This is a genomic window from Bacillus sp. AFS018417, from assembly GCF_002560985.1.
Lineage (GTDB): Bacteria > Bacillota > Bacilli > Bacillales > Bacillaceae_G > Bacillus_A > Bacillus_A rhizoplanae.
Genome location: NZ_NTTM01000013.1, coordinates 170,846 through 211,224, shown reverse-complemented (window position 1 = coordinate 211,224; position 40,379 = coordinate 170,846). Strand labels below are relative to the sequence as shown.

Genomic DNA, 40,379 nt, shown 5'->3' with positions numbered 1-40,379 from the left:
CAAATGCCAAACGTGATGCCAATGATGGAAAGTAGCCATATGCCAAATGTGATGCCGATGATGGAAAATAATCAAATGCCACCATTTGCACCAATGCCGTATCCATATCAACCATCATACCCACAACAGATGCCATATCAACCATCATACCCACAACAGATGCCATATCAATCACCATATCCACAGCAAATGATGCCAGGACCACATTATCACATGCCATATCAACAAAATCCATACTACGGCATGCCAGCAATGCAAGGTATGCCGCCAATGCAGGGCATGCCACCATATGATATGCAATACACTTCTATGCCAAATCCAAATGTCGCACCTATAACAATGGATAATAATGCACCGCCAATTGCGCCAATACAAGAGGATTGTGGTTGTGATGATGAACCTAAATTATATAGCCCGCAGCCAGGTATGCCATACTTCCCACGTGAAACTTATCAGCAAAACCCATATATTCCGTATACACCGCAGCCGGGTACAATGTATTATCCATCAAATCCTCCTTCCGTATTTGGTACACCATATCCGGAAGAAGAGGAAAATTAAAAAGAGTGTCAGGGAGCCGTTCTTTTATAAAGAACGGCTTTTTTGTGAAAATCTGTGTGGAAATTCGGAAAAGATTAGATAATATAATAAAATAAGTACAAATGAATCCTGCTGAGAAAGAAAGTAGCAGAAATGGAACAAAAAATTGAAAAACTTGTTGAGTGGTTACAAGCGAAAGTAAAAGCCTTATCATTGAGCGTCTTCATGCCCGCTCGGAGCATAAACGTCGTTTAGCAGCAGCACCTCCAAACTTTTAAGTAAAATACTGACAGTGTAAAAACCCCCTTTGCGACTCATGATAAGAAGGAGCTTTTCGAAAGAAAAGTTCATCCTAACAGAGGGGGTTTTCATATTGAACAAACAAATTAAACTTATTGCCGCTTCTTTGTTAGTTACCAGTGCTTTAGCTGCATGTGGTACGACTACAAATAAAAGTGCGATGGACCGTAATGCAACTTATAATTACCAGCGTACATCGTACGATAATACCTATCCGAACAATAATGTAACGCGTACAGATCGTACCACAGATTATGTCACATACCGTAACAACGCAAAAACAGACCAGTATGGAAATGTAAAGTATTCCAACATTAACCAAAATATTCATGATCGTCGTGATAACGTCGGGTACAATTATTACCGTGATGTAAATTATCACGGTCAAATAGCGAATCCATATCCAACTCGTAATGTGACGATGAACAACGCGCCTGCTAACGCTGATTCCAAAACAGCTGAAGCTGTTACCAATCGTGTAAAGGGTATGCCTAACGTGGAACGTGTTTCTACTGTTGTGCGTGGTAATGATGTTGTCATTGCAGTAAAATCTCGCAGTGGGACAGATGAAAAAGCATTAACAGATGACATTCGTAAAGCTGTTGCGCCGCTTGTTAACAATCGAAATGTCTATGTAACGGCAAAAGAAGATATGTTTACTCGTGTTGACACGTTGAGCACAAGTCTTCGAAATGGGACAGTTACAAACAATGTAAATCGTGACGTAACGCAGCTGTTCCAAGACCTTCGTGCAAATGTAAATAATGTGGTGCGATAATGAAAAGGGGAAAGGGTTAGTCCTTTCCCCTTTTTTTATATGAAATGTATCGCATTGGGAGCTTAAATATAAGAGTGCGTGATTTTGACCTTTTTCTGTATGTTATAGTAAAAGCGGAAAAGAATATTCCTGTTGGTCGATATAAAGTAACTGGAAATAGCAATTTCGTTGTGCGTAGCGCTGGTGGTGGAAATATTGGTGTAGATAGCTATGTATTCCAAGCCAACGATGGCGATGTAATTCATTTCCTTCTTGCTTTCTTATATGATTAATGTTATATTAACAAAGCGATGAGCTAATTTACGTAAGACGAGAGATATGCTTAAGTGCTAAACACGCGGATGTGGCCGCCTGGTCTCTCGCCGTAAAACGCATCAAGACGCCTGCATGACAGGCGTCTTTCTTATTATATAGAAACCTAGCGGAGTAGGATGAAGATCCTATTCCGCTTTTTTGTTGTTTATCCCGCATGAACGGGCAGTTATCCTCCCACCTCAAGATTCAAAAAGAAACGAGGAAGATAGGTGGGGAGATAACTGCTGGCATGCGCCCGATTGATTCAACTAACCATCAGTGGGGGATGAAGAACCCCCCACTGATGGTTAGTTTCAATTTATTCTAGTCAGTTCCGTTTTCGTATTGTCTAGCTTCGCCTCCTAACTCCTTCCGCCTAAGAACCTTAGCCTAAGTGGGTTAACAGTCGGCACCGCTTTTCTAGGGGATAAAACTTCTATTTTCGGTCAAACTGTAAATAGAAGTTTTTTATTTTCCCTAAAAGAGGTGACAGCATATGAAATTCATGATCATTGCAATGCAAATCGTGCTAGCTGTGTTTTGTTTTTATCATGAATCGAGTGTAGCATTGGCAGAAAGTTCGGGTAATGCAGTGCAACAAGAACCTCAAATTACAATCATGTTGCAGCGTACATATTTAGACGGGGAAGTGAGTCAGGAAATCTTCACGGAAAAGGTCGTGAATTTAGAAAAGCTTTTGGAGCAATATAAAGAGTGGCAACTTGTCGATCGAGACGATGGGCAAATTGTATTACAAAAGCGCATTGATGATATTTCACCGTTATTAAAAACAAGCGGTTATTTTGGGGTTTCGAAAGAGGGGATTCTCCAAATTTTTAACGGTGTGCCAGAAACCGATAATGTCATTCATTCCTTCTTTCAAATTGATATGAAAAAGATGGAGAGTTATCAGCGTGAACGGTTGAAGCGCGGGATTCGGGTGAAATCAAAAGAGCGATTTGTGGAAGTAATGAAGGATATGGAGCAGTATTCTAGGAGTAATGGAAACAGCCGTAGCTTAAAATAGCTACGGCTGTTTCTTATTTTTGTTTTTCTAAAATCATTTTGCAATATTAATTTTTTGAAGGTGCTCTGTCAATATGAAAATGACAAAATAGAATAGAGAACATTTGTTGGGGGAATCTCGCATTTATATCATTACTTATGTTAAAATGGAATACATGATTTGAGAGGGAGAGATACAGTTTTGTTTGAATATATTACAGGTTATGTGGAATATGTAGGACCGGAATATATCGTTCTTGACCATAAAGGAATTGGTTATCAAATTTTTACTCCAAATCCGTATGTATTCCAAAGAAGTGAACAAGAACTTCGCGTATATACATATCATTATGTAAGAGAAGATATCATGGCCCTTTACGGATTTAAAACGCGTGAAGAGCGTTTGTTATTTACAAAGCTTTTAGGTGTATCGGGGATTGGACCAAAAGGTGCCCTTGCGATTCTAGCTTCTGGTCAAACAGGGCAGGTTGTGCAAGCGATTGAACATGAGGATGAAAAATTCTTAGTGAAGTTCCCGGGTGTTGGAAAGAAAACAGCGCGTCAAATGATTTTAGATTTAAAAGGGAAATTGGCAGATGTTGTGCCGGATGCCTTTGTTGACTTATTTTCAGATGCAGAGCGTTTCGATGAGAAGAAAGGAACATCTGCGGAGCTTGATGAAGCACTGGAAGCACTTAGAGCACTTGGATACGCAGAGCGAGAAGTGTCTCGCGTTGTGCCAGAACTATTAAAAGAGTCACTTACGACGGATCAATATATTAAAAAGGCACTTAGTCTTTTACTAAATGGTAAGAGGTGAGTAGAATGGACGAACGTCTTGTCTCGGGGGAATCCGCATATGAAGATGTGGACTTAGAATATTCGTTAAGACCACAAACGCTCCGTCAATATATTGGGCAAGATAAAGCAAAACATAATCTAGAAGTATTTATTGAAGCGGCAAAAATGCGTGAAGAAACGTTAGATCACGTCTTATTGTATGGACCGCCAGGACTTGGGAAAACGACATTAGCAAATATTATTGCGAATGAAATGGGCGTTAATATTCGTACAACGTCAGGACCGGCAATTGAACGACCAGGTGATTTAGCAGCGGTATTAACGGCGCTTCAGCCAGGTGATGTTTTATTCATTGATGAAATTCATCGTTTACATCGCTCAATTGAAGAAGTATTATATCCAGCGATGGAAGATTTCTGTCTTGATATTGTAATTGGAAAAGGTCCGACAGCGCGCTCTGTTCGGCTCGATTTACCTCCGTTTACACTAGTTGGTGCAACGACGCGTGCAGGTGCGTTATCTGCACCGCTTCGAGATCGTTTCGGTGTATTGTCTCGTTTAGAATATTACACAGTTAATCAGTTATCAGCCATTGTAGAACGTACAGCAGAAGTGTTTGAAGTTGAAATTGATTCGTTGGCTGCCTTAGAAATTGCAAGGCGTGCACGAGGTACACCGCGAATTGCGAACCGTTTACTGCGCCGTGTACGTGATTTTGCGCAGGTGCGCGGTGATGGAACCGTTACGATGGATATTACACAAATGGCACTTGAACTACTGCAAGTAGATAAACTTGGGCTAGATCATATTGATCATAAATTATTGCTTGGTATTATTGAAAAATTTCGTGGAGGTCCAGTTGGATTAGAAACAGTCTCAGCAACGATTGGGGAAGAATCTCATACAATTGAAGATGTGTATGAGCCGTACTTACTGCAAATTGGCTTCCTGCAAAGAACACCAAGGGGCCGCATTGTTACACCGCTTGCCTATGAACATTTCGGAATGGAGATGCCGCAAGTATGATGGATATGTCAAAGCTGCTTATTACGGCTGGTATCCTTTTGGTTGTTGTTGGATTGGCTTGGAAGTTCATAGGAAGACTTCCAGGCGATATTTTTGTGAAAAAGGGGAACGTTACCTTTTATTTTCCTATCATTACGTGTATTGTGATAAGTATTGTATTATCTTTTATTATGTATGTCATAAATCGATTCAAATAGAAATAGGTGAACATAGTTATGGATATTAATCTGTTTGATTTTCATTTGCCAGAAGAACTCATTGCACAAATACCGCTTGAAGAACGTGAAACATCAAGATTAATGGTGTTAGATCGTGAAACGGGTGAGATTCAGCATAAACATTTTACTGATATTCTTTCTTATTTGCATGAGGGTGATTGCTTAGTTTTAAATGAAACGAAAGTGATGCCTGCTCGTTTGCATGGTGTAAAAGAAGATACAGGTGCACATATTGAAGTGCTTTTATTAAAGCAAGAAGATGGAGATACTTGGGAGACGCTTGTTAAACCTGCGAAACGTGTGAAAGAAGGAACGGTAATTTCTTTTGGTGAGGGAAAACTAAAAGCAACATGTGTTGGAACTGGCGAACAAGGTGGTCGTCAGTTGGAATTTTCGTATGACGGTATTTTCTATGAAATTTTAGATGAACTTGGTGAAATGCCGCTTCCTCCGTATATTAAAGAAACGCTTGAAGATCGTGACCGTTATCAGACGGTATTTGCACGCGAAGTTGGTTCAGCAGCAGCGCCAACAGCGGGGCTTCATTTTACAGAAGAGCTATTAGAACAACTGAAGCAAAAAGGCGTTCATTTAGCGTTTATTACACTGCATGTTGGACTTGGGACATTTAGACCAGTTTCTGCAGATACAATCGAAGAACACCATATGCACGCAGAGTATTATCATATGTCGGCGGAAACAGCAGATTTGCTAAATCGTGTAAAACAAGAAGGCGGCCGTATTATCACTGTTGGTACAACATCAACGCGTACGCTTGAAACAATTGCAACAGACAATAATGGTAAGATTTGCGCAGCTTCTGGCTGGACCGATATTTTCATGTATCCAGGATATGAATTTAAAGCAATCGATGGTTTGATTACAAACTTCCACTTGCCAAAATCAACATTAATTATGCTTGTGAGTGCATTTGCAGGAAGAGAAAATGTTCTTCATGCGTACAATGAAGCGGTAAAAGAAAAGTATCGTTTCTTTAGTTTCGGTGATGCGATGTTTGTTGCATCTCACTCTAAAGTAGAGAAGAAATAAAAAGGAGTAACTATATGACAGCAATACGTTATGAATTAATTAAAACATGTAAACAAACAGGAGCACGTTTAGGCCGCGTTCATACACCGCACGGTTCATTTGAAACGCCAATTTTTATGCCAGTAGGAACACTTGCGACAGTAAAAACAATGTCGCCAGAAGAATTAAAAGCAATGGATGCGGGGATTATTTTGAGTAATACATACCATTTATGGCTTCGTCCTGGTCATGAAATTGTACGCGAGGCAGGCGGTTTACATAAATTTATGAACTGGGATCGTTCAATTTTAACAGATTCTGGTGGCTTCCAAGTATTTAGTTTAAGTGACTTCCGCCGCATTGAAGAAGAAGGTGTTCATTTCCGCAATCACTTAAATGGAGATAAATTATTCTTATCGCCAGAAAAGGCAATGGAAATTCAAAATGCACTTGGTTCTGATATTATGATGGCATTTGATGAGTGTCCGCCGTTTCCAGCGACATTTGAGTATATGAAAAAATCAGTAGAGCGTACGAGCCGCTGGGCAGAGCGTTGTTTAAAAGCGCATCAGCGTCCGCAGGATCAAGGTCTATTTGGTATTGTACAGGGCGGAGAGTTTGAAGAACTTCGTCGCCAAAGTGCACGCGACCTTGTTTCAATGGATTTCCCGGGTTATGCAGTTGGTGGATTATCTGTTGGAGAACCAAAAGATATTATGAATCGTGTGCTTGAATTTACAACACCACTTCTTCCGGATAATAAGCCTCGTTATTTAATGGGTGTTGGATCTCCAGACTCGTTAATTGACGGTGCAATTCGTGGTATCGATATGTTCGACTGTGTACTTCCAACTCGTATTGCGCGAAATGGTACATGTATGACAAGTGAAGGTCGTTTAGTTGTAAAAAATGCAAAATTTGCAAAAGACTTTGGCCCGCTTGATCCAAATTGTGATTGTTACACATGTAAAAACTATTCACGTGCATACATTCGTCACTTAATGAAATGTGATGAAACATTCGGAATTCGTTTAACGTCTTATCACAACCTGCATTTTCTGTTAAAATTAATGGAGCAGGTGAGACAAGCTATTCGTGAAGACCGTCTTGGAGACTTCCGTGATGAGTTCTTTGAACAGTATGGCTTTAATAAACCAAATGCTAAAAATTTCTAATACATAATAATTAAGGAGGAATAAAAGATGAATCCAGGTATGATGAATATTATCATGATCGTTGCGATGTTTGCGATTTTCTACTTCTTATTAATTCGCCCGCAACAAAAGCGTCAAAAGGCAGTAGCACAAATGCAAAGCGAACTGTCAAAAGGTGATGCAATCGTAACAATTGGCGGCATGCACGGTACAATTGAATCTGTAACTGATACAACAATCGTGATTAAATCTGGTGGCTCACACCTTACATTTGATCGCAGTGCGATTCGTGAAATTGTAAAAAGCTAATGAAAAAAGCTGTCCCAAAAGTATTACTTTTAGGACAGCTTTTTTTAATATGTTGTACGCTTACCAATGTTGACTCCGAGTATGCCCCCAATTGTACTTGCTGCAATAATCACAAGTTGATATAGAAGCTGTACCTTTGATAACGCCGATGAAAAGCCTAAATAATTTACAAGAAATACGAGAATGGCAAATACGACTCCAGTGGATCCACCGACAAACCATCCTTTTCCTTGTGCTTTTACCCCAGCAACAAATCCAGCGATTATTGTCGACACAATTGCGAGGACAAAAAGTGCGATGGATAAAGTTCCTTCATTTATGTTTGTAAACTTCAATAATAAAGCAATGATGATACTTGCTAGGCAAGCGAAGATAAGTAAGGTAACGATGCCGAATCCAACTGCAATTGATAATTTTTTCGTTCCATCCATAGAGCATCTCTCCTTTCTAATACAAGCATATTTCCTGTTTTGCTAAGTTAGACTAGTTTCTTTTTGTGCGGGGAAACTAATAGATAGAAATTGCAACGAGAAAGGAAATGAAAGATGGAACTAGTTCAAATTGTCTTTCGAACAATTATCTTATACAGTGTGATGTTAATTATTTTTCGTCTAATGGGAAAACGTGAAATTGGGGAATTGAGTGTTTTGGATTTAGTCGTTTTTATTATGCTGGGTGAAATGGCGGTTATTGCGATTGAAAATATGGATAAATCCATTTGGCATCAACTCGTTCCGATGGTGCTTATTATGGTCATCCAAATTGCTTTATCCCTTGTTTCGTTAAAAAGTCAGCGTATTCGTCATATATTAGAAGGAGAGCCGGCTATTATCGTGCGTGAGGGAAAAATCGATGAGAAGCAAATGCGTAAACAGCGTTACAATATGGATGATTTGCTCATGCAATTACGTGAGCAAAGTATCGGTGATATACGTGATGTGGAATATGCCATTTTAGAGCCGTCTGGAAGATTATCAGTATTTGAAAAACAAAAAAGTAAAAAAAGTAAAAATGACACACCATTATTTTCAGTTCCGCTTATTATTGATGGTGAAATTCAACGAAAACATTTATATATGATGGAACATACCGATATATGGTTGGAAGACAAACTAAAGAAATTAGGGTATAAGGATATTGAAAACATTTCATATTGTAGTTTTCAAAACGGCCAGTTTTTTGTTGATCTAAAAGATAAATAAAAAGTTGCTTCTTGAAATAGGCAGCAACTTTTTATTTTAAAAAAGAGAATTTACGAATGATAGGTAATCGAAGTAATTCTTCTTTTCTAATAAGGCGAAAGAGGATTAAAAGGAAGATATAAAGTACCGTAGTTAATAGTACTTCCCATAATGTTTGCATACCCAGTGAAGGCGAAAAGAAAATGTATTTATGCATATAGAAACCTGCTCCTCCGGCAATGATCATGGCAAGCAATCCGTATACATAATCTTTTATATAAATAGTAAACGTAATCCTTTTTAATACCGTTGCATAGTGAAGCAAGGTAACGGTAACGATATTTGCTGCGATTGCAAGGGCGACACCCATCATTTGAAATTCTGGCTGCGAGGCAAGGACGAAAATAACAAGTAATTTCACAATGGCTCCAATAAACGTGTTCATCATGGCGGCACGTGCCAAATTTAAGGCCTGTAATACCGATGTGAGCGGTCCTTGAAAATAGTGAAATAAAAAGCAAGGTGCGAGTACTTGAATAAAAAGGGTCGCATTATCGGAACCGTACATAAGAGTTAAAACCGGTGCGGCGAATACGTATAGAATAACAACAGACCATCCTCCTGTAATAAGAGAGATGCGCATTGCTTGCTGCAATCTACGCTCTACTAAACGGTGCTGCTTTTTAGCGTTTGCTTCACTAATAGAAGGAACGAGCGCTGTTGAAAGAGCATAGGTAATAAAAGCTGGCAGAGACAAAAGTGGAAATGCATATCCATTTAATATACCGTATTGCTGCGTTGCGATAGAGGCTGTAACTCCGGCCATTGCTAAACTTTGCATGACAACAATTGGTTCAAAAAAATAAGAAATGGATCCGATTAAGCGGCTTCCAGTTGTAGGAAGTGCAATATCCATTAAAGAATAAAAGGTGTCTTTGCTTTCTTTCACAGTACCTATAAAATGAGATCGAATAGAAAGATGTTTTTCTTTTTGAAACAATGTTAATAGAAATAAAAGAGAAGCAACTTCTCCGAGCACGGCAGATAGCATTGCCCCCGCTGCAGCGTATTCTATTCCATATGGTAAGAAAAAGCGTATGCATACTGCGATAATTGTAATGCGAACGACTTGTTCTAGTACTTGTGCGTAGGCGCTCGGTTTCATATTTTGTCTTCCTTGGAAATAACCGCGAAGCACAGAGGAAACTGCAATAACAGGTACAACGGGTAAAATAGCGATTAATGGATAATAGGTTCGTTTATCGGTTAGTAATGTTTCTGCTAACAAAGGTGCCAGAAGCATAATTCCGGCTGTTAATAGAATACTAATGACTGAGGTAATAGCTAATGAAACGGTTAATATTTTTTTTACTTGTTGCTTATCATGTGTAGCCTCTGCTTCAGCGATCAGTTTTGCGATGGCAACTGGGAGACCGATTTGCGTAATGGTAATAGCTAATATAAATGTTGGAACAGCCATCATATATAATCCAACACCTTCTTCTCCTAAAGTACGTGCCATTACAATGCGATTAATAAAGCCTAATATTTTCGTGATAAATCCAGCTAACATTAAAATAAAAGCACCTCGTAAAAAGGTTTGTTTCGTCATAGTTTTCTCCTACCTTCTCAAAATCAGTGGAATGATTTACAATAATTTATATGCATCTATAAGGCAAGCATGACAAGCATTTGAAATAAGGAACGTGAGATAAGAAGGAGATGAGCTGGAAGTGGTTGGAAAAGAAGAGTTAATAGAAGCATACCGGGAACAGTTAAAAATCGTCTTAGAAAGTAAAGTAGAAGAGTTTCAAATGCTCGGCTATGAGCGCGTTACAACGGAAGACGTTTGGAAATGTTTAAAGACCCGAAAGTGGAAAAAAGTAGCTAGTGATGTCAGATTGTATGAGCTTGTAAATGATGTGTTAACGTTAACAGCTAACGATTACATGACATTTTTAACGATGAAGGCGTATCAAGCACCGCTTTGGTCGTTCGAAGAATATGAAAATAAATAATAGGTTGTAATTGGTTTGTTCTTCCTCTTGGAGTATAATAATGAATACTGATAAAGAGGTAATTTTGGAACAAGGGCCTTTGTTCAAAGGAGGAACAAGAAACATATGGCAAAGCGAAGTAGCAGAATTGTTGCCTTTTTCCTCGTTGTGTTATTAATTGGAGGAATCATTGGAGCAACGACAAAAAACATTACAAAAGGGATTAACCTCGGGCTTGATCTTCGAGGCGGTTTTGAAATTTTATATGAAGTACAACCTGCGAAAAAAGGGGATAAAATTACCCACGACACTCTTGTGAGTACGGTTGGTGCACTAGAAAAACGTGTAAACGTTCTTGGTGTAAGTGAACCGAATATCCAGATTGAAGGAAATAATCGCATTCGTGTGCAGCTTGCAGGTATAAAAGATCAGCAGCAAGCTCGAGATGTGTTATCAACGCAAGCGAAATTAACATTTCGTGATGTAAATGATAACATTCTTATGGATGGTTCAGATTTAGCGACGAATGGAGCAAAACAAACATTTGATGAACAAGGCCGTCCAAGCGTTAGTCTAAAATTAAAGAGTGCTGATAAGTTCCGTGCAGTAACTGAAAAAGTATCTAGCATGCCGCAGCCAACAAATTTAATGGTAATTTGGCTTGATTTTGAAGAAGGAAAAGATTCTTATAAGGCAGAAGCAGCGAAGCCAAAGCCTAAATATTTATCGGCAGCTACTGTCAATCAAGTATTTAATCAAGCGGAAGTATCTATTGTTGGTGGAAACTTTACAGTAGAAAGTGCAAAACAACTTGCAGATTTATTAAATGCCGGAACACTTCCTGTTGATTTAAAAGAAATATACTCTACTTCTGTTGGAGCAAAATTTGGAGAGCAGGCATTGCAAAAAACAATTTTTGCGAGTGCAATTGGTATAGCTCTTATTTTCTTATTTATGCTTGTATTCTATCGTCTACCGGGTCTTGTAGCAGTAATTATGCTTGGTTTATATATTTACATAACGTTACTCGTATTCAATTGGATGCATGTGGTTCTAACGTTACCGGGTATAGCGGCACTAGTGCTCGGGGTCGGAATTGCGGTTGATGCAAACGTTATTACATATGAAAGGCTAAAGGAAGAACTGCGCATCGGAAAATCGATGTTGTCAGCATATCGCGCAGGTAATCAGCGTTCGTTATCAACGATTTTAGATGCGAATATTACAACACTTGCGGCAGCTGCTGTCTTATTTGTATACGGTACAAGCTCTGTTAAAGGATTTGCGACAAGTTTAATTGTAAGTATTTTCGTCGGCTTCCTTACAAATGTTTACGGTACACGCTTCTTACTTGGCTTACTTGTTAAGAGTCGTTACTTTGATAAAAAATATTCTTACTTTGGTGTAAAACCGAAGGAAGTCATGCCGTTATCGAAAGGTGTAGTACATGCACCAACGAAATTTGACCGTGTTAACTTTGTTAATATTGGACATAAGTTTTTCTGGTTCTCTGTTGTTGTGATGATTCTAGGTGCGATTATTTTACCAATCTTTAAGTTGAATCTTGGAATTGACTTTTCAAGCGGTACGCGCATGGACATTAAAACAAATCAAGCCATAACGGTTTCACAAGTACAACAAGAGTTACATGATTTAAACATAGATGTGAAGAAAGAAGATATCGTGCCGACAGGTAATGATAATAAAGGATTTGCTGTTCGTACAATTGGTGTACTATCAAAAGATGATATTGCGAAAGTAAAAACATTCTACCATGATAAATATGGTACAGAACCAAACGTAAGTACAGTTTCTCCGACAATTGGAAAAGAAATTGCGCGAAATGCACTTTTTGCAGTGTTAATTGCATCAGTTATTATCATTTTATATGTGAGTATTCGTTTCCGCTTCACATATGCGCTATCGGCAGTATTAGCACTGTTACATGACGCATTCTTCATTATCATTGTGTTCAGCTTGCTTCACCTAGAAGTCGATCTGACGTTTATCGCAGCGGTGTTAACGATTATTGGTTACTCTATTAATGACTCAATTGTTACGTTTGATCGAAACCGTGAGTTATACAAACAGAAACAAAAAATTCGTACTGTAAGTGATTTAGAAGAGATTGTGAACTCGAGTATTCGTCAAACGATTGGTCGTTCTATTAATACGGTCATGACAGTGTTACTACCTGTTATTACATTATTAATTTTCGGCAGTGAGTCATTGCGTAACTTCTCAATTGCATTATTTGTCGGTTTAATTGTTGGTACGTATTCTTCTGTCTTCGTTGCATCCCAAATTTGGTTGATGCTTGAAAGCCGTCGCTTGAAAAAAGGAAAAGGTCAGAAGCAAGTTAAAGTGAATACGTCTGAACCGCAAGTATAATTAAAGTCACTTAAGTTTGAATAAAAAGAGATGCCTCATTGTAGGCATTTCTTTTTTGTTCGGGGATAAAATAAAGTGTAGGTTGGCGAAAGAAAGGATTTCGGTTATGGAAAAAGATGAACGTTTTAAACAAGCGGAATTTGGAGCAATGGTTGGAATTGTCGGTAATATTGTGCTCGCAATTATAAAAGCGGTTATTGGATATGTTGGGAATAGTAAGGCACTTATGGCAGATGCTGTTCATTCTGCTTCGGACGTCATTGGCTCGTTAGCAGTCCTTTTTGGACTGCGGGCAGCAAAGCAACCGCCTGATGACGATCATCCATATGGACATGGAAAAGCGGAATCTATCTCAGCCATTATTGTAGCTGTTCTTTTATTTGTTGTCGGAATTGAAATTGTTATCTCTTCTATTAAAGCTTTTACACAAGTGCTAGAGCCGCCGCGCTGGATTACTGTTATTGCTGTGCTTCTTTCTATTGTTGTGAAAGAAGGGATGTTTCGCTACAAATATGAGTTAGGTAAAAGGATAAATAGTGATGCCATTATTGCAAACGCGTATGAGCATCGTTCGGATGTATTTTCATCATTTGCGGCTTTAATTGGGATTGGTGCGGCGATTATAGGAAGTAAAATGGGGGTGGATTGGCTTGTATATGCCGATCCAGTTGCCGGTTTATTTGTATCTTTACTCGTTATAAAAATGGCTTGGGATATTGGAAAAGAAGCGATTCATACAACGTTGGATCATGTACTTCATGAGGAAGATATCGTTCCGATGAGGGAAGCCGTTATGCAAGTGGAAGGAGTAAAGAAAATAGGCTCGCTATATGCCAGAGAGCATGGGCACTATGTTATTGTTGATATTAAAGTGTCTGTCGATCCGCTCATTACGGTAGAAGATGGACATCGCATTGGTAAACATGTGAAAGAGGTGCTCATGCAGCAAGACAATGTGCAAAATGTTTTCGTGCACATTAATCCGTATTCTCCTGATTAATGTAGGTTAAGGAGAAGAACTGTCCCTAGGAGCCCGATTGGCGGGGCTAACCTTTAGCAAAAAGCGCTAAAGGAAGTTTCGCTTTACCCCGCTCAAAGGGACAGTAGAGCTGTAGTGAATGCAGAGGAGGAACTGTCCCTAAGAGCCCGATTGGTTCGACTAACCATTTTTGGAAAAGGGCGCTCCAAAAATAGAAGTCTCACTTTATTGTCACCCCTTAGTCTGTCTAGTATAATGGATGGATTAAGGGGTGATTTCGTTGTTACAAGCGAAGACGCGTTGGAAAGAAAAGTATTATAATGAGGAGCTTGTAGGACAATTGGCAAATAAACTTCAATTGTCTCCTCTTGTTACCTCGCTATTATTGAATAGAGGTTTAGATACGGAAGAAAAGATTGTGGACTTTTTAAATACAGAGCAGCAAGAATTTCACGATCCGTTTTTATTAGAAGGTATGGACCGTACTGTAGAGCGTATTCGCCAAGCGATTCAAAACGGAGAGCAAATTTTAATTTTTGGTGATTATGATGCAGACGGTGTTAGTAGTACAACCGTTTTATTTTTAGCATTGCAAGAACTTGGAGCGGATGTAGAGTTTTATATTCCGAACCGATTTACAGAAGGATATGGACCGAATGAAGAAGCGTTTCGCTGGGCGCACCGTGCTGGTTTCTCGCTTATTATTACGGTTGATACGGGAATTGCAGCCGTTCACGAGGCGCAGGTTGCAAAGGAGCTTGGCGTTGATTTAATTATTACCGATCATCATGAGCCGCCGCCAGAATTGCCGGAAGCTTTAGCGATCATTCATCCGAAGTTAGATGGTGGTGTGTATCCATTTCATTACTTGGCAGGTGTTGGGGTTGCATTTAAAGTTGCTCATGCTTTGCTTGGGAGTGTACCAGAACATTTATTAGAAATTGCTGTTATTGGTACAGTAGCTGATTTAGTGCCTCTTTATGGTGAAAACCGCCTACTCGTGCAGCGTGGACTGAAAAAATTGCGAACAACGCAGCGAGTAGGATTACAAGGACTGTTCAAAGTTGCTAATATTTCGCAAGGTGAGATTACAGAAGAGAGTGTTGGGTTTGCAATTGGACCGCGCATTAATGCAGTTGGACGATTAGAAGATGCAACGCCAGCTGTGCATTTACTATTGTCAGAAGATGTAGAAGAAGCAAAAGAACTTGCACAAGAAATTGATGAACTGAACAAATTGCGAAAAGATATTGTAAAGCAAATTACGGAAGAAGCGATTGCGGAAGTGGAAGCACATTATCCACCAGAAGAGAATAAAGTATTAGTTCTTGCAAAAGAAGGTTGGAATCCTGGTGTAATTGGGATTGTTGCTTCAAAGCTCGTAGATCGTTTTTATCGTCCGACAATTGTGCTAAGTATTGATCCCGAAAAAGGGACTGCAAAAGGATCAGCTCGTAGTATTGAAGGTTTTGACTTGTATGCCAATTTATCAGATTGCCGGGACATTTTACCGCACTTTGGCGGGCATCCAATGGCTGCTGGTATGACTCTTAGTATGAATGACGTTAGTGAACTGCGTCGACGCTTAAACGAGCAAGCTGCGGTTCAGCTATCAGATGAAGATTTTATTCCAGTCACTGTAGTAGATGCAGTGTGTGACGTGGAAGATGTAACGCTTGCTGCAATTGAAGAAATGCAAAAGCTTGCCCCGTTTGGTGTTGGAAACCCAAAGCCGCGTATCGCTGTGAAAGGTGCAGGTCTTGAAAGTATTCGTGCAATTGGTTCTGATGGTTCGCATTTGAAAATGACACTTCGTGATGGCCAAGCAACATTAGATAGCGTTGGTTTTGGTTTTGGTGCATTTGCAAAAGAAATTTCTCCTGTAGCGCACGTGTCGATCGTTGGAGAAGCTTCTATTAATGAATGGAATAATTTCCGTAAACCACAAATTATGATTCAAGATATTGCTGTAGAAGCTTGGCAATTATTTGATTGGCGCAGCATGCGCAATGTAGAAGCAAATCTAGCTGATCTTTCACGTGATAAACTGACAATCGTGTATTTTAAGGAAGAAGCATTGCAAAAGTTTTCTTTAGAAGCGTATACAGATTATCTCGTACACGCCAAAGATGTGACCACATTAGAAGGGCGTTATGTTGTTGTTCTTGATTTACCAAATGCGACAGAGGATTTAAAGCGCATATGTGAAAAAGGATTTCCAGACCGTATCTATACTGTTTTTTATCAAGAAAACAATCATTTATTTAGTACGGTTCCAACGAGGGAACATTTTAAATGGTACTATTCATTTTTACATCAAAAAGCACCATTTTCTCTTCGACAATACGGAGAGCAACTTTGTCGTCATAAAGGTTGGTCAAAAGACACAGTAAATTTCATGACACAGGTGTTTTTTGAGTTAGAATTTGTTACAATAAAAGACGGTGTCATTTTTATGGCAGAAGAAATGAAAAAGCGCGATTTAACCGAATCAAACACGTATCGTGAGAAAATAAACCATTTACAATTAGAAAAGGAACTGGTTTATAGCACATATCAGCAATTATATGCATGGTTTGAAACGATTCGTAATCATAAAGAAGTAGAACAGTTAGGGTAAAGGATTTGTATTTACAATTCTTTTATATTTGAGGAGGATTCATAAATATGGATTTCAAGCAACATATTGCAATTGTACCGGATTATCCGAAAGAAGGTATTGTCTTTAAAGATATCACACCTTTAATGAATGATGGAAAAGCATATAAAGCAGCAACGGATGCAATCGTTGAGTATGCAAAAGAAAGAAATATCGACCTTGTAGTAGGACCAGAAGCTCGTGGTTTTATTATTGGATGTCCAGTTTCTTACGCATTAGAAGTGGGTTTTGCACCAGTTCGTAAATTAGGTAAATTACCACGCGAAGTAATCAAAGTAGATTACGGTAAAGAGTATGGTAAAGATGTATTAACAATTCATAAAGATGCAATCAAACCTGGCCAACGAGTATTAATTACAGATGACTTATTAGCTACAGGTGGAACAATCGAAGCGACAATTAAGTTAGTAAAAGAACTTGGCGGTGTTGTTGCAGGGATTGCATTTTTAGTAGAGCTTACTTATTTAGATGGTCGTAAAATGTTAGATGGTTATGACGTATTAGTATTAGAAAAATATTAATCGTAAACAATGGCAGCATATGGAGTACCCGTGAATCTCTTTGAGAGGATCGGGTATTTTTATATATTTATCGAAAAAGTAAAGTGAAATGTCTGTAAAATCTTTTCCTTTTCACAATTCCCAATCATTACGTTATAATGGTAAGATAAAAATTATTCTAATTGGCAAGGAAAGAGATTATTAATCTTTAATAAAAGGTGATTAGATGGCGAATGAACAAGTACTAACAGCTGAACAGGTACTGGAGAGAGTAGGGCAATATTTACAAGATGATGATATTGATCTTGTTGCGCGCGCTTATGAATTTGCGCGTGCCGCACATAGTGAGCAATACCGAAAATCAGGAGAACCATATATCATTCATCCGATTCAAGTAGCAGGTATTTTAGTTGATTTACAAATGGATCCGTCTACTGTATCTGCAGGCTTTTTACATGATGTAGTAGAAGATACAGAGGTAACGTTAGAAGATATTGAACGTGAATTTACAAAAGAGATTGCGATGCTTGTTGATGGTGTCACAAAGCTTGGGAAAATTAAATATAAATCACATGAGCAGCAACAAGCAGAAAATCATCGAAAAATGTTTATTGCAATGGCGCAAGATATTCGAGTGATTTTAATTAAACTAGCAGACCGTCTTCATAACATGCGTACACTGAAACATTTACCACAAGAAAAGCAGCGTCGCATTGCAAATGAAACATTGGAAATTTTTGCACCATTAGCACATAGACTCGGGATTAATACGATTAAGTGGGAACTAGAAGATACAGCGCTTCGTTATTTAAATCCGCAGCAATATTATCGTATTGTCAATTTAATGAAACGCAAGCGTGCCGAACGTGAAGAATATTTAGATGAAGTTATGACAGAAATTCGTGACAAGTTAAAAGAAGTGGCGATTCAACCGGATATTTCAGGTCGTCCAAAGCATATTTACAGTATTTACCGTAAAATGGCAATGCAAAATAAACAATTCAATGAAATTTATGATTTGTTAGCTGTTCGTGTTGTCGTAAATAGTATTAAAGATTGCTACGCAGTTCTAGGTATTATTCACACGTGCTGGAAACCGATGCCAGGCCGTTTTAAAGATTATATTGCAATGCCAAAAGCAAACTTGTATCAGTCGCTGCATACAACAGTAATTGGACCGAAAGGCGATCCGCTTGAAGTGCAAATTCGCACGAAAGAAATGCACGAAATTGCAGAATATGGAATCGCAGCACACTGGGCATATAAAGAAGGACAAGCGGTTGACACAACAGGAACGCTTGAGAAAAAATTAACATGGTTCCGTCAAATTTTAGAATGGCAAAATGAAGCCTCGAATGCTGAAGAATTTATGGAGTCCTTAAAAATTGATTTATTCTCTGATATGGTGTTTGTCTTTACACCAAAAGGAGATGTAATGGAATTGCCGCTTGGCTCTGTTCCAATTGATTTTGCTTACCGCGTTCACTCTGAAATAGGGAATAAAACGATTGGTGCAAAAGTAAACGGTAAGATGGTGACTCTTGATTATAAGTTAAAAACAGGTGACATCATTGAAATTTTAACATCTAAGCATTCATACGGTCCAAGTCAGGACTGGGTGAAATTAGCTCAAACATCGCATGCGAAAAATAAAATTCGTCAATTTTTCAAAAAACAGCGCCGTGATGAGAATATTGAAAAAGGTCGCGAGCTTGTTGAAAAAGAGGTGCGAGGCCTTGAGTATGAAATGAAAGAAGTATTAGCATCTGATAACCTAAAACGTGTTGCTGAGAAATTTAATTTTGCGAACGAAGAGGACATGTTTGCCGCTGTTGGTTATAACGGCATTACCGCATCGCAAATTGTAACGCGTTTAACAGATAAATTCCGTAAGCAACGTGAAGAAGAAATAACGGAAGTAAAAGAAGTTCGGAAACCGATGAAAATTCGGAAATGGGATTCTGGTGTGAAAGTAAGTGGTGCTGATAATTTGCTTATCCGCTTATCGAAGTGTTGTAATCCAGTTCCAGGTGATGACATCATTGGCTATATTACGAAAGGCCGCGGTGTATCGATTCACCGTACAGACTGTGTAAATGTTCATACAGAAGAAGCGCAAGAAAGATTGCTGGATGTAGAGTGGGAAGGCAGCCCAGAAAAAGAAATTGAATACAACGTTGATATTGAAATTTCAGGATATGACCGCCGCGGTTTACTAAATGAAGTATTGCAAGCTGTAACAGAAACGAAAACATACATTTCGGCTGTTTCAGGAAGAAGCGACCGCAACAAAATGGCGACGATTCATATGTCTATTTCTATTCATAACTTACAGCATTTGAAAAAAGTTGTGGAGCGCATTAAACGAGTTCCAGAAATTTATGCGGTGCGCCGCATGATGCATTAATTAGGAGTGAATATATATGAGAGTTGTCTTACAACGATCAAAAGCAGCATCTGTAACAGTAAAAGGTGAAGTTGTAGGACAAATTCCTTTCGGCTTAACACTTTTAGTTGGAATCACCCATGAAGATACAGAAAAAGATGCAACGTATATCGCTGAAAAAATTGCAAACTTACGCATTTTTGAAGACGAAAACGAGAAAATGAACCATTCTGTATTAGACGTTGGTGGACAAGTTCTTTCCATTTCACAGTTCACGTTATACGGAGATTGCCGAAAAGGAAGACGCCCAAACTTTATGGATGCAGCAAAACCTGACTATGCAGAACGTTTATACGATTTCTTTAACGAAGAACTTCGCAAACAAGGGTTGCATGTGGAAACAGGAAAATTTGGCGCGATGATGGACGTTCAGTTAATTAATGATGGTCCGGTGACGTTGATTGTAGAGAGTAAATAAGAAGGAATGAAGAGAGGATATAGAAATATATTCTCTCTTTTTTATTTTGAAATTGAGGAAATACTGCTGCTAGACGAAAAATAAGCATGAAAAGGGAGTCGTTTCATTCGTAAGTATAACTCGCCGATCAACATGGAACACTAGTCATTAGAATTCCACTATTGAATGTGAGGGATATACATATGCGTATGAATGAGAAAGGAAAAGCTGCTACTAACGGAGCGAATCAATTGTTTAATGTGAATTTCCATGAGTTTATTTCAAAAGAACAGGAAAATACATCGCTTGAACTTGCTTCTGAATTTGGGCTTTCTTTAAAAGATGTGAAAACATTAAAGAAACATCTTGGCCGTTCTTAAGAACCTTGACAACATTTGTGAATAACCGTATAGTAGTAAACAAATTCGTTTTATTACAGTTACATATGGTATAAACCGATGATAGAGAAGAGTAGATGAGAGACACATGAAAAGAGAGGAAATGTCCGGGGCTGAAAACATTTCTACATGATGACTGATCGAATGACACTCTGTAGGTTTCGTCTTGAACAGTTTAGTGCTTAGTAGAGATTGAACGCAATTTAAGCGTTATTAAAAAAGTGGAAGCATACGTGCTTCAATTAGGGTGGCACCACGGGTATTATACTCTCGTCCCTACTGTAGAATCAGTAGGGCGGGAGTTTTTTTATTTTTATTATTATTGAAAAAATGAGGAGGAACTGAATATGTCTATTCAAATCCCACGCGGAACGCAAGATATCCTTCCTGGTACTGTGGAACTATGGCAGTATATTGAAGGACAAGCACGTGAAATTTGTCGTCGTTACAACTATAAAGAGATTCGTACACCAATTTTTGAACACACAGAATTATTTTTACGTGGTGTTGGTGATACAACGGATATCGTGCAAAAAGAAATGTATACATTCGAAGATCGCGGAGAGCGCAGCTTAACGCTTCGTCCAGAAGGAACAGCGCCGGTTGTACGCTCTTATGTGGAAAATAAAATGTTCGGCGATGCTACGCAGCCAACAAAATTATATTATATCGGACAGATGTTCCGTTATGAAAGACCACAAGCAGGTCGTTACCGTCAATTTGTTCAGTTTGGTATTGAAGCGATTGGCAGTAATGATCCAGCAATCGATGCGGAAGTAATTGCACTTGCTGTTGAGTTTTACCGCGGCATGGGCTTAAAGAATATAAAAGTTGTTTTAAATAGCTTAGGTGATGCAGCGAGCCGTAAAGCACATCGCGATGCGTTAATTGCACACTTTGAGCCTCGCATTGGGGAATTCTGTTCGGATTGCCAATCTCGTTTAGAGAAAAACCCACTTCGTATTTTAGATTGTAAAAAAGATCGCAATCATGAACTGATGAGCACAGCACCGTCTATAACAGAGTATTTAAACGAAGAATCAAGTGTGTACTATGAAAAAGTACAAGGATTATTAACAATGATGGGCATTCCATTTGAGAAAGATCCAAACCTTGTGCGTGGTTTAGATTATTATCAGCACACTGTATTTGAAATTATGAGTGAGGCAGAAGGTTTCGGAGCGATTACGACGTTAAGCGGCGGTGGTCGTTACAACGGACTTGTACAAGAAATCGGCGGCCCAGAAATGCCTGGTATTGGTTTTGCGATGAGTATTGAACGTTTAATTATGGCGTTAAAGGCTGAGAATATTGAATTACCACTTGCTCATCACATTGATTGTTATGTTGTAGCGCTTGGTGAAAAAGCGAAAGATCATGCTGCGAAAATTGTCTTTGACCTTCGTAAGGCTGGCTTAGCGGTTGAGAAAGATTACTTAGATCGTAAAATGAAGGCGCAGTTTAAATCAGCGGATCGTCTAAGTGCAAAGTATGTAGCTGTATTAGGTGATGATGAGTTAGAAAAAGGCATTATCAATTTAAAAGATATGGCAACGGGCGAACAAGAAGAAGTTGCGTTAGATGTATTTGCTTCGTACGTAGCAGAAAAGTCTCTATAGGGGGAAAAGGAAATGGCTGAAAGAACGCATGCATGCGGAAAAGTAACAGTAGAAGCAGTTGGACAAGCGGTTCAATTAAAAGGTTGGGTACAAAAGCGCCGTGATTTAGGTGGATTAATTTTCATTGACTTACGTGACCGTACAGGTATCGTGCAAGTCGTATTTAGTCCCGAAACTTCAAAGGAAGCGTTAGAAATAGCAGAAACAATTCGCGGTGAATATGTGCTGCACGTAGAAGGTACAGTTGTTGAGCGCGCGGCTGGTGCAATCAATGAAAATATGGCAACAGGCCGTATTGAAGTACAAGCTACGAAAGTAAACGTACTTAATGCAGCAAAAACACCGCCAATTATGATTACAGATGATACAGATGCATCAGAAGATGTACGCTTAAAATATCGTTACTTAGACTTACGTCGTCCAGTTATGTACAACACATTTAAAATGCGTCACGACGTAACAAAAACAATTCGTAATTTCTTAGATAGCGAAGATTTCTTAGAAGTAGAAACACCAATTTTAACGAAAAGCACACCAGAAGGAGCTCGTGATTACTTAGTACCGAGCCGCGTACATGAAGGCGAGTTTTATGCACTGCCACAATCTCCGCAGCTATTTAAGCAGCTTCTTATGGTCGGCGGATTTGAGCGTTATTATCAAGTAGCACGCTGCTTCCGTGATGAAGACTTACGTGCAGATCGTCAGCCGGAATTCACACAAGTCGACATTGAGACATCATTCTTAACACAAGAAGAAATTCTAGAAATGACGGAACGCATGATGACAAAAGTAATGAAAGAAGCGAAAGGTGTAGAGATTAATGCACCGTTCCCGCGCATGACATATGCAGATGCAATAGCTCGTTACGGTTCTGACAAGCCAGATACACGTTTTGCGATGGAGCTTATTGACCTATCAAAATTTGCAGCAGGCTGCGGTTTTAAAGTGTTCACAAGTGCTGTAGAGAGCGGTGGACAAGTGAAAGCAATTAATGCAAAAGGTGCAGCAAGCAAATATTCTCGTAAAGACATCGATGCATTAACAGAATTCGTAAAAGTATACGGAGCAAAAGGTTTAGCTTGGTTAAAAGTTGAAGAAGACGGCTTAAAAGGCCCAATCGCAAAATTCTTTAACGAAGAAGATGCAAACGCACTTATGAGCACGTTAGAAGCAACTGCTGGTGACTTATTATTATTCGTTGCCGATAAGAAGAGCGTTGTTGCGGATAGCTTAGGAGCACTTCGTTTACGCTTAGGTAAAGAACTTGAGTTAATCGATGAAAGCAAGTTTAACTTCCTATGGGTAACAGATTGGCCGCTTCTTGAGTATGATGAAGATGCTGATCGTTACTTCGCAGCGCATCATCCATTCACAATGCCATTCCGTGAAGATGTAGAGCTATTAGAAACAGCACCAGAAAAAGCGCGTGCACAAGCATATGACCTTGTATTAAACGGTTATGAGCTTGGTGGTGGATCACTTCGTATTTACGAGCGTGATGTACAAGAAAAAATGTTCAAAGCACTTGGTTTCTCACAAGAAGAAGCACAAGAACAATTCGGTTTCTTATTAGAAGCGTTCGAATATGGTACACCGCCGCACGGAGGAATTGCATTAGGTTTAGACCGTCTTGTGATGTTACTTGCAGGTCGTACGAACCTTCGTGATACAATTGCATTCCCGAAAACAGCAAGCGCAAGCTGCTTATTAACAGAAGCGCCAAGCCCAGTTGCAGATGCACAGCTTGAAGAGCTTTACTTACAATTAAAAGTAAAAGAAGAGAAGTAAGAACGAATCCTAGATGGACATACTAATTCCATCTAGGATTTTTTGTTTGAGTATATAACTTTTTCTATACAAATAGTCGGAAAAACGCTAGAATACATGGTAGACCATTTTTGTAATAGGAGTGTAGAACGCATGTTACATCAATTTTCACGTAATGAATTAGCCTTCGGAAAAGAAGGTATTGAAATATTAAAAAATAGTACAGTTGGTATTTTAGGAATTGGCGGCGTTGGTTCGTTTGCAGCAGAAGCGTTAGCGCGTTCTGGCGTAGGTCGTCTTGTATTAGTTGATAAAGACGTTGTCGATATTACAAATGTTAACCGTCAAATCCATGCATTACTTTCTACTGTGGGTCGTTCGAAAGTAGAACTAATGAAAGAGCGTATTGCTGATATTAACCCAGACTGCGAAGTTATCGCATTAGAAATGTTTTATACAGATGAAACATACGAAGAGTTCTTTAAATATGGTTTAGATTTCGTAGTGGATGCATCTGATACAATTACGTTCAAAATTCATTTAATTAAACAGTGCTTGCGACGTAAAATTAAAATCATTTCAAGTATGGGTGCAGCAAATAAAATGGATCCGACTCGTTTCCGCATTGCTGATATTTCCAAAACACATACAGATCCAATTGCAAAGGTCATTCGCACAAAGCTTCGTAAAGAGGGCATTAAAAAAGGTGTGAAGGTTGTATTCTCTGACGAAAATCCGATTGTGATTCGTGAAGATATTCGTAAAGAAATCGTTCCAGATGAAAACGCAAAAATTCGCAAAGCGAAATTACCACCGTCCTCTAACGCATTCGTTCCATCTGTGGCTGGCTTAATTATGGCAAGTCATGTTGTACGTGAACGTTTGAAGGATATAGAAGTAAAGCGTGTGGGACAAGAGTAAAAAAGAGAGGTGCTTATGCATCTCTCTTTTTTATTGTGAAACAATATCTAAATTTCCGTTCTGATCCATTTTAAAGATCGGTGCCATTTGCTCTTTCGGCTCGTCTAATATAACAAGCTTGCGAGCGCGGTCCATAATTCTGACAAGTGTTTCATAGTCTTCTTGTACAGATTGTTGTTGCTTCTTCAATGTTTCAAGCTTTTTCTCTAATTCTTGATTTGTTTTTCGCTGTTTTTCGAGCTGCCGATGTAATGTTTCGTTTTCAATCTGTAACTTCTCTAATCGCGGATTGTTTTGTTCAATGTTTTGAAGAAATGAGATTACCTCTTGCATCGTAAGTGATGGTTGATTTGTGCTGAGTTCTTCTGAAAACTCAGCATCAATTATGACACTTTTCTTCGGTTTCAAGCGTGATATTTGCTGTTTTTGCTCCGTTGCTTGTATCCGCTTCAATTCTTTTCGCTGTTTTTTCGCAATTTGTACAGCTTCTTCATAGGTTTGCCGAACTTCTGCATTCCAACGAAAGCCGCAAGCAGCGGATGTTCGGTTTAATTGATCGCCAATTTCATCAAATGCTTGTAATTGGGTGCTGCCCTCGCGAATATGACGTAAAACGGTTTCTGCTAGAAGTAAATCTTCTTCTCCAGTCCATGCATCTTGGCGCATTTTCATTGCGAAACCCCCATATTTCATGTCGTTTTCGCTTATATTACCCTTTTCATTCACTTTTATACGAATGTTGCAATCTTTCATAAACAGAAGCGAGTGCTTGTTCAAATTTTCCTGTTTTCTTTGGTTTATAGTATTGTTTGTTTTTTATTTTATCTGGCAAGTATTGTTGTTGAACCCATCCATTTGGATAGTCGTGCGGATATAAGTAACCAATACCTCTTCCGAGCGTTTCAGCGCCTTTATAGTGACTATCTTTTAAATGGGAGGGGACATCGCCTGTGTGTCCATTTCTAAGATCATGTAAGGCTTCATCGAGTGCTTTATATGCTGAATTTGATTTTGGTGATAAACATAGTTCAATGACTGCATTTGCAAGCGGAATACGAGCTTCTGGAAAGCCAACGCGTTCTGCGGATTCAATGGCAGCTAGCGTACGCGGCCCAGCCTGTGGGTTTGCAAGCCCGATATCTTCGTATGCCATAATAAGTAATCGTCTGCCGATACTTTGCATGTCACCAGCTTCAATAAGGCGGGCTAAATAATGAAGGGCTGCATTTACATCGCTTCCGCGAACTGATTTTTGGAAAGCTGACAATACATCATAATGTGCATCGCCGCCTTTGTCGTGTACAAAACTTTTTTTCTGTAAACATTCTTCAGCTATTTCAAGTGAGACTTCTACTGTTTCTTCATTTGTTGTAAAGCTAGATAAGACAGCGAGCTCAAGCGCATTATAAGCAGAGCGCATATCACCGCCCGATGCGTTTGCAAAATGAAGCAGAGCTTCATCTGTTACTGTTACATTGTACTCTCCTAGTCCTTTTTCCTCATCTGTTAAAGCGCGTTTTAATCCTTGTAAAATATTTTCTTCTGTTAAAGCGTGTAACTCAAAAATTTGACAACGGCTCCGAATAGCGGAATTAATTGCGTGAAATGGATTGCTTGTTGTTGCCCCGATTAATGTAATGAGTCCGCTTTCTAAGTGAGGAAGAAGAAAATCTTGTTTTCCTTTATCTAATCGATGTACCTCATCTAAAATTAAGATAAGGTGTCGGTGCATTTTTGCTTCTTGGACAACAACTTCCATATCTTTTTTATTATGAGTAACGGCATTTAATAGGCGAAAAGGCATACCGATGCTGCCGGCAATGGCGCTTGCAATGGATGTTTTTCCTGTTCCAGGGGGTCCGTATAAAATCATTGATTGTAGATGCTTTGCTTGTACCATCCGCCATAAAATTTTGCCTTCGCCCACTAAATGTTCTTGTCCGATAACTTCTGTAATATTGGTCGGACGCATTCGATGCGCGAGTGGTTGTTTCATATGTTCTCTCTCCTTCAGTGACCGTTCGTTGTTTATCCCGCTATTCGCGGGCAGTAATACTCCCACCTCAAAATTTGGTAAAGCATTGTCCAGCTCCATTGGCTAGAATGTTCGGTGGCTTCGCTTCTTCCTACGAGGTAAAAAACACCTCTACGTCAGAAGCTTCATCCCCCTCACATTCTGAACGAGCCACTTCTGCATTTCTTCGTTGTCCAGCTCTAGCGGCTAGAATCTCCGGTCGTTTCGCCCCCCTCGGACGAGGCAAAAAGCGCCTCTCTGTCGGGGGCTCCAACGCCCTGCGATTCTGAGCGAGCCACTTCCGCTTTTTTAAAGAAGTTAGATGGGAGATAAACTGCCCGTAAAAGCCGATTGGTGAGGGCTAATAATCAGTGGGGGATGAAGAAAACCCCACTGATTAAAGTTTCACTTTATGTTATAAATTCCGAGTTATTTGATATACTTATATGTTATCATTTCTGTTAGAAAAGTTGAAATTTCTTATCATACTATATTATGCTATAATTTCAAAGGATTTTGATTTCAGAGAGTGCTCTTCCTACTAAATAAAAGAATAACTAGCCAAGTAAAAGTGAAAGATTTGAAAAGAGGTGCAACATATATGAAAATCTCAACAAAAGGCCGTTATGGTTTAACGATTATGATTGATCTTGCAAAAAAATTTGGAGAAGGTCCAATTTCATTAAAATCAATTGCTCAAGCGCATGATTTATCAGAGCATTATTTAGAGCAACTAATTTCGCCGCTTCGTAATGCCCGTCTTGTAAAAAGTACACGCGGTGCATATGGTGGTTATGTATTATCGGATCAACCAATTAACATTACAGCTGGTGATGTCATTCGTGTATTAGAAGGTCCGATTAACGTAGTAGAAATGTTGGATGAAGAAGAACCCGCACAGCGTCAGCTTTGGATACGTGTTCGTGATGCGGTACAAGAAGTTCTTGATAGTACAACGTTAGAAGACTTAGTACGCTATGAAGAAGAAAACAACGGTGGTTATATGTTTTACATTTAATTCCGTGTGTAACGATTTGGAAAGAAGGAGATATAATGGAACGCATTTACTTAGATCATGCTGCGACATCTCCGGCTCACCCAGAAGTAGTCGAAAAGATGATTCCATATATGACAGAAGCATTTGGTAACCCGTCAAGCATCCATTTCTTTGGGCGCCAAGGCCGTCATGCAGTTGATGAAGCAAGACGTGCGTGCGCGCGCAGCATCCAAGCAAATCCAAATGAAATTATTTTTACAAGCGGCGGTACAGAGGCTGATAATTTAGCTCTTCTCGGCGTAGCTCGTGCAAATCGTAAGAAAGGAAATCACATTATTACGACATCGATTGAGCATCATGCGATTTTGCATACATGCAATGTGTTAGAGCGGGAAGGTTTTGAAGTGACGTATTTACCTGTTGATGAAACAGGGCGTATTCGTATTTCTGATCTGCAAGAGGCATTAACAGATCAAACGATTCTTGTATCGATTATGTTTGGAAATAATGAAGTGGGTACAGTGCAGCCGATAGCAGAAATTGGTGCTTTATTAAAAGAACATGATGCTTATTTTCATACAGATGCAGTACAGGCATACGGTTTAACAGCAATTGATGTAAAAGAGCTTGGCATTGATCTATTATCAATCTCTTCCCATAAAATTAACGGTCCAAAAGGTGTTGGCTTTTTATATGCAGGGCAGCATGTGAAATTTGAACCGCTGTTAACAGGCGGAGAGCAAGAGCGAAAACGCCGCGCTGGTACAGAAAATGTGCCGGGAATTGTCGGGCTGTGGCAAGCTGTTTTGTTAGCGGAGCAAACTCGTGAGCAAAAAATTGCCCAATACAAGGAATTTAAAGATATAATGATATCTGTCTTTAAACAAGAAGACATTACTTTCGAGGTAAACGGAAGCTTCGAGCATAGCTTGCCACATGTGTTAAATATAAGTTTTACAGGAATGAATATTGAGTCATTTCTTATGAATCTGGACTTAGCAGGAGTTGCGGTTTCAAGCGGATCTGCTTGTACAGCCGGCTCTATTGATCCATCACATGTGCTCGTGGCGATGTTCGGAAAAGAATCCGATAAAATACGTTCATCCGTACGTTTTAGCTTTGGTCTTGGGAATACGAAAGAACAAGTCGAAAAGGCAGCGTACGAAACAGTGAAGATCGTGAAGCGATTAACACAAAATTAATATAGGAGGTGACATGATGAACAAACTACCTCACGAAACACGCGTTGTCATCGGGATGTCCGGTGGCGTTGATTCATCTGTAGCAGCAATGCTATTAAAGAAGCAAGGCTATGATGTAATCGGAATCTTTATGAAAAACTGGGATGATACGGACGAAAACGGCGTATGTACAGCAACAGAAGACTATAACGATGTCATTGAAGTATGTAACCAAATTGGAATCCCGTATTATGCAGTCAATTTTGAAAAACAATATTGGGATAAAGTATTTACGTACTTTTTAGATGAATACCGTGCTGGGCGTACGCCAAACCCAGATGTAATGTGTAATAAAGAAATTAAATTTAAAGCATTTTTAGATCATGCAATGGCGCTTGGTGCAGACTATGTAGCAACAGGACACTATGCACGTGTAGCGTATATTGATGGTGAGTATAAAATGCTCCGCGGCGTTGATGATAATAAAGATCAAACATATTTCTTAAATCAACTAGGTCAAGACCAATTATCAAGAACAATGTTCCCGCTTGGTGAGTTAAAGAAGCCACAAATTCGTGAAATGGCGAAAGAAGCAGGTTTAGCAACAGCGGCGAAAAAAGATAGTACAGGTATTTGCTTTATCGGAGAGCGCAATTTTAAAGACTTTTTAAGTAACTATTTACCAGCGCAACCAGGTAAGATGCAAACATTATCTGGCGAAGTCAAAGGAAAACATGACGGTTTAATGTATTATACAATTGGACAACGTCACGGCCTTGGCATTGGTGGCAATGGTGATCCATGGTTTGCTGTTGGGAAAAACTTGAAAGAAAACATTTTATATGTAGAACAAGGATTCCATAATGAGCTGTTATATGGTGACGAAGTGTTTGCTACAAATGTAAGCTGGGTAAGCAATAAGCCGAAAGAAAAAGAATTTACATGCACAGCAAAATTCCGCTATCGTCAAGAGGATAACGCTGTAACGGTTCAAATTGTTGATGAGAATACAATTCGAATTCTTTGTGATGAGCCAATTCGTGCTATTACACCTGGACAAGCAGTGGTCTTCTATGATGGAGATGAGTGCTTAGGCGGCGCGACAATCGATGAAGTATACCGTAATGGTAAGAAACTTGATTATTTAGGATAAGAAAGAAAAACCTCTGCCTTGTACCGGTCAGAGGTTTCTTTTTAGTAAAGGCGAATTTTTGTTCGTTGTAAAAATAGATTCTTTGTTATAATTTGTTGTAGAGGTGAGGAATATGTCAAACAAGCTTGAAACAGGCATTCAATATATGCAAGAAGGAAACTGGGAAGAAGCAGCAAAAAATTTTACAGAGGCCATTGAGGAAAACCCAAAAGATGCACTTGGTTATATTAACTTTGCAAATTTATTAGATGTATTAGGGGACAGTGAGCGTGCTGTTGCCTTTTATAAACGCGCGATTGAATTAGATGAAAAATCTGCTACAGCGTATTATGGACTAGGAAATATATATTACCAGCAAGAGCTTTTTGCACAGGCAAAAGAAGCGTTTGAGAAAGCGATGCAAGCAGGGCTACAGACCGGAGATGTTTCGTTTATGCTTGGCATTACATATGTGCAGCTTGGAAATGATCGCTTAGCACTGCCATTTTTACAACGTGCAGCTGAGTTAAATGAAAGTGACGTTGAAGCCATTTTCCAATGCGGATTATGCTTTGCACGTCTAGAACATGTAAAAGAAGCAAAACCTTATTTTGAAAAAGTTGTAGCGCTTGATAAAGAATATGCAGATGCCTATTACAATTTAGGTGTTGCGTATGCGTTTGAAGAAAAGAGTGAGAAGGCGCTTGCGATGTTTAAGAAAGCTGTAGCTATTCAACCAGATCATTTTTTAGCAGGTAACGGTATTCGTTTATTAGAGCAAGACGTATAAACCGGAAAGGAGGGGAACGATGGGAAATCAACATGCAATGGATTTGTTTGAGGAAGAGCAGAAGTTTATAAAAGCACAAGTTCTTCATACCATTTTCCACAACGAAGAAAACCTCTATTCCGTTGTCAGTATGAAAATTATTGAAACGAATGAAACATATGACGAAAAAAAAGTTATGATAACGGGTTACTTTCCCCGGATGCATGAAGATGAAGTGTTTACACTAACTGGTCATTTTAAAGATCACCCGAAGTATGGGAAACAATATCATATTGAAACGTTTAAAAAAGAATTGCCGCAAACAAAAACAGGAATGGTGCAATATTTAGCGAGCGATTTATTTAAAGGAATTGGGAAACGAACGGCTGAAAAGATTGTTGATCATCTTGGTGAACATGCGATTTCGAAAATTATGGATGATCCCGCAGCTTTAGACGGAATTGTAAATAAGCAAAAAGCGCAGGAAATATACGATACGATTATTGAACATCAAGGTCTTGAAAAAGTGATGAGCTTTCTAAGTGGTTATGGATTTGGAACGAAACTTTCTATTAAAATTTATCAACAGTATAAAGAAATGACGCTTGAAGTCATTCGGAATAATCCGTATCAGCTCATTGAAGCGGTAGATGGTATTGGTTTCGGACGAGCTGATGATATCGGACGAGCGCTTGGCATTTCTGGTAATCATGCTGATCGTGTACGTGCGGGATGTTTTTACACATTAGAGCACGTTTCGCTGCAAGAAGGTCATGTATATATGAACAAAGACCAGTTAGTGCAACAAACAATGGAGCTATTAAATAAGCAAGAAACGGCTGTTACAGAAGAAGATGTATTGCAATGCGCGGAAATGATGCAAGGGGAAGGCAAAGTGATTATAGAAGATGAGCGTGTGTATTTAGCTTCCTTGTATTATTCCGAAAAAGGTGTTGTTACCTCTATTCATCGTTTGCTTACGCAAGAAGAGCTTCCTTCGTTTCCTGAATCGGAATTATTGTTAACGCTTGGGAAAATTGAAGAACAGCTCGGAGTGCAATATGCACCGCTTCAGCAAGAAGGTATTCAAACAGCTCTTCATAAACCGATGATGATTTTAACAGGAGGGCCTGGTACAGGAAAGACAACTGTTATTAAAGGGATTGTAGAAATGTATGCTTCTCTTCATGGCTTATCACTAGACCCGAAGGATTATAGTGATGACAATCCGTTCCCTATTTTATTAACAGCGCCGACGGGCCGTGCAGCAAAACGAATGAGTGAATCAACAGGCTTGCCTGCTTGTACCATTCATCGTCTGCTTGGATGGACACCGGAAGGGTCGTTTCAGCGTAATGAGCATGATCCTGTTCAAGGAAAATTACTCATTATTGATGAGTTTTCCATGGTTGATATTTGGCTTGCGAATCAATTGTTCAAATCATTGCCATCCACCATTCAAGTCATCATCGTTGGAGATGAAGATCAATTACCATCTGTTGGTCCTGGACAAGTGTTGAAAGATCTATTAGAGTCGAACGTTATTCCGACGGTAAAGCTTACGGAAATATATAGACAAGCGGAAGGTTCATCTGTTATTCAACTTGCCCATGCAATTAAGAAGGGTGTGTTACCTCCTGATGTAACACAAAACAAAAAAGATCGTTCGTTTATTGCGTGTGCAAGTACGCAAATTGTTGAGGTTGTTAAGCAAGTGTGTGAAAACGCAAAAACAAAAGGATTTAGTGCACGTGATGTACAAGTGTTAGCTCCTATGTACAAGGGACCAGCGGGTATTAATATCTTAAATGAAGCGTTGCAAGAAGTGTTTAATCCGAAGAAAGAAAAAAGTCGTGAAATTTCATATGGCGAGGTTGTGTACAGAGTGGGAGATAAAGTGCTTCAACTTGTTAATCAGCCGGAAAGTCAAGTGTTTAACGGCGATATTGGAGAAATTGTATCGGTCTTTTATGCGAAAGAAAATGTAGAACAGCAAGATATGGTTGTTGTTTCTTTTGACGGTATTGAAGTAACGTATATAAAAGCAGATTTAAATCAAATTACACATGCGTATTGCTGTTCCATTCATAAATCACAAGGAAGCGAATTTTCGATTGTGATTATGCCTGTTGTGAAAAGTTATTATCGCATGCTGCGCCGCAATTTAATTTATACAGGGATTACACGCAGCAAAAAGTTTTTAATTATGTGCGGAGAGGAATCGGCGTTTCAATCTGGTGTAAACCGACTTGATGATGCACTTCGTCAAACAACATTATGCGACGGGTTACAAGGAAAGACAGAAGCAACTGAAATTGTGACAGAAGAGGGTCTCGATGTGGAAAACATTTCACCGTATGATTTTATGTAACGAGGTGAAATTATATAGTGTAATGCAGTTCTTCTCATGTATAAACATATATAGTTTGGACATAATGGCGTAATAGAATACGGGAGATTGTAAGGAGATGAACGCCATATGTTCAGTTGTCCAAACTGTAAAGGAAAAGATATTGGAAAAATCGGTGTGAATCAATATTATTGCTGGAACTGCTTTATTGAATTATCGATTTCAAAGGGGAAAATTCATACACATCAAGTCGAAGAAGACGGTTCATTAAGTTCTTTAGATGATTTGTTTGATGAGAATGAACGAACAATCGGCTAATAAGGAGAGTGTTAACCTTGAAATTGCGCTCATCATTAATTGCATTAGGTGTAGGAGCAGCAGCATATCAATATGCACGTAAGCAAGATGTATTTTCAAGACGAAATATGAAAAGAGCACGTAAAATGCTTAAGTCTTATTTATAATTCCCATTATACATGCATGTTTCAGATGCGAAAAAAGCTCCTTAATTTTAGGGAGCTTTTTTACGTGCTTGTATAGAGATAAAATAGTCCAATTTGGGAGAATAGATGAGAAAGTCCGTAGCAGCCAAGCCCTAGTACACCATAATACCAGAGATGCCTGGCACGTTCTTGTGTTGAAGAAGGAATGAAAAAGCCTTTCCAAATGCCAAATCCAATACATACCCATTCTAATAGCATGCAAAGTGCGGAAAGCCCCAGCATTAACCAAATCATTTTACGCCTCCTAACTTTGTTGAACTAATCGGACTTTTACGGACAGTTATCCCTTACCTATCTTCTTCGGGTTCCTCACAATCTTGAGGTGAGGATCTTACTGTCCGTTAATGCGGGATAAATAATAACGAGGACAAGAAATGCTATGAAATTGCACTTGTTAATTTGAGTATATGTATTCTTCTACAAAACAGTAAGAATACCTACAAAAAAACCTCAGCAGGGTGGGGTTTTTTAATTTTTACACATAACCTTCTTTATTTCTCTTCAAACTAAGAAATAGAGGAGGTTTTTCTATTGAAGAATCTTAAAATTATTTGGATTTACCGGTTAGGTTTATTATTGCTAATTTTTTTATGCTTGCTTGTTTTTTTGAAAATCAAGCCGCTTTGGGCACCGATTTTATATGTGTTTAAGGTTGCTATTACACCATTTTTAATTGCTTGTTTTATTGCTTATTTATTGCATCCGCTTATCGAAAAATTGCACGAAAAAGGTGTGCCACGAACACTTGCTATTTTGCTCATTTACATTCTTTTCTTCGGCGGTCTTGGATATGGTGTGTATAAAGGAACGCCGGCTGTTATTGCACAGTTGCAAGAAATGAACGAACAATTTCCTCAAATTGTAAATATGTATGAAACATGGACGGATGGAGTAAATGAGCAAACTGAAAATTTTCCTGAGTTTGTGAATGAGAAAATTAAACAAATCTTTGCGGGAGTTGAAGGGAAGATACAAGCGCTTTTAAATAAAGTGATGAGCACGGCAAGAGGGATACTTGATTCACTCCTTATTATTTTTTTAATTCCATTTATCGTATTTTACATATTAAAAGACTACGGTGAATTTTATCGTATTTTTTGGAAGCTTGTACCGAGTAAGTGGCGTAAGAACGGTCAGCAGTTAGCGAAAGAAATTGATAAGTCTCTTGGAAATTATATTCGTGGACAATTATTTGTTTGTTTAATTTTAGGAGGGGTCTCTACGCTATCATTTTGGTTTATCGGAATGAAATATCCGCTTCTCTTAGGGATTATCGTTGGGGTTACTGACATTATCCCGTATTTCGGTCCTATTTTAGGAGCAATTCCAACATTAATGATTGCCGCGACAGTATCAACGAATTTAGTTATTAAAGCTGGAATTACGCTTGCAATTTTACAATTTGTTGAGAGTAATATTTTGTCTCCCTATATTGTAGGAAGATCTCTCCGGATGCACCCTGTTGTCATTATGCTTGCACTGCTTGTTGGAGGTGAAATTGGCGGCATTGTAGGACTGTTGCTATCCGTACCACTGTTAGCAATTCTTCGCACTATTATTGTACATGCGAAGCCATTTTGGAAACATTGACAAATGGAAACTGATTCGCTACAATTTGTGCATATAGTATATGATAAATTGATGATGGAACGAGTATGTTACAGTCCATTTTGCAGAGAGAGACTTCCTTAGGCTGAAAGAAGTGTCAGATGAAGGGTAACAGAACGCTATTCCTGAGAGCAGCTAATTCCTGCCGTCTTGCCACGTTATGGCAACTTGAGGTGATGAAATATATGCATATTGTTATGATATGCAATCTAGCCGTCGTGTCTAAAAGTGAGACACTTCCGCTTTTTATTTCATAATCAGGGTGGTAACGCGAGTCAACTCTCGTCCCTGTTATAGGGGACGGGAGTTTTTTGTTTTTAATTTGATTTTAATGAAGGAGGAAATACATATGAAACACTTAACAGGTGCACAAATTCGTCAAATGTTTTTAGATTTTTTCCAAGAAAAAGGACATGCAGTAGAGCCGAGTGCATCATTAGTTCCGCACGAAGATCCATCTCTTTTATGGATTAATAGTGGTGTTGCAACGCTGAAAAAATATTTTGATGGCCGCGTAATTCCGCAAAATCCACGCATTACAAATGCGCAAAAATCAATTCGTACAAACGATATTGAAAACGTAGGAAAAACAGCTCGTCACCATACGTTCTTTGAAATGTTAGGGAACTTCTCAATTGGTGATTACTTCAAAGAAGAAGCGATTACATGGGCTTGGGAATTTTTAACGAGTGATAAATGGATTGGTTTCGATAAAGAACTTTTATCTGTTACAATCCATCCAGAAGATGAAGAAGCATTCCAAATTTGGAATGAGAAAATGGGCGTGCCAAAAGAGCGCATTATTCGTTTAGAAGAAAACTTCTGGGATATCGGTGAAGGCCCAAGTGGACCGAACACAGAAATTTTCTACGACCGCGGAGAAGCTTACGGTAATGATTTTAGCGATCCAGAATTATATCCAGGCGGAGAAAACGAGCGTTATTTAGAAGTATGGAACCTTGTATTCTCACAATTTAATCATAACCCTGACGGTACATATACACCGCTTCCAAAGAAAAACATTGATACAGGGATGGGTCTTGAGCGTATGGCATCTGTTGTTCAAAACGTGCCAACGAATTTTGACACAGACTTATTTATGCCAATTATTGGTGCAACAGAAGTTATTTCTGGTGAAAAATACCGTGCTGGTAATGATGAACAAGATACAGCATTTAAAGTAATTGCTGACCATATTCGTACAGTAACATTTGCAGTTGGGGACGGAGCTCTTCCTTCTAACGAAGGCCGCGGTTATGTATTACGTCGTCTGCTGCGCCGCGCTGTACGTTATGCGAAGAAATTAAATATTAATCGTCCATTTATGTACGAATTAGTACCAGTAGTTGGAGAAGTGATGAAAGACTTCTACCCAGAAGTTCTGGAAAAGAAAGATTTCATTGCACGCGTTGTGAAAAATGAAGAGGAGCGTTTCCATGAAACACTGCATGACGGCGAAGCAATTTTAGCTGAAGTGATTGGAAAAGCAAAAGAAGCAAAATCAACTGTTATTTCTGGCGAAGACGCATTCCGTCTATATGACACATACGGATTCCCAATTGAGTTAACAGAAGAATATGCAGAAGAAGCTGGTATGACAGTTGATCATGAGGGCTTTGAAGCAGAGATGGAAAAACAGCGTGAGCGTGCACGCGCAGCTCGTCAAGATGTTGATTCTATGCAAATACAAGGCGGCGTTCTTGGTGAAATTAAAGTAGCGAGCGAATTTGTTGGTTACAATACAGTTGGAACAGAAAGTAACGTTGTTGCACTTGTGAAGAATGGTGAGTTCACAGATAGTCTACAAGCTGGTGAAGAAGGACAATTGATGTTAGATGCAACACCATTCTACGCTGAGAGCGGTGGTCAAATTGCTGACCGTGGTTACCTTCTTGCTGATGGCGTAAAAGTACTTGTAAAAGATGTACAAAAAGCACCGAATGGTCAAAACTTACACAAAGTAGTTGTAGAAGAAGGAACATTAACGAAAGAGGCAGCAGTAAAAGCGGTAATTGATACGAAAAACCGCGCAGCAATCGTGAAAAACCATACAGCAACTCACCTTCTGCATCAAGCATTAAAAGATATCCTTGGCGGACACGTAAACCAAGCAGGATCTCTTGTAACATCAGAGCGTTTACGTTTTGACTTCTCTCATTTTGGTCAAGTACAAGCGGATGAACTTGAAAAAATTGAGCGTATTGTAAACGAGAAAATTTGGGAAAGTATCACAGTAGACATTTCTCAAAAAGCAATTGAAGAAGCAAAAGCGATGGGTGCAATGGCACTATTCGGTGAAAAATACGGAGATGTTGTACGCGTTGTACAAGTAGGCAATTATAGCTTAGAGCTTTGCGGCGGTTGCCACGTAGACAATACAGCATCTATCGGTATTTTCAAAATCGTTGCTGAATCTGGTATTGGAGCAGGAACACGCCGTATTGAAGCAGTAACAGGAAAAGCTGCATATGAATTAATGAACGAACAAGTTGGTTTATTAAAAGAAGCAGCAAACAAAATGAAAACAAATCCAAAAGACATTTTAACAAGAGTTGACGGCTTATTTGCTGAAGTAAAACAACTGCAAAAAGAAAATGAATCTCTTGCAGCAAAACTAAGCAACATTGAAGCTGGTAATTTAACAGATGCAGTGCGTACAGTGGATGGTGTAAGTGTGCTTGCGACAAAAGTAAATGTTGCAGATATGAATAACTTACGTACAATGATGGATGATTTAAAGAACAAATTACAATCTGCAATTATCGTGCTTGCAGCTGTAAGTGATGATAAGGTCAACATTCTTGCTGGTGTAACGAAAGATTTAATTGAACAAGGATACCATGCTGGTAAGCTTGTAAAAGAAGTAGCATCTCGCTGCGGCGGCGGCGGTGGCGGTCGTCCTGATATGGCGCAAGCTGGTGGTAAAAATCCAGAACAAGTAGAGGATGCACTTGCATTTGTAGAAGAGTACGTTAAATCTGTTTCAAAATAAAGAGATAGTAGTGTACAATAGTAGGGAGAAGGAATATCTTTCTCCCTATACCTAGTAAAGTGAGGTGCTTAAAAATGGACGGGTTCGATAAGACGATGAAGTTTAACTTCCAAGAAGAAAAACAAAATGTCCATGTCAATGACGTACTATTAACTGTGTATGATGCACTTCAAGAAAAAGGATACAATCCGATTAATCAAATCGTCGGTTATTTATTAAGTGGCGATCCAGCATACATACCTCGTCATAAAGATGCTCGCAATATTATTCGCAAGCTAGAACGCGATGAACTTATTGAGGAGCTTGTAAAGTCCTATTTGAAACATCATCGTGAGGAGTAATTTATGCGTATATTAGGTTTAGATGTTGGGACAAAAACAGTTGGCGTTGCAATAAGCGATGAAATGGGTTGGACAGCACAAGGCTTGGAAACGATTAAAATTAACGAAGAAAGAGGCGAATTTGGTTTTAATCGTATTTCTGAGTTAGTAAAACAGTACAATGTGGACAAGATAGTAGTAGGATTGCCAAAGAACATGAATGGTACAATCGGTCCGCGCGGTGAAGCTTGTCAGCAATTTGCAGAAAAATTGGGTGAGCTCGTGCAATTGGAAGTTGTACTGTGGGACGAACGCTTGTCAACAATGGCAGCGGAGCGCCTGCTCATTTCGGCAGATGTAAGCCGAAAAAAACGAAAGCAAGTCATTGATAAGATGGCAGCTGTCGTAATTTTGCAAGGATATTTAGATAGTAAATAAGAGGTGACCATAATGGAAGAAAATCAAATTACAATTGTTGACGAAAAAGGTAACGAACATCTATGTGAAATTATTTTCACTTTTGATGCTGAAAAATTTGGTAAAAAATCTTACGTAGTATTCTCACCAATCGGTGAAGTTGACGAAGATGGCGATCCAATTTATGATGCAATGGCTTTCGAGCAAAACGAAGAAGAATCTGGTGGAACATTACTTCCAATCGAATCAGAAGAAGAGTGGGAAATGGTACAAGAAATGTTTAACACTCTTGCTGAGGAAGAAGAAGGCGAAGAAGAGTAATATGGTAAGTGTAAACAAACTGATTTCATATGGAAATCAGTTTGTTTACTATATAAGATACTAGTGGGTATTTATTATATCGTTTTATCTAAATGTTTTACGGGAAAGGGAGCTATTCATATGAAATGGAATAAAATAGAGGGAACGGAAGATATAGAAGCATTTCTTAAAACATTTGGTTACTTTCACGATAGTTGTTTAAAAGAATTATATATGTGGACGGAAAGTTATGTAGGTGAAGAGCTATCTATGGCAGTACCAACTGAACTTGATACAAATGTAAGAATACTTTTTCAGAGACAGTTTGATAATCCATCAGCAATTGAATTAGTATTTGAAGGTGTAACGCAATTTCATATCATTCCAAGTTCGGCGAATTATGATTCGATTATTTATGATGCTACTCTTCTCTTACAGGATGATACGTTTTACTGGGCAAATACGTACGGCTGGAGACTAGGGGATGATAATTCCAAAGATGTAAGTTGGATCGCAGCTAAAAGTATGAAATGGCGTGATGTAAGTTCTTGGATGGGGGAACAAATGAGATATGGTGTGCTTGAAGACTGTTAATTATTTTCTTGTCAGTAAACTGAAAACATATTTGTACGATGAATGAAAGATTTTTTGTCGAAAGCAGATAGTTATTTGTAGTATAATGATACAGATTGTAGAAAAAAGAAAGAACATGTCTAAAGAATAGACATGTTTTTTAGTATTTTGTAGGTTGTTGTATAGAGTAGGCGAGTACATTATACAATTTGAAATAAGGAGGACATAGGGTAGTGAATCAAATGAAAACAAAAAAACGAAGACGAGTAATTGCAGCTATTTTCATTGCGTTGCTTGTTGTTTGTGGTTCTGCATATGCATATATTGCCTCAGCTTTAAAGCCGCTTAATGCAGAGAGTAAAAAGGAAATTGAAGTGGAAATTCCAAAAGGTTCTTCTACAAGTAAGATAGGAGAGATTTTGGAGGAGAATGGAATTATTAAAAACGGAACGATATTTGGATTATATGTAAAAATGAAGTCAGAACGCGGCTTACAGGCGGGAAATTATTTATT

The 40,379-nt window shown here is 38.9% G+C and carries 40 protein-coding genes, 1 pseudogene and 1 other annotated feature (1 of these 42 cut by a window edge); of the genes and pseudogenes, 36 read left to right on the top strand and 5 right to left on the bottom strand.

All coding sequences use genetic code 11. From position 1 onward, the window contains the following. The 10 genes and pseudogenes from CN326_RS24560 to yajC form a co-directional block, all read left to right on the top strand. Positions 1–561, top strand: a pseudogene (locus CN326_RS24560) (peptigoglycan-binding protein LysM); the annotation flags it as partial. Between the two features lie 352 nt (positions 562–913). Next, entirely contained in the window at positions 914–1,618 is a 705-nt protein-coding gene (locus CN326_RS07950) for a YhcN/YlaJ family sporulation lipoprotein (protein WP_098308031.1), read from the top strand. Between the two features lie 74 nt (positions 1,619–1,692). Continuing rightward, entirely contained in the window at positions 1,693–1,890 is a 198-nt protein-coding gene (locus CN326_RS07945) for a hypothetical protein (RefSeq protein ID WP_141524997.1), read from the top strand. A gap of 518 nt (positions 1,891–2,408) precedes the next feature. Next, complete coding sequence (locus tag CN326_RS07940; protein WP_098308027.1) at positions 2,409–2,939, top strand: BofC C-terminal domain-containing protein; 531 nt, start codon at positions 2,409–2,411, stop codon at positions 2,937–2,939. Between the two features lie 180 nt (positions 2,940–3,119). Further along, positions 3,120–3,737, top strand: a complete 618-nt coding sequence (ruvA, locus tag CN326_RS07935) for a Holliday junction DNA helicase RuvA (protein ID WP_098308025.1) — start codon at positions 3,120–3,122, stop codon at positions 3,735–3,737. A gap of 5 nt (positions 3,738–3,742) precedes the next feature. Next, positions 3,743–4,744, top strand: coding sequence for a Holliday junction branch migration DNA helicase RuvB (gene ruvB / locus CN326_RS07930; protein ID WP_098308023.1), 1,002 nt, complete (start codon positions 3,743–3,745; stop codon positions 4,742–4,744). Further along, positions 4,741–4,941 carry a DUF2905 domain-containing protein gene (locus CN326_RS07925; protein WP_098308021.1) on the top strand — a complete coding sequence of 67 codons (201 nt, stop codon included), beginning with the start codon at positions 4,741–4,743 and terminating at the stop codon, positions 4,939–4,941. The genes ruvB and CN326_RS07925 overlap by 4 nt, the downstream gene beginning before the upstream one ends. Positions 4,942–4,959: 18 nt before the next feature. Next, on the top strand, positions 4,960–6,012 hold the full coding sequence (gene queA, locus CN326_RS07920) for a tRNA preQ1(34) S-adenosylmethionine ribosyltransferase-isomerase QueA (protein ID WP_098308019.1): 1,053 nt from the start codon (positions 4,960–4,962) through the stop codon (positions 6,010–6,012). 14 nt (positions 6,013–6,026) lie between these two features. Then, positions 6,027–7,166 carry a tRNA guanosine(34) transglycosylase Tgt gene (gene tgt, locus CN326_RS07915; RefSeq protein ID WP_098308017.1) on the top strand — a complete coding sequence of 380 codons (1,140 nt, stop codon included), beginning with the start codon at positions 6,027–6,029 and terminating at the stop codon, positions 7,164–7,166. 27 nt (positions 7,167–7,193) lie between these two features. After that, on the top strand, positions 7,194–7,454 hold the full coding sequence (yajC, locus tag CN326_RS07910; protein WP_098308015.1) for a preprotein translocase subunit YajC: 261 nt from the start codon (positions 7,194–7,196) through the stop codon (positions 7,452–7,454). 44 nt (positions 7,455–7,498) lie between these two features. On the opposite strand, the gene CN326_RS07905 is transcribed toward yajC, so the two are convergent. Continuing rightward, the gene (locus tag CN326_RS07905) at positions 7,499–7,885 is read right to left on the bottom strand and encodes a TIGR04086 family membrane protein (RefSeq protein WP_098308013.1); all 387 of its coding nucleotides are present in this window, start codon (positions 7,883–7,885) and stop codon (positions 7,499–7,501) included. Between the two features lie 114 nt (positions 7,886–7,999). Between CN326_RS07905 and CN326_RS07900 the strand changes: the two genes are divergently transcribed. Beyond that, positions 8,000–8,656 (top strand): DUF421 domain-containing protein, encoded by a 657-nt coding sequence (locus CN326_RS07900; RefSeq protein WP_098308011.1) that lies wholly within the window; start codon positions 8,000–8,002, stop codon positions 8,654–8,656. Between the two features lie 31 nt (positions 8,657–8,687). Here CN326_RS07900 and spoVB read toward each other — a convergent pair whose 3' ends face one another. After that, positions 8,688–10,247, bottom strand: a complete 1,560-nt coding sequence (gene spoVB, locus CN326_RS07895; RefSeq protein WP_098308009.1) for a stage V sporulation protein B — start codon at positions 10,245–10,247, stop codon at positions 8,688–8,690. 121 nt (positions 10,248–10,368) lie between these two features. On the opposite strand from spoVB, the gene CN326_RS07890 reads away from it, so the two are divergent. From CN326_RS07890 to CN326_RS07840, 11 genes are all read left to right on the top strand, one after another. Next, positions 10,369–10,653 (top strand): post-transcriptional regulator, encoded by a 285-nt coding sequence (locus CN326_RS07890; RefSeq protein ID WP_098308007.1) that lies wholly within the window; start codon positions 10,369–10,371, stop codon positions 10,651–10,653. A 105-nt stretch (positions 10,654–10,758) separates the two neighbouring features. Then, entirely contained in the window at positions 10,759–13,023 is a 2,265-nt protein-coding gene (gene secDF, locus CN326_RS07885) for a protein translocase subunit SecDF (protein WP_098308005.1), read from the top strand. Positions 13,024–13,129: 106 nt separating this feature from the next. Continuing rightward, a complete protein-coding gene (locus tag CN326_RS07880; RefSeq protein ID WP_098308003.1) occupies positions 13,130–14,023 on the top strand; it encodes a cation diffusion facilitator family transporter in 894 nt (297 codons plus the stop codon). A 259-nt stretch (positions 14,024–14,282) separates the two neighbouring features. Next, on the top strand, positions 14,283–16,622 hold the full coding sequence (gene recJ, locus CN326_RS07875; RefSeq protein WP_098308001.1) for a single-stranded-DNA-specific exonuclease RecJ: 2,340 nt from the start codon (positions 14,283–14,285) through the stop codon (positions 16,620–16,622). A gap of 47 nt (positions 16,623–16,669) precedes the next feature. Then, positions 16,670–17,182, top strand: a complete 513-nt coding sequence (locus CN326_RS07870; protein ID WP_098307999.1) for an adenine phosphoribosyltransferase — start codon at positions 16,670–16,672, stop codon at positions 17,180–17,182. 205 nt (positions 17,183–17,387) lie between these two features. After that, positions 17,388–19,568, top strand: a complete 2,181-nt coding sequence (gene relA / locus CN326_RS07865; protein WP_098307997.1) for a GTP diphosphokinase — start codon at positions 17,388–17,390, stop codon at positions 19,566–19,568. A gap of 16 nt (positions 19,569–19,584) precedes the next feature. Then, positions 19,585–20,025 (top strand): D-aminoacyl-tRNA deacylase, encoded by a 441-nt coding sequence (dtd, locus tag CN326_RS07860; protein WP_098307995.1) that lies wholly within the window; start codon positions 19,585–19,587, stop codon positions 20,023–20,025. A gap of 182 nt (positions 20,026–20,207) precedes the next feature. After that, on the top strand, positions 20,208–20,384 hold the full coding sequence (locus tag CN326_RS24555; RefSeq protein ID WP_098307993.1) for a hypothetical protein: 177 nt from the start codon (positions 20,208–20,210) through the stop codon (positions 20,382–20,384). A 69-nt stretch (positions 20,385–20,453) separates the two neighbouring features. Further along, positions 20,454–20,683 (top strand) — a binding site (T-box leader). Between the two features lie 66 nt (positions 20,684–20,749). After that, positions 20,750–22,021 (top strand): histidine--tRNA ligase, encoded by a 1,272-nt coding sequence (gene hisS, locus CN326_RS07850; RefSeq protein WP_098307991.1) that lies wholly within the window; start codon positions 20,750–20,752, stop codon positions 22,019–22,021. A 12-nt stretch (positions 22,022–22,033) separates the two neighbouring features. Further along, positions 22,034–23,809 carry an aspartate--tRNA ligase gene (gene aspS / locus CN326_RS07845; RefSeq protein WP_098307989.1) on the top strand — a complete coding sequence of 592 codons (1,776 nt, stop codon included), beginning with the start codon at positions 22,034–22,036 and terminating at the stop codon, positions 23,807–23,809. A gap of 132 nt (positions 23,810–23,941) precedes the next feature. Beyond that, entirely contained in the window at positions 23,942–24,709 is a 768-nt protein-coding gene (locus tag CN326_RS07840; protein WP_098307987.1) for a tRNA threonylcarbamoyladenosine dehydratase, read from the top strand. Between the two features lie 30 nt (positions 24,710–24,739). Here the strand turns inward: CN326_RS07840 and CN326_RS07835 are convergent, their stop codons facing one another. Both CN326_RS07835 and CN326_RS07830 read right to left on the bottom strand, forming a co-directional pair. Then, positions 24,740–25,381, bottom strand: a complete 642-nt coding sequence (locus CN326_RS07835) for an RsfA family transcriptional regulator (protein WP_098307985.1) — start codon at positions 25,379–25,381, stop codon at positions 24,740–24,742. 46 nt (positions 25,382–25,427) lie between these two features. Continuing rightward, positions 25,428–26,705 (bottom strand): replication-associated recombination protein A, encoded by a 1,278-nt coding sequence (locus CN326_RS07830; RefSeq protein ID WP_098307983.1) that lies wholly within the window; start codon positions 26,703–26,705, stop codon positions 25,428–25,430. A 619-nt stretch (positions 26,706–27,324) separates the two neighbouring features. Between CN326_RS07830 and cymR the strand changes: the two genes are divergently transcribed. The 7 genes from cymR (at position 27,325) to CN326_RS07790 (ending at position 33,616) form a co-directional block, all read left to right on the top strand. Then, on the top strand, positions 27,325–27,741 hold the full coding sequence (gene cymR / locus CN326_RS07820) for a cysteine metabolism transcriptional regulator CymR (protein WP_090916825.1): 417 nt from the start codon (positions 27,325–27,327) through the stop codon (positions 27,739–27,741). Between the two features lie 35 nt (positions 27,742–27,776). Further along, positions 27,777–28,922: a cysteine desulfurase family protein gene (locus tag CN326_RS07815; RefSeq protein ID WP_098307981.1), complete on the top strand. Its 1,146-nt coding sequence runs from the start codon at positions 27,777–27,779 to the stop codon at positions 28,920–28,922. Between the two features lie 16 nt (positions 28,923–28,938). Then, on the top strand, positions 28,939–30,054 hold the full coding sequence (gene mnmA, locus CN326_RS07810) for a tRNA 2-thiouridine(34) synthase MnmA (RefSeq protein WP_098307979.1): 1,116 nt from the start codon (positions 28,939–28,941) through the stop codon (positions 30,052–30,054). 112 nt (positions 30,055–30,166) lie between these two features. After that, positions 30,167–30,823 carry a tetratricopeptide repeat protein gene (locus CN326_RS07805; protein ID WP_098307977.1) on the top strand — a complete coding sequence of 219 codons (657 nt, stop codon included), beginning with the start codon at positions 30,167–30,169 and terminating at the stop codon, positions 30,821–30,823. A gap of 19 nt (positions 30,824–30,842) precedes the next feature. Beyond that, entirely contained in the window at positions 30,843–33,173 is a 2,331-nt protein-coding gene (gene recD2, locus CN326_RS07800; RefSeq protein ID WP_098307975.1) for an SF1B family DNA helicase RecD2, read from the top strand. Between the two features lie 108 nt (positions 33,174–33,281). After that, positions 33,282–33,470, top strand: a complete 189-nt coding sequence (locus CN326_RS07795) for a hypothetical protein (protein ID WP_020060848.1) — start codon at positions 33,282–33,284, stop codon at positions 33,468–33,470. 17 nt (positions 33,471–33,487) lie between these two features. Beyond that, positions 33,488–33,616 (top strand): YrzQ family protein, encoded by a 129-nt coding sequence (locus tag CN326_RS07790; protein ID WP_098307973.1) that lies wholly within the window; start codon positions 33,488–33,490, stop codon positions 33,614–33,616. Positions 33,617–33,676: 60 nt separating this feature from the next. On the opposite strand, the gene CN326_RS07785 is transcribed toward CN326_RS07790, so the two are convergent. After that, positions 33,677–33,889, bottom strand: a complete 213-nt coding sequence (locus CN326_RS07785; protein WP_098307971.1) for a hypothetical protein — start codon at positions 33,887–33,889, stop codon at positions 33,677–33,679. 279 nt (positions 33,890–34,168) lie between these two features. Here CN326_RS07785 and CN326_RS07780 point away from each other — a divergent pair, with 279 nt between their 5' ends. The 7 genes from CN326_RS07780 to mltG form a co-directional block, all read left to right on the top strand. Further along, the gene (locus tag CN326_RS07780) at positions 34,169–35,245 is read left to right on the top strand and encodes an AI-2E family transporter (RefSeq protein WP_176524550.1); all 1,077 of its coding nucleotides are present in this window, start codon (positions 34,169–34,171) and stop codon (positions 35,243–35,245) included. A 367-nt stretch (positions 35,246–35,612) separates the two neighbouring features. Then, a complete protein-coding gene (gene alaS, locus CN326_RS07775; protein WP_098307967.1) occupies positions 35,613–38,255 on the top strand; it encodes an alanine--tRNA ligase in 2,643 nt (880 codons plus the stop codon). Between the two features lie 74 nt (positions 38,256–38,329). After that, positions 38,330–38,596, top strand: a complete 267-nt coding sequence (locus tag CN326_RS07770) for an IreB family regulatory phosphoprotein (RefSeq protein WP_035434175.1) — start codon at positions 38,330–38,332, stop codon at positions 38,594–38,596. 3 nt (positions 38,597–38,599) lie between these two features. After that, positions 38,600–39,013: a Holliday junction resolvase RuvX gene (gene ruvX, locus CN326_RS07765; protein ID WP_098307965.1), complete on the top strand. Its 414-nt coding sequence runs from the start codon at positions 38,600–38,602 to the stop codon at positions 39,011–39,013. Positions 39,014–39,025: 12 nt separating this feature from the next. After that, complete coding sequence (locus CN326_RS07760) at positions 39,026–39,313, top strand: DUF1292 domain-containing protein (protein ID WP_098307963.1); 288 nt, start codon at positions 39,026–39,028, stop codon at positions 39,311–39,313. A 120-nt stretch (positions 39,314–39,433) separates the two neighbouring features. Next, a complete protein-coding gene (locus CN326_RS07755; RefSeq protein WP_098307961.1) occupies positions 39,434–39,886 on the top strand; it encodes a hypothetical protein in 453 nt (150 codons plus the stop codon). Positions 39,887–40,107: 221 nt separating this feature from the next. Beyond that, positions 40,108–40,379: the 5' portion of an endolytic transglycosylase MltG gene (mltG, locus tag CN326_RS07750; protein WP_098308054.1), read on the top strand. 793 nt of this gene lie beyond the right edge of the window; only the first 272 of its 1,065 coding nucleotides appear in the window; the start codon lies at positions 40,108–40,110; its stop codon lies beyond the right edge, outside the window.

Coding starts and splice junctions, on each gene's coding strand:
- CN326_RS07940 (WP_098308027.1), top strand. CDS start 2,409: ATGAAATTCATGATCATTGCAATGCAAATCGTGCTAGCTGTGTTTTGT.
- ruvB (WP_098308023.1), top strand. CDS start 3,743: ATGGACGAACGTCTTGTCTCGGGGGAATCCGCATATGAAGATGTGGAC.
- CN326_RS07925 (WP_098308021.1), top strand. CDS start 4,741: ATGATGGATATGTCAAAGCTGCTTATTACGGCTGGTATCCTTTTGGTT.
- queA (WP_098308019.1), top strand. CDS start 4,960: ATGGATATTAATCTGTTTGATTTTCATTTGCCAGAAGAACTCATTGCA.
- tgt (WP_098308017.1), top strand. CDS start 6,027: ATGACAGCAATACGTTATGAATTAATTAAAACATGTAAACAAACAGGA.
- yajC (WP_098308015.1), top strand. CDS start 7,194: ATGAATCCAGGTATGATGAATATTATCATGATCGTTGCGATGTTTGCG.
- CN326_RS07905 (WP_098308013.1), bottom strand. CDS start 7,885: ATGGATGGAACGAAAAAATTATCAATTGCAGTTGGATTCGGCATCGTT.
- CN326_RS07900 (WP_098308011.1), top strand. CDS start 8,000: ATGGAACTAGTTCAAATTGTCTTTCGAACAATTATCTTATACAGTGTG.
- spoVB (WP_098308009.1), bottom strand. CDS start 10,247: ATGACGAAACAAACCTTTTTACGAGGTGCTTTTATTTTAATGTTAGCT.
- secDF (WP_098308005.1), top strand. CDS start 10,759: ATGGCAAAGCGAAGTAGCAGAATTGTTGCCTTTTTCCTCGTTGTGTTA.
- CN326_RS07880 (WP_098308003.1), top strand. CDS start 13,130: ATGGAAAAAGATGAACGTTTTAAACAAGCGGAATTTGGAGCAATGGTT.
- CN326_RS07870 (WP_098307999.1), top strand. CDS start 16,670: ATGGATTTCAAGCAACATATTGCAATTGTACCGGATTATCCGAAAGAA.
- relA (WP_098307997.1), top strand. CDS start 17,388: ATGGCGAATGAACAAGTACTAACAGCTGAACAGGTACTGGAGAGAGTA.
- dtd (WP_098307995.1), top strand. CDS start 19,585: ATGAGAGTTGTCTTACAACGATCAAAAGCAGCATCTGTAACAGTAAAA.
- CN326_RS24555 (WP_098307993.1), top strand. CDS start 20,208: ATGCGTATGAATGAGAAAGGAAAAGCTGCTACTAACGGAGCGAATCAA.
- hisS (WP_098307991.1), top strand. CDS start 20,750: ATGTCTATTCAAATCCCACGCGGAACGCAAGATATCCTTCCTGGTACT.
- aspS (WP_098307989.1), top strand. CDS start 22,034: ATGGCTGAAAGAACGCATGCATGCGGAAAAGTAACAGTAGAAGCAGTT.
- CN326_RS07840 (WP_098307987.1), top strand. CDS start 23,942: ATGTTACATCAATTTTCACGTAATGAATTAGCCTTCGGAAAAGAAGGT.
- CN326_RS07835 (WP_098307985.1), bottom strand. CDS start 25,381: ATGAAAATGCGCCAAGATGCATGGACTGGAGAAGAAGATTTACTTCTA.
- CN326_RS07830 (WP_098307983.1), bottom strand. CDS start 26,705: ATGAAACAACCACTCGCGCATCGAATGCGTCCGACCAATATTACAGAA.
- cymR (WP_090916825.1), top strand. CDS start 27,325: ATGAAAATCTCAACAAAAGGCCGTTATGGTTTAACGATTATGATTGAT.
- CN326_RS07815 (WP_098307981.1), top strand. CDS start 27,777: ATGGAACGCATTTACTTAGATCATGCTGCGACATCTCCGGCTCACCCA.
- mnmA (WP_098307979.1), top strand. CDS start 28,939: ATGAACAAACTACCTCACGAAACACGCGTTGTCATCGGGATGTCCGGT.
- CN326_RS07805 (WP_098307977.1), top strand. CDS start 30,167: ATGTCAAACAAGCTTGAAACAGGCATTCAATATATGCAAGAAGGAAAC.
- recD2 (WP_098307975.1), top strand. CDS start 30,843: ATGGGAAATCAACATGCAATGGATTTGTTTGAGGAAGAGCAGAAGTTT.
- CN326_RS07795 (WP_020060848.1), top strand. CDS start 33,282: ATGTTCAGTTGTCCAAACTGTAAAGGAAAAGATATTGGAAAAATCGGT.
- CN326_RS07785 (WP_098307971.1), bottom strand. CDS start 33,889: ATGATTTGGTTAATGCTGGGGCTTTCCGCACTTTGCATGCTATTAGAA.
- alaS (WP_098307967.1), top strand. CDS start 35,613: ATGAAACACTTAACAGGTGCACAAATTCGTCAAATGTTTTTAGATTTT.
- CN326_RS07770 (WP_035434175.1), top strand. CDS start 38,330: ATGGACGGGTTCGATAAGACGATGAAGTTTAACTTCCAAGAAGAAAAA.
- ruvX (WP_098307965.1), top strand. CDS start 38,600: ATGCGTATATTAGGTTTAGATGTTGGGACAAAAACAGTTGGCGTTGCA.
- CN326_RS07760 (WP_098307963.1), top strand. CDS start 39,026: ATGGAAGAAAATCAAATTACAATTGTTGACGAAAAAGGTAACGAACAT.
- CN326_RS07755 (WP_098307961.1), top strand. CDS start 39,434: ATGAAATGGAATAAAATAGAGGGAACGGAAGATATAGAAGCATTTCTT.